52 protein-coding genes and 3 tRNA genes (2 of these 55 running past the window's edge) are annotated in these 55,620 nt (G+C 73.1%); 26 read left to right on the top strand and 29 right to left on the bottom strand.

Annotated elements, in window-relative coordinates:
- The 6 genes from ACMT9T_RS15090 to galU form a co-directional block, all read right to left on the bottom strand.
- Nucleotides 1-766, bottom strand: the 5' end (the start) of a protein-coding gene (locus ACMT9T_RS15090) for a DUF7059 domain-containing protein (protein ID WP_414746318.1). Its footprint begins 857 nt before the window's first position; 766 of the gene's 1,623 nt are visible here — the first part of the coding sequence; it begins with the start codon at nt 764-766; its stop codon lies off the left edge, out of view.
- 101 nt (nt 767-867) lie between these two features.
- Nucleotides 868-2,073: a glycoside hydrolase family 5 protein gene (locus ACMT9T_RS15095; RefSeq protein WP_414746319.1), complete on the bottom strand. Its 1,206-nt coding sequence runs from the start codon at nt 2,071-2,073 to the stop codon at nt 868-870.
- Nucleotides 2,074-2,189: 116 nt separating this feature from the next.
- A tRNA-Ala gene (locus tag ACMT9T_RS15100) sits at nt 2,190-2,262 on the bottom strand.
- A 68-nt stretch (nt 2,263-2,330) separates the two neighbouring features.
- Entirely contained in the window at nt 2,331-3,287 is a 957-nt protein-coding gene (locus ACMT9T_RS15105; RefSeq protein WP_414746320.1) for a hypothetical protein, read from the bottom strand.
- 86 nt (nt 3,288-3,373) lie between these two features.
- The gene (locus tag ACMT9T_RS15110; RefSeq protein WP_086526103.1) at nt 3,374-4,042 is read right to left on the bottom strand and encodes a GNAT family N-acetyltransferase; all 669 of its coding nucleotides are present in this window, start codon (nt 4,040-4,042) and stop codon (nt 3,374-3,376) included.
- A gap of 93 nt (nt 4,043-4,135) precedes the next feature.
- The gene (gene galU / locus ACMT9T_RS15115; RefSeq protein ID WP_012039135.1) at nt 4,136-5,032 is read right to left on the bottom strand and encodes a UTP--glucose-1-phosphate uridylyltransferase GalU; all 897 of its coding nucleotides are present in this window, start codon (nt 5,030-5,032) and stop codon (nt 4,136-4,138) included.
- A gap of 40 nt (nt 5,033-5,072) precedes the next feature.
- On the opposite strand from galU, the gene ACMT9T_RS15120 reads away from it, so the two are divergent.
- From ACMT9T_RS15120 to mscL, 3 genes are read left to right on the top strand one after another with little or no spacing between them, the layout of a single operon-like run.
- Nucleotides 5,073-5,648, top strand: coding sequence for a 5-formyltetrahydrofolate cyclo-ligase (locus ACMT9T_RS15120; RefSeq protein ID WP_414746321.1), 576 nt, complete (start codon nt 5,073-5,075; stop codon nt 5,646-5,648).
- Nucleotides 5,649-5,654: 6 nt separating this feature from the next.
- Complete coding sequence (locus ACMT9T_RS15125; RefSeq protein WP_414746322.1) at nt 5,655-6,065, top strand: FmdB family zinc ribbon protein; 411 nt, start codon at nt 5,655-5,657, stop codon at nt 6,063-6,065.
- Nucleotides 6,066-6,093: 28 nt separating this feature from the next.
- Nucleotides 6,094-6,576 (top strand): large conductance mechanosensitive channel protein MscL, encoded by a 483-nt coding sequence (mscL, locus tag ACMT9T_RS15130; RefSeq protein ID WP_414746323.1) that lies wholly within the window; start codon nt 6,094-6,096, stop codon nt 6,574-6,576.
- A gap of 40 nt (nt 6,577-6,616) precedes the next feature.
- Here mscL and ACMT9T_RS15135 read toward each other — a convergent pair whose 3' ends face one another.
- Both ACMT9T_RS15135 and ACMT9T_RS15140 read right to left on the bottom strand, forming a co-directional pair.
- Nucleotides 6,617-6,844: a hypothetical protein gene (locus ACMT9T_RS15135; RefSeq protein WP_414746324.1), complete on the bottom strand. Its 228-nt coding sequence runs from the start codon at nt 6,842-6,844 to the stop codon at nt 6,617-6,619.
- Nucleotides 6,844-10,650, bottom strand: coding sequence for a DUF4011 domain-containing protein (locus ACMT9T_RS15140; protein ID WP_414746325.1), 3,807 nt, complete (start codon nt 10,648-10,650; stop codon nt 6,844-6,846). Before ACMT9T_RS15140 ends, ACMT9T_RS15135 begins: the two co-directional genes overlap by 1 nt.
- Before the next feature lie 142 nt (nt 10,651-10,792).
- Between ACMT9T_RS15140 and ACMT9T_RS15145 the strand changes: the two genes are divergently transcribed.
- Nucleotides 10,793-10,864 (top strand) — tRNA-Arg (locus tag ACMT9T_RS15145).
- Nucleotides 10,865-10,949: 85 nt separating this feature from the next.
- Here the strand turns inward: ACMT9T_RS15145 and ACMT9T_RS15150 are convergent.
- A complete protein-coding gene (locus tag ACMT9T_RS15150; protein ID WP_414746326.1) occupies nt 10,950-12,062 on the bottom strand; it encodes a type I restriction endonuclease in 1,113 nt (370 codons plus the stop codon).
- 242 nt (nt 12,063-12,304) lie between these two features.
- Here ACMT9T_RS15150 and ACMT9T_RS15155 point away from each other — a divergent pair, with 242 nt between their 5' ends.
- Complete coding sequence (locus ACMT9T_RS15155; RefSeq protein ID WP_414746327.1) at nt 12,305-12,883, top strand: hypothetical protein; 579 nt, start codon at nt 12,305-12,307, stop codon at nt 12,881-12,883.
- 408 nt (nt 12,884-13,291) lie between these two features.
- On the opposite strand, the gene ACMT9T_RS15160 is transcribed toward ACMT9T_RS15155, so the two are convergent.
- Nucleotides 13,292-13,921: a hypothetical protein gene (locus ACMT9T_RS15160; protein WP_414746328.1), complete on the bottom strand. Its 630-nt coding sequence runs from the start codon at nt 13,919-13,921 to the stop codon at nt 13,292-13,294.
- Between the two features lie 160 nt (nt 13,922-14,081).
- On the opposite strand from ACMT9T_RS15160, the gene ACMT9T_RS15165 reads away from it, so the two are divergent.
- The 5 genes from ACMT9T_RS15165 to ACMT9T_RS15185 are packed head-to-tail and all read left to right on the top strand — an operon-like array spanning nt 14,082 to nt 20,760.
- Complete coding sequence (locus ACMT9T_RS15165; RefSeq protein ID WP_414746329.1) at nt 14,082-15,449, top strand: purine-cytosine permease family protein; 1,368 nt, start codon at nt 14,082-14,084, stop codon at nt 15,447-15,449.
- The gene (locus ACMT9T_RS15170; RefSeq protein ID WP_414746330.1) at nt 15,446-17,005 is read left to right on the top strand and encodes a hydantoinase/oxoprolinase N-terminal domain-containing protein; all 1,560 of its coding nucleotides are present in this window, start codon (nt 15,446-15,448) and stop codon (nt 17,003-17,005) included. Before ACMT9T_RS15165 ends, ACMT9T_RS15170 begins: the two co-directional genes overlap by 4 nt.
- Complete coding sequence (locus ACMT9T_RS15175; protein WP_414746331.1) at nt 16,998-18,113, top strand: S-methyl thiohydantoin desulfurase family protein; 1,116 nt, start codon at nt 16,998-17,000, stop codon at nt 18,111-18,113. The genes ACMT9T_RS15170 and ACMT9T_RS15175 overlap by 8 nt, the downstream gene beginning before the upstream one ends.
- 35 nt (nt 18,114-18,148) lie before the next feature.
- Complete coding sequence (locus ACMT9T_RS15180) at nt 18,149-19,222, top strand: DUF917 domain-containing protein (RefSeq protein ID WP_414746332.1); 1,074 nt, start codon at nt 18,149-18,151, stop codon at nt 19,220-19,222.
- Nucleotides 19,219-20,760, top strand: coding sequence for a PucR family transcriptional regulator (locus ACMT9T_RS15185; RefSeq protein ID WP_414746333.1), 1,542 nt, complete (start codon nt 19,219-19,221; stop codon nt 20,758-20,760). The genes ACMT9T_RS15180 and ACMT9T_RS15185 overlap by 4 nt, the downstream gene beginning before the upstream one ends.
- A gap of 11 nt (nt 20,761-20,771) precedes the next feature.
- Here ACMT9T_RS15185 and ACMT9T_RS15190 read toward each other — a convergent pair whose 3' ends face one another.
- Nucleotides 20,772-22,307 carry an SNIPE associated domain-containing protein gene (locus ACMT9T_RS15190; RefSeq protein WP_414746334.1) on the bottom strand — a complete coding sequence of 512 codons (1,536 nt, stop codon included), beginning with the start codon at nt 22,305-22,307 and terminating at the stop codon, nt 20,772-20,774.
- A gap of 210 nt (nt 22,308-22,517) precedes the next feature.
- Here ACMT9T_RS15190 and ACMT9T_RS15195 point away from each other — a divergent pair, with 210 nt between their 5' ends.
- The 4 genes from ACMT9T_RS15195 (at nt 22,518) to ACMT9T_RS15210 (ending at nt 26,614) form a co-directional block, all read left to right on the top strand.
- Nucleotides 22,518-23,300, top strand: coding sequence for an L-threonylcarbamoyladenylate synthase (locus tag ACMT9T_RS15195; protein WP_414746335.1), 783 nt, complete (start codon nt 22,518-22,520; stop codon nt 23,298-23,300).
- A gap of 361 nt (nt 23,301-23,661) precedes the next feature.
- Nucleotides 23,662-24,012 carry a histone-like nucleoid-structuring protein Lsr2 gene (locus tag ACMT9T_RS15200; protein ID WP_043673582.1) on the top strand — a complete coding sequence of 117 codons (351 nt, stop codon included), beginning with the start codon at nt 23,662-23,664 and terminating at the stop codon, nt 24,010-24,012.
- A gap of 294 nt (nt 24,013-24,306) precedes the next feature.
- Nucleotides 24,307-25,608 carry a hypothetical protein gene (locus ACMT9T_RS15205; RefSeq protein WP_414746336.1) on the top strand — a complete coding sequence of 434 codons (1,302 nt, stop codon included), beginning with the start codon at nt 24,307-24,309 and terminating at the stop codon, nt 25,606-25,608.
- A 232-nt stretch (nt 25,609-25,840) separates the two neighbouring features.
- Nucleotides 25,841-26,614, top strand: coding sequence for an AfsR/SARP family transcriptional regulator (locus ACMT9T_RS15210; RefSeq protein ID WP_414746337.1), 774 nt, complete (start codon nt 25,841-25,843; stop codon nt 26,612-26,614).
- A 58-nt stretch (nt 26,615-26,672) separates the two neighbouring features.
- Here the strand turns inward: ACMT9T_RS15210 and ACMT9T_RS15215 are convergent, their stop codons facing one another.
- From ACMT9T_RS15215 to ACMT9T_RS15230, 4 genes are all read right to left on the bottom strand, one after another.
- Nucleotides 26,673-28,745 carry a prolyl oligopeptidase family serine peptidase gene (locus ACMT9T_RS15215; RefSeq protein ID WP_414746338.1) on the bottom strand — a complete coding sequence of 691 codons (2,073 nt, stop codon included), beginning with the start codon at nt 28,743-28,745 and terminating at the stop codon, nt 26,673-26,675.
- A 60-nt stretch (nt 28,746-28,805) separates the two neighbouring features.
- The gene (locus ACMT9T_RS15220; RefSeq protein WP_053775155.1) at nt 28,806-29,303 is read right to left on the bottom strand and encodes an HNH endonuclease; all 498 of its coding nucleotides are present in this window, start codon (nt 29,301-29,303) and stop codon (nt 28,806-28,808) included.
- Nucleotides 29,304-29,657: 354 nt separating this feature from the next.
- Nucleotides 29,658-30,494 carry a C40 family peptidase gene (locus tag ACMT9T_RS15225; protein ID WP_414746339.1) on the bottom strand — a complete coding sequence of 279 codons (837 nt, stop codon included), beginning with the start codon at nt 30,492-30,494 and terminating at the stop codon, nt 29,658-29,660.
- A gap of 402 nt (nt 30,495-30,896) precedes the next feature.
- Nucleotides 30,897-31,595: an iron-dependent transcriptional repressor DtxR gene (locus ACMT9T_RS15230; protein ID WP_414746340.1), complete on the bottom strand. Its 699-nt coding sequence runs from the start codon at nt 31,593-31,595 to the stop codon at nt 30,897-30,899.
- 109 nt (nt 31,596-31,704) lie between these two features.
- Between ACMT9T_RS15230 and serC the strand changes: the two genes are divergently transcribed.
- Entirely contained in the window at nt 31,705-32,823 is a 1,119-nt protein-coding gene (gene serC, locus ACMT9T_RS15235; RefSeq protein ID WP_414746341.1) for a phosphoserine transaminase, read from the top strand.
- Between the two features lie 73 nt (nt 32,824-32,896).
- Here serC and ACMT9T_RS15240 read toward each other — a convergent pair whose 3' ends face one another.
- Both ACMT9T_RS15240 and ACMT9T_RS15245 read right to left on the bottom strand, forming a co-directional pair.
- Nucleotides 32,897-33,538 carry a DUF3027 domain-containing protein gene (locus tag ACMT9T_RS15240; RefSeq protein ID WP_414746342.1) on the bottom strand — a complete coding sequence of 214 codons (642 nt, stop codon included), beginning with the start codon at nt 33,536-33,538 and terminating at the stop codon, nt 32,897-32,899.
- Complete coding sequence (locus ACMT9T_RS15245) at nt 33,531-33,914, bottom strand: cold-shock protein (RefSeq protein WP_086517722.1); 384 nt, start codon at nt 33,912-33,914, stop codon at nt 33,531-33,533. Before ACMT9T_RS15245 ends, ACMT9T_RS15240 begins: the two co-directional genes overlap by 8 nt.
- 158 nt (nt 33,915-34,072) lie before the next feature.
- On the opposite strand from ACMT9T_RS15245, the gene ACMT9T_RS15250 reads away from it, so the two are divergent.
- The 6 genes from ACMT9T_RS15250 (at nt 34,073) to ACMT9T_RS15275 (ending at nt 40,885) form a co-directional block, all read left to right on the top strand.
- Nucleotides 34,073-34,342 carry a hypothetical protein gene (locus ACMT9T_RS15250; protein ID WP_414746343.1) on the top strand — a complete coding sequence of 90 codons (270 nt, stop codon included), beginning with the start codon at nt 34,073-34,075 and terminating at the stop codon, nt 34,340-34,342.
- A 10-nt stretch (nt 34,343-34,352) separates the two neighbouring features.
- A complete protein-coding gene (locus tag ACMT9T_RS15255) occupies nt 34,353-36,239 on the top strand; it encodes a helicase-associated domain-containing protein (RefSeq protein WP_414746344.1) in 1,887 nt (628 codons plus the stop codon).
- Between the two features lie 20 nt (nt 36,240-36,259).
- Entirely contained in the window at nt 36,260-37,900 is a 1,641-nt protein-coding gene (locus ACMT9T_RS15260; protein WP_414746345.1) for a DNA repair helicase XPB, read from the top strand.
- Between the two features lie 76 nt (nt 37,901-37,976).
- Nucleotides 37,977-38,669: a response regulator transcription factor gene (locus ACMT9T_RS15265; RefSeq protein WP_012039163.1), complete on the top strand. Its 693-nt coding sequence runs from the start codon at nt 37,977-37,979 to the stop codon at nt 38,667-38,669.
- A gap of 103 nt (nt 38,670-38,772) precedes the next feature.
- Entirely contained in the window at nt 38,773-40,548 is a 1,776-nt protein-coding gene (locus ACMT9T_RS15270) for a sensor histidine kinase (protein ID WP_414746346.1), read from the top strand.
- A 46-nt stretch (nt 40,549-40,594) separates the two neighbouring features.
- On the top strand, nt 40,595-40,885 hold the full coding sequence (locus tag ACMT9T_RS15275; RefSeq protein WP_043586029.1) for a WXG100 family type VII secretion target: 291 nt from the start codon (nt 40,595-40,597) through the stop codon (nt 40,883-40,885).
- 131 nt (nt 40,886-41,016) lie between these two features.
- On the opposite strand, the gene groL is transcribed toward ACMT9T_RS15275, so the two are convergent.
- The 4 genes from groL to ACMT9T_RS15295 all read right to left on the bottom strand — a co-directional run bounded on the left by groL (nt 41,017) and on the right by ACMT9T_RS15295 (nt 44,194).
- Nucleotides 41,017-42,636, bottom strand: a complete 1,620-nt coding sequence (gene groL, locus ACMT9T_RS15280) for a chaperonin GroEL (protein ID WP_045529447.1) — start codon at nt 42,634-42,636, stop codon at nt 41,017-41,019.
- 190 nt (nt 42,637-42,826) lie between these two features.
- A complete protein-coding gene (locus tag ACMT9T_RS15285; protein ID WP_414746347.1) occupies nt 42,827-43,045 on the bottom strand; it encodes a cold-shock protein in 219 nt (72 codons plus the stop codon).
- A 212-nt stretch (nt 43,046-43,257) separates the two neighbouring features.
- A complete protein-coding gene (locus tag ACMT9T_RS15290) occupies nt 43,258-43,830 on the bottom strand; it encodes a LytR C-terminal domain-containing protein (RefSeq protein ID WP_414746348.1) in 573 nt (190 codons plus the stop codon).
- A gap of 34 nt (nt 43,831-43,864) precedes the next feature.
- The gene (locus ACMT9T_RS15295; RefSeq protein ID WP_414746349.1) at nt 43,865-44,194 is read right to left on the bottom strand and encodes a DUF3263 domain-containing protein; all 330 of its coding nucleotides are present in this window, start codon (nt 44,192-44,194) and stop codon (nt 43,865-43,867) included.
- Nucleotides 44,195-44,430: 236 nt separating this feature from the next.
- On the opposite strand from ACMT9T_RS15295, the gene msrB reads away from it, so the two are divergent.
- Entirely contained in the window at nt 44,431-44,832 is a 402-nt protein-coding gene (gene msrB / locus ACMT9T_RS15300; RefSeq protein WP_116056251.1) for a peptide-methionine (R)-S-oxide reductase MsrB, read from the top strand.
- A 5-nt stretch (nt 44,833-44,837) separates the two neighbouring features.
- A complete protein-coding gene (locus ACMT9T_RS15305) occupies nt 44,838-45,431 on the top strand; it encodes a nitroreductase family protein (RefSeq protein WP_414746411.1) in 594 nt (197 codons plus the stop codon).
- Between the two features lie 19 nt (nt 45,432-45,450).
- Here the strand turns inward: ACMT9T_RS15305 and ACMT9T_RS15310 are convergent.
- Both ACMT9T_RS15310 and ACMT9T_RS15315 read right to left on the bottom strand, forming a co-directional pair.
- Nucleotides 45,451-45,523 (bottom strand) — tRNA-Thr (locus tag ACMT9T_RS15310).
- Between the two features lie 41 nt (nt 45,524-45,564).
- Nucleotides 45,565-46,476 (bottom strand): DsbA family protein, encoded by a 912-nt coding sequence (locus tag ACMT9T_RS15315; protein ID WP_414746350.1) that lies wholly within the window; start codon nt 46,474-46,476, stop codon nt 45,565-45,567.
- A 313-nt stretch (nt 46,477-46,789) separates the two neighbouring features.
- Between ACMT9T_RS15315 and ACMT9T_RS15320 the strand changes: the two genes are divergently transcribed.
- Both ACMT9T_RS15320 and ACMT9T_RS15325 read left to right on the top strand, forming a co-directional pair.
- The gene (locus tag ACMT9T_RS15320) at nt 46,790-47,890 is read left to right on the top strand and encodes an ABC transporter ATP-binding protein (RefSeq protein WP_414746351.1); all 1,101 of its coding nucleotides are present in this window, start codon (nt 46,790-46,792) and stop codon (nt 47,888-47,890) included.
- Between the two features lie 97 nt (nt 47,891-47,987).
- Nucleotides 47,988-49,292 (top strand): DUF4032 domain-containing protein, encoded by a 1,305-nt coding sequence (locus ACMT9T_RS15325; RefSeq protein ID WP_053775166.1) that lies wholly within the window; start codon nt 47,988-47,990, stop codon nt 49,290-49,292.
- A 72-nt stretch (nt 49,293-49,364) separates the two neighbouring features.
- Here the strand turns inward: ACMT9T_RS15325 and rlmB are convergent, their stop codons facing one another.
- From rlmB to ACMT9T_RS15345, 4 genes are all read right to left on the bottom strand, one after another.
- The gene (gene rlmB / locus ACMT9T_RS15330) at nt 49,365-50,423 is read right to left on the bottom strand and encodes a 23S rRNA (guanosine(2251)-2'-O)-methyltransferase RlmB (RefSeq protein ID WP_414746352.1); all 1,059 of its coding nucleotides are present in this window, start codon (nt 50,421-50,423) and stop codon (nt 49,365-49,367) included.
- Nucleotides 50,413-51,867, bottom strand: coding sequence for a cysteine--tRNA ligase (gene cysS, locus ACMT9T_RS15335; RefSeq protein ID WP_414746353.1), 1,455 nt, complete (start codon nt 51,865-51,867; stop codon nt 50,413-50,415). The genes rlmB and cysS overlap by 11 nt, the downstream gene beginning before the upstream one ends.
- A gap of 82 nt (nt 51,868-51,949) precedes the next feature.
- On the bottom strand, nt 51,950-53,182 hold the full coding sequence (ispD, locus tag ACMT9T_RS15340; RefSeq protein WP_414746354.1) for a 2-C-methyl-D-erythritol 4-phosphate cytidylyltransferase: 1,233 nt from the start codon (nt 53,180-53,182) through the stop codon (nt 51,950-51,952).
- 43 nt (nt 53,183-53,225) lie between these two features.
- Nucleotides 53,226-53,708, bottom strand: a complete 483-nt coding sequence (locus tag ACMT9T_RS15345; protein WP_414746355.1) for a CarD family transcriptional regulator — start codon at nt 53,706-53,708, stop codon at nt 53,226-53,228.
- 165 nt (nt 53,709-53,873) lie between these two features.
- Here ACMT9T_RS15345 and ACMT9T_RS15350 point away from each other — a divergent pair, with 165 nt between their 5' ends.
- On the top strand, nt 53,874-54,440 hold the full coding sequence (locus tag ACMT9T_RS15350; protein ID WP_414746356.1) for a hypothetical protein: 567 nt from the start codon (nt 53,874-53,876) through the stop codon (nt 54,438-54,440).
- A gap of 83 nt (nt 54,441-54,523) precedes the next feature.
- On the opposite strand, the gene ACMT9T_RS15355 is transcribed toward ACMT9T_RS15350, so the two are convergent.
- Nucleotides 54,524-55,204 carry a response regulator transcription factor gene (locus ACMT9T_RS15355; protein WP_086514252.1) on the bottom strand — a complete coding sequence of 227 codons (681 nt, stop codon included), beginning with the start codon at nt 55,202-55,204 and terminating at the stop codon, nt 54,524-54,526.
- Nucleotides 55,201-55,620 carry the 3' end of a sensor histidine kinase gene (locus ACMT9T_RS15360; RefSeq protein ID WP_414746357.1) on the bottom strand. The gene runs 744 nt beyond the window's last position, so 420 of the gene's 1,164 nt are visible here — the last part of the coding sequence; its start codon lies beyond the right edge, outside the window; its stop codon occupies nt 55,201-55,203. Before ACMT9T_RS15360 ends, ACMT9T_RS15355 begins: the two co-directional genes overlap by 4 nt.

A 55,620-nucleotide genomic window follows, 5' to 3' on the forward strand; every position in this document is an offset into this window, starting at 1 on the left:
CGGGCACGCCCTCGGCCCGCGGCGTGATCACGAAGGGCGGGTTGGAGACGATGTGGTCGAACCGCTCCCCCGCGACCGGCTCGAAGAGGCTGCCGAGGCGGAGCTCGATCGTGGTCACGCCGTTGAGCGCCGCGTTCAGCGCGGCGAAGGCGAGGGCGCGTGCGGAGATGTCGGTGGCGACGACGCGGTCGGCGTGCCGCGACGCGTGGAGCGCCTGGATCCCGCAGCCCGTGCCGAGGTCGAGGGCGGACGCGACGGGCGCGGAGATCATGAGGCCGCTGAGCGTGGCGGACGCGCCGCCGACGCCGAGCACGTGGTCCTCGTCGAGCGCGCCGCCGGTGGCGAGCTCGCCGAAGTCGGATGCGATCCACCACTCGCCCACCCCGTGCGCGTCGATGAAGCCGTAGGGGCGGAGGTCGACGGCCGGCCGCACCCGGTCGCCGTCGACCTCGACCAGCCCGAGGCGCACGGCGCCGTCGAGCCCGAGCGTCGGCAGCGCAGCCTGCACGTCGGCGGCGTCGACCGGGTCGCCGAGCACGAAGAGGGCCGCGAGCGCGGCGGACGCGGGCAGGCCGTCCGCGGTGCGCGCGGCGGCGACGGCGCGGCGGGCGGGGATCCGGTTGCCGCGGTGCAGCGCCTGCCCGGCCGCGTCGCCCCACACGTCGAGCGCCGACGCGAGGGTGAAGGGCGCCGCCTCGAGGTCGGCCCGGAGCGCCCGGACCTCCGGGGTCGCGATGGTCACGGACGGGATCGCGGGGCGGGGCACTGACCGATCTTAACCGCGGAGGCGCCGGCCGCCGGGCGGGAGCCCGACGACCGGCGCCGTGGACGGGGGAGGGGTCAGCGGCCGGTGACGCCGAGCCGCGGCTAGGACCCCGCGCCCGAACCGGAGCCGGACGACGGGTGCAGGATCGGCGCCATCGCGTCGAGCTTCGCCTGCTCCGGCGTGACCCAGTCGGACTTCACGATGCCGCCCGTGTCCCCGCTGTCCGGGTTGAACGCCCAGAACGACGAGCTGATGCCCGTGCTCGCCAGGTACCCGACGAGCGTGCTCAGCCACTGCTTGTCGCTCGTGGTCTCGAGCTTCGTGCCGAACTCGCCGACGAGGACCGGGGCGATGTCCTTCTTCGCGAGGTAGCCCCAGTGCGCGTCCCAGACGCCCGGCATGTTGGACGGGAAGTCGGGCGACGAGAACCACGGCTGCCCGTAGAGGCTGGATCCGTACTCGTGCGGGGAGTAGACGACCCGGTCCGCCACCGACAGCCGCACGGGCGCGCCGCCGGCCCAGCCGAGCGCGCCGCCCCACCAGGTGCCGGATCCATCGGACTCGTGGTCGAGGCCCTCCACGATCACGAGGAGGTTCGGGTTCTCGGCGAGGACCGCGTTCCCGCCGCGCTCGGCGGCCGCCCGCCAGTCGGTGGACGCGGAGCCGGTGCCCCAGGTCGCGGATCCGTGCGGCTCGTTGTGCAGGTCGACGCCGATGACCGTGGGGTCGGCCGCGTACCGCTTCGCTAGCATCCTCCAGTCCGAGATCCACGTCGACTCGGGGTACTGCGAGGTGTACCAGAGCTCGGACTGGGCGCCCGAGTCGGGCCGGTGCTGGTCGAGGAACACGTCGAGCCCGGCGGCCTTCGCCGCGGCGACCACGTGGTCCATGACCTGCAGCGGGGTGAGGCCGGCGAGCGAGCTGTCCGCGCTCACGCCGCTGACGCTGGAGGACGCGAGGCACTGGTTCGAGTACGGCAGCCGCACGGTCGTGAAGCCCATCTGCTTGATGTGCTGCATCCCGCTGGCGAGCGTGATGGTGTCGAGTCCGTGCGGGGCGCAGTACGACGTCTCCATGCCGAACCAGGCGATGCCGCGGATCGTGTACGGAGCGCCGGAGGCGGTGACGATCTTGCCGCCCGACGTGTGCAGCCAGCCGGGCGGCGATGCCGCGGCCGAGGTGTCGGCGAAGGAGGAGGGCGCAGCGCCGCCTTCGGCGGCGGATGCGACGGACGCCCCTGTCGTCGCGAGCGCGACGGGGAGGAGGAGCCCGAGCAGGACGGACGTGATGCCTCTGCGTGTCTTCATGGCGGCAGGCTAGGACCGGGCAACGCCTGACGCGCGAGTACCTCACAGAACGTGAGGGTGAACGGCGGGCCACGACGAGGGGAGAAAGCAAAAACCCCGCCGGAGCGGGGTTCTTGTGGACCTAAGGAGATTCGAACTCCTGACCTCCTCGATGCGAACGAGGCGCGCTACCAACTGCGCCATAGGCCCTGACAACTCCACGAGACTACCACGTCACGGGGAGCCCTCCGAACCGCGGGGTCCGGACGGGGATCCGGTCAGCCGACGGCCCGGCGACGACGCAGCACCTCGTCGAGGTCGCCCATGCCGGGCTCCGCGTCGTCGACGATGCCCATGCGCGAGAAGCGGCTGTCCGGAGCGGTGCGGGCCACGGGTGCGACGGACGCGGCCGGAGCCGCCTCCTCCTCGGCCGACAGGCGCGCGACCTCGGGCTCGAGGTGGGCTCGACGCAGCGTCTCCTCGGAGGCGGCCGCCGCACGGCGCATCTCCTCGACGGGCGACAGCGGCGTGCGCGGCGCGTTGCCGGCGCCGGGACGCGGCCCGGGCGCCTGCGAGCGCGAGAGGTACAGCGGCTTCGGCACGGGCACGGGCGTCCAGGACTCGCCCTCCTCGCGCTCGGCGACGGGCTCGGCGGTCTGCTCGACGGACTCGTGGAAGTCGGTGAAGCCGGTCCGGGGGCGCGGCCGGGCCTCGGGCGCCTGGAGGCGACGCGCGGCGGCGATCTGCGACATGCGCTGCAGGAGCGCGAGCGAAGCCATCGTGGCGAGGGAGGAGATCACGAGCAGGGGCCAGGATCCGGCGGCCGCGACCTGGGCGATCCCCGCGATCACGCCCACGAGGGCGAGCGTCAGGACGACGGTGGCGGTGAGCCGGGTGCGGCGGAGGCGCGTGGCGGCGGAGGGCGACGTTGCGGACACGGGGGCCACTTTCGGTAGGGCGCGCTGGGCGGCGGCGTCTCGCGCTCGCGCGGCGGCTTCGGCTTCTTCGGCGGCCCGGCGGAGGGCGCGCTGCTGCTCGACGACGCTGCGGGCGTTGGTCTCCGCCCGCACCGCGTCGGGGACCTCGGCCGTCTCGGCCAGGATCCGCAGGGTCTGCTGGAGGCGCACGGCGTTGCGCTCGGTCGCCATGTACTGGCGCCGGTGCAGCCACGTGGGCAGGAGGTAGGCGAGCCAGAGCACCGCGGAGAGCGCGATGATGATGCCGCCGGATTGCATGTCCCGAGGCTAGGAGGTCCGGCGGGTGCGGCGCGGGAAGCGCGCCGCGTGTCCACGCCCGGACCGGCGCATCCGCAGGTCGGCGGTCAGATCCGGCGCTGCACGGCGAGCGGCGACGCGGCCGCCTCGACGTCGGCGTCGGGGACGCGCGACCACTCGGGATCCACGCCGCCCTCCTTCCAGCGCGCGAGCACGCTGGTGGAGAGCTCCTCGACGACGAGGCCGAAGCAGAAGTGGTCGCGCCAGTCGCCGTTGATGTGGATGTAGCGGCGGCGCAGCCCCTCGTACCGGAAGCCGAGCTTCTGCACGACGCGGAGGCTGGGCGCGTTCTCCGGGCGGATGCAGATCTCCATCCGGTGGAGCCCGAGGGTCGTGAAGCAGTAGTCGGTCGCGAGCGCGACGGCCGTGGGCGTCACGTTGCGCCCCGCGAACTCCTGGCCGACCCAGTAGCCGATGGTCGCGCTCGAGAGCGATCCGTAGGCGATGGACGACACGTTGAGCTGGCCCGCGAACTCGTCGTCGTAGTCGATCACGAGGGGCACGCCGAGCCCGGCGCGGGCGTTGGCCTGCAGCGACCGGATGCTCGCGCGCGTGTCGAACGCCATCGGCGCATAGGGGCTCGTGGCCTCCCACTTGCGGAGCCACGAGCGGTTGTCGAGCAGCGAGCGCTCGAGGGCCCGCGAGTCGCGGAGCCGGATGGGCCGGACGGAGATGCGCCCGTCCCGCATGGTGGGTACGGTCTGCGGCACGTCCATGAGCCTAGGCCTCCGCGGACGCGGCGGTGCGACCCCGCGACGGGGCCGCGTCAAGCGGCTCGTCGGGCGTCGTCCGCGCGCCGCGGACGGGGATCAGCGCTCGAGCGTCTTGACGAACTCGGGCAGCCACTCGCGGAGGCCCTCGCCGAGGTCCTCGTGGTCGACGCCGAGCTGGACGATGGCCTTCAGGTAGTCGAGCCGGTCGCCCGTGTCGTAGCGGCGGCCGCGGAAGACGACACCGTAGACGCCGCCGGTCCACTCGGGCGCGGCGGCCATCTTCTCGAGCGCGTCGGTGAGCTGGATCTCGCCGCCCTTGCCGGGCTCGGTCTTGTGCAGCACGTCGAAGACCTCGGGGCGCAGCACGTAGCGGCCGATGATCGCGAGGTTGGAGGGCGCGGTGCCGGCGGCGGGCTTCTCGACCATGCCGGTGATGCGCACGACGTCGTCGTCGTCCGTCTCCTCGACCGTGGCGACGCCGTAGAGGTGCGTCTGGGAGGGATCCACCTCGAGGAGCGCGACGACCGAGCAGCCGCGCTGGAGCTGGACCTCGATCATGCGGGAGAGGAGGACGTCGCGCTTGTCGATGATGTCGTCGCCGAGGAGCACGGCGAAGGGCTCGCGGCCCACGTGCATCTCGGCGCGCAGGACCGCGTGGCCGAGGCCCTTGGGGTCGCCCTGGCGGACGTAGTGCATGTCGGCGAGGTCGGTGGACTCGTTGACCTTGCGGAGCTTCGCGTCGTCGCCCTTGAGCTGCAGGGTGGCCTCGAGCTCGGCGTTGCGGTCGAAGTGGTTCTCGAGGGCCGTCTTGTTGCGGCCCGTGATCATGAGGACGTCGTGCAGTCCGGCGCCGACGGCCTCCTCCACCACGTACTGGATGGCCGGGCGGTCCACGACCGGCAGCATCTCCTTCGGCATCGCCTTCGTCGCGGGCAGGAATCGTGTTCCGAGTCCCGCGGCGGGGATGACGGCCTTCGTGATGTGGGTGACCATGCGATCGAGCGTATCCATAAAAGCTACCTAGACTCGACCCATGCCGAGCGATGTCGGGAACGAGAAGAGGGCCCTGCGCGCCCAGCTGCGCGAGCGTCGTCGGCAGATGACCTCGACGGAGCGCGACGAGTCGGCCCACGGGCTCACCAGCCGGCTCACCGAGCTCGTGGCGAACCACGACGCCCGGCGGGTGGCCTGCTACCTCTCCACGGTCGACGAGCCGACCACGCGTCCGTTCCTGCAGTGGCTGCACGCGGACGGCCGGCAGGTGCTGCTGCCGGTGTCGCGCAACGACGGCCTGCTCGACTGGGTCGTGAGCGACGGCACCGAGACCGAGGGCCTGTTCGGACTGCCGGAGCCGGTGGGCGAGCTGCTCGGGCCGATCGCGATCAACGACGTCGACCTGATCATCGTGCCCGCCGCCGCGGTCGACCAGGGCGGCATGCGGATGGGCTGGGGCCGCGGCTACTTCGACAAGACCCTCGGATCCATGGAGGCCTGCCCCCCGGTCTACGCTGTGGTGTTCGACGCCGAGTTCGTCGACGAGCTCCCGCGGGAGAAGCACGACATGCCGGTCGACGGCATCGTGACCCCGACCCTCATCCACTCCTTCTAGGGACCCATGCCCACGTACTCCTACCGCTGCACCGTCTGCGGCAACGCCTTCGACATCGTCCAGGCGTTCACCGACGACTCCCTCACCGAGTGCCCCGTCTGCGGCGGCAAGCTGCGGAAGCTCTTCGCCGCGGTCGGCGTGAGCTTCACCGGCAGCGGCTTCTACCGCAACGACTCGCGCACCGAGGACGCGGCGAAGCGGTCGCGCTCGTCGTCGTCCGCGAAGTCGTCCGGCTCCGGATCCTCGGACGGCGCGTCCTCCGGATCGTCGGACTCGTCGTCGTCCTCGTCCTCGTCGTCGGACTCCTCCGGGTCATCCGGATCCGGGACGATCGGCCAGGGCTCCGGTACCGTGACCCCCAGCACCCCCTCCGGTCCCGCGTCCTCGGGCTCCGGCTCGTCCTCGCCGTCCACCTGATCGGGCGGCCCGCCAGACAGGAGCACCCATGAAGGGTTTCAAGGAGTTCATCCTCCGCGGCAACGTCATCGACCTCGCGGTCGCCGTCGTCATCGGCGCCGCGTTCACCGCGATCGTGACGGCACTCGTCACGAACCTCATCAACCCGCTGATCGGCGCGGTCTTCAACGCGTCCACGTTGAACGAGGCCTTCAAGGTCGACATCCCGACCGCGACCGGCAAGCCGGCGACGCTCTTCTTCGGGGCCGTGCTGGCCGCGCTGATCAACTTCCTCATCGTCGCCGCGGTCGTCTACTTCGCGCTCGTGCTGCCGGTGAACCACCTCAAGAAGGTGGCGTTCGCGAAGCAGAAGGCCGAGGAGGACGCGACGCCGAAGGACGTGCCGCCGACCGAGGCGGAGCTGCTCATCGAGATCCGCGACCTGCTCGCGGGGCGGCCCTCGCCCGAGGGCGCGCACACGATCCCGTCGTCCGCCGGTCAGCACGTGGCGGAGCCCGGGAAGCCCTCCTAGCGCGGATCCACGTGACCCGACCGCCTCCGGCGTCGACCCGTCAGCCCCAGTGGGGCGGGCGGTCGAGCCGGAGGCGGTCGTCGTTGGCGTCGGACGCGGCGGGCGCGTCGCCCCAGCCCTGCGGTGCGTCCTCGGCGGCGGGCACCGCGGGGGCGCGCGCGGCGGCCTGCGGTGTGGGGTCGGATCCGGGGACGGGCGGCGTCGAGGCGCGGCGCGACCGGCGGACCGGACGGCGCTCCCCCGCGGCGGCCGCGTCGCGCTCCGGCATCACTCCGCCCGGTGCGCGCCGGCCTGGACCTGCACGGGAGCGGTGATCGGGTGCGCGTCCGAGATCGCGCCGAGGGCGGTGGCGATGCGGCGGGCGACGGCATCCGGATCCGCGAACAGCTCGAAGGAGTGCACGCGCAGGTAGTGCCAGCCGAGGCGCTTGAGCATCTCGGGGCGGAGGCGCAGCGACTCGCGGAGGCTCGTCTGGTTGACGACCGGATCCGTCTCGATCGCGATCGCGCGGCCGCCGTAGGAGGCCACGAGCCCGAGCTTGTCGCGGTGCCCGAGGGCGGGCGCGAGGCCGAGGCCCTCGAGGCGGCGGGCGAGGTCGACGAGCATGGCGTCGCCGTCATCCGGGATCGGATCCTCCTTGAAGCGGGCCTCCGCCTCCGACAGGATCTGCGCGAGCGCGACGATGCCGTGCTTCATCCGGTCCTGGTCGATGTCCGAGGGCTGGAAGCAGGAGACGACCACCATCGAGCGGCGGGCGCGCGTCATGGCGACCGCGAGGAGGCGCTCCCCGCCGGGCGCCGCGAGGGCGCCGAAGTTGGACAGCACGCGGCCGTGCGGGGTGCGTCCGTAGCCGACAGAGAAGATCACCCGGTCGCGGCTCTGCGCGACGCACTGCTCGAGGGTCGCGACCATGAACGGCTCGGCGCGGTCGCCGATGAAGAACTCGGTGACGTCGCTGCGCTTGGCGGCCGCGTGCAGCACTGCCTGCTGCACGCGCACGGCGTGGCGCGCGCTCGCGGTGATGACCATGAGGGACTCGCGCGGGCGGTGGCTCGCGTGGTCGAGCACGAGCTCCACCACGCGGATCACCTCGGCGTCGACGCTCTCGACCGCTCCGGTGTCCTCGTCGGGCATGCCGTGGCCGTCGGCGACGAAGTCGAGCGACAGGCTGCCGTGGCCGAGGAACGTGCCCGCCCACGGGAGGGACTGGATCCGGCCGCCGTAGAAGCGGCGGTTGACGAGCTCGGCGAGGTCCTCGCCGCCCGCGCGGTAGCTGCGCGTGAGGGAGAGCGTAGGCAGAAGCTCGCCGAGGCGCGCGAGCGCGGAGTCGGCGTGGCGCTCCTCGAGCGTCGAGTCGTCGTCCGCGAGCTGCGGCGTGGAGCGCTCCGACTGCGGGACGACGGCGATGGTGAACGGCGACGGCGTCTGCGTGACGGGATCCCCGAACACGACGGTCTGCTTGCCGCGCCGGATGCCGCCGAGGGCCTCCGCGAGCGTCATCGCGCCGGCGTCCACGAGGAAAACGGCGTCGAACGGCATCTCGTCGGTGATCGCGGGCACCTCGTAGGGCGACGCGAGCCAGACCGGCGCGATGGTGCGCGAGAGGTGGGGCGCGGAGTGGTGGAGGGCAGCGGCGTCGACCGGGCCGGACCCGCCGAGCAGCTGGCGCAGGTGGTGCGCCTCCTCGGGCCAGTCGACCACGCCGATCTTCCAGGTCTCCGCGAGCTGCCACGCGAGCAGGCCCGCGCTGGCGGTGGCGTGCGCCTCGTCGACGAGGCGGAAGTCGGATTCGAGCCGGTCGAGCACGCTCGTGTTCGCGTTGAGGAGCGCCTTGTCGCCCGCGAGCATCTGCTCGAGCACCGACTGCCACCACGCGAGCTCGAGCTCGGCGGCCACGGACTCCTGCGGCACGTGCCGGTCGGAGAGGTCGCGGAGCAGCGGATCCAGGTCGAGGCGGCGGAGCTCCGCCAGCAGGGAGGTGCGCTCCTGCAGGTTCTGCAGCACCTCGCTGTCCTCGGCGAGCTGGGCGACCTTCTCGCGCAGCTCGTCGACGGGCAGCTCGGCGAGCGGGGTCGGGCGCGTGAGCATGCTCAGCGGCTCGTCGAGCACCTTGAGGTCGGCGGCGACCTCCTGGTAGCGCACGTGCACGTCGGAGATGCCGCGCGGGACCTCAGGGGTCGAGCCGACCGCGACGTAGCGCTGCCACAGGATCCGCTGCTTCTGGATGGCCTTGAGGCTCTCGTGCATGTCGGAGATGTGGACGCCGGGGCGCACGTACTCGCGCGCGAGCTTGCGGAGGCGACGGCGGGTGATGCTCGTCATCTCGGGGGCGTCGCGGCGGGATCCGGTGGCCGCGATGATCTCGCTGAGCGACCGGTCGAACACCACGGGCTGGAACTTGTCGAGCGTCTCGCGCACGTCGAGCAGGAGGCGCAGGTACACGCCGAGCTCGTCGATGGACGTGTAGGCGCGCATGCGGGTCTGGCCGATGAGCTCGTCGGCGCGCTCGAGGAGCCGCGGCAGGCCGTCGGCGGACAGCGACTTCGCGAGGTCGTGCGCGTGCGTCGCGGCGGCGCTGGTAGAGAAGGTGGCGCCGTACCAGGGCGAGTCGCCCGGGCCGTAGCGGAACTCGCCGAGGCTCGCGGCCTTCACGAGGGAGGCGGCGGCGCTCGCGCGGTCGTGCGCGATGGCGACGACGGCGTCGCGCGTGAGGCGCGCGGTGGTCGCCGGCGGGTTCGGCAGGAGGGCGAGGCGGGAGAGCTCGCCGAGGGCGTCGAGCACGGAGACGCCGAGGTCCTTGTCGGGACGCCCGAGCGCGAAGCGGTAGTCGAGCAGCACGTGGCGGAGGCGCACGAGGGCGTCATCGACCTCGGCGGTCTGCGCGGGCGCGGCCTTCTCGTTGCGGACGATGGACTGCACCACGTCGCGCTTGAGCGACTTCGGCGCCACCGCGAGGCCGGGCAGGCCGACGTCGGCGAGGCGCTGGCCGATCCCCTTGAGGGAGGAGGCGCGGGGGCTCACGACGAGCACGCGCTTGTTCTGCGCGACCAGGCAGCCGATGGAGTTGACGATGGTCTGCGTGCCGCCGGTGCCCGGCAGCGTCGTCACCACGAGCGAGTTGCCCGCGTTGATCTGCGCGATGACGTACTCCTGCTCGGGATCCGCGTCGAGCAGCAGGGTGTCGGTGACGGGCGGGCGCTGGTCCTGCGGGATCGGGTCCACCGGCGCGTACGCCTCGCCGACGTCCCACTTGGCCGTGGGGTTGCCGGCGATGGCGTCGATGACGAGGTGCTCGAGGTGCTCGGCGTCCTCGGCGAGCGCGCGGCCCACCTCGGCGAACGAGGAGACGACGAGGCGCGGCTGCACGGCGAACGCGGGCAGGTGCGAGGTGAGGCCGCGGAGGCGGTCGATGACCGGCTGCGGCTTGAAGGCGCCGTTCTGCACGGCGAGCGCGACGAACGACTCGGCGTCGAGCGTGATCTGGAACTGCTCCTCGAGCGCGCGCGCGAGCGCCGGGTTGAGGAACGGCTGGCCCTTGAGGCGCACCTCGTAGTCGCTGCCGTGGCGGCGGATCGCGAGCGGGCGCAGGAGCACCGGCGCGCGGAACTGCTCGTCGGCGTAGCGCCACTCGGCGAGGCCGATGGCCAGGTGGATCGACTCGATCCCACGGGCCGAGACCAGCTCGATGCCCTTCTGGGTGATGCGGTTCGCGGCCTTGCGGGCGCTGCGGAGCGCGAGCTCGTCGCGGATCAGGGACGACAGCAGCGTCGTCTTGCCCGTGATGAACTGCGCGAGGCCGCCCGGGTGCGTGGTGCTCAGCTCGATGCGGGAGCCCGGGTTGTCCACGAAGTGGAGGAGAGGAGAGGGCCCGCCGATGCCGGCCAGCTGCTCGCGCCACTCGCGCCAGCGGGGCTCGGCCACGTTGCCGCTCCCCAGGTGCACGTCGCCGACCCGGAGGTCGTGGGGGCTGGTGCTGTTGTGGGAAGCATTCACGTGGGGGTCCTCAAGAGGCTCGGCGGCGAACCCGGAGAGCAGGTCGTCGTCGTCGTCGGATCGTTCATTGGCACGCCACACCCGGCAACAGTACGACGCGGCGGGTGGGGAAACCGGCAGGCGGGGCCGCGCGGGCGTGGATCCAGGGGGCTCGGCGGACAGCCGCCCGCGCCCCCGCCTGCCTCGGCCGGAGGCCCGCCCCTCCGCTACCATGGGCCCGTCAGCCTCTGTAGCTCAATGGAAGAGCAGTTCCGTCCTAAGGAAAGGGTTGGGGGTTCGAGTCCCTCCAGGGGCACCTCGCACGTCGCCGTCGTCGTTCCGCCGACGCTCACGGGACCGGCCGAGCCGCCCGCCTCGAGCGCGACGCCGTCCGGCCATGACTACGCGCCGACCGCCTCCCCGGCGTGGACCCGGATCGCCTCCCGGATGGCGTCCGCGTGCGCGTAGATCTCGTCGAGCGACCCGATCGAGTGCCGCGTCTCGGCCTTGTGCGCATCGAAGAGCCCGAGGTACTTCTGCTTCTTTCCGTTGAAGTGGAGGCGCGCGATGGGCTTGCGGTTGTTGTCGTCGAGCAGGATCGCGAGGTACGACTTCGCGTCGCGGTGCACCACGCGCTGCGGCTTCACCTCGCTGCAGGCGATGGCCTTGACGATCTGGTAGCCCTCGAGCTCCTCCAGCGTCGTCTCGATCTCGGTGTCGCGGTCGAGATCGGCCTCCACGACCTCCTCGCTCGTGATCGCGTCGGCCGACGGCGCGGTCGGCGCCGAGGGGAACGCAGGTGCGCCGAGCGCCGTCTTCAGGCGGTCGTTCACCTGCTCGTTGAGGTACTGCTTGGACGCCTTGGCGACGAGCGTCGTGAACTGCTCGCGCACCTTCTCCGTGAACGATCCGTCGTACACGCGACGGGTGAGGAGCTTCACCCATTCCGTGGTCGGCTCGCGGAACTCCGCCGCGATCGCGCGCTTCAGCGCACCGACGTACTTGAGCTCGCCGGCCGCGCTGATGATCGAGTCGAGGTCGAACACGTCCTTCGTGAGCTTCATCAGCTCGGGCAGCAGGGTCTCGTCGATGTCCGCGAGGTCGAGCACCAGGAACGGCTTCTCGTCCATGCGGTTCGGCGCGTCGAGGTCCGTGTAGAAGTGGTAGACCTCGCCGTTGGTGAGCACCGCGATGCGCGCGTTCGTCACGGCGAAGTAGCGGAAGAGCTGCGAGGCGTGCTCGATCTTGAGCGGCTCGGTCGACTTCTTGCACTCGATGAGGATCTGCACCTCGCCGTCGCGCATGATCGCGTAGTCGATCTTCTCGCCCTTCTTGAGGCCGAGGTCCGCCGTGAACTCGGGGACCACCTCGAGCGGGTTGAAGACGTCGTATCCGAGGATCGTGGAGATGAACGGCATGATGAACGCGTTCTTCGTCGCCTCCTCCGTCTGGATGGCCTCGCGCTGGTTGCGGACCTTCAGGGCCAGGGCGGCCAGTCGTTCGGCGAATTCCATGGGGACTCCCTCGTCTCGGTGATGCCGACGATACGGAGGTCGATGCGCGCTCATGAAGATGCGGGTGCCCCCATTTCGGGACGGGGACGAGTCGCACGGGTGACCGCGGGGACGCGGACGCGGGATCTCCGGCCGATCGCTACAGTCGAGGCCCGAGCACCGCTTCGCGCAATGCCGGACGGGCCGCGCATCGCTCCAGCGCCGGCTCCGAGCCGTCGCCGTCCGCACAGAGGGAGATCACCATGCACGTCATCCAGCTCGGATACCTGGGGGTCCTCGACGGGCGGCCGAACCTCACGCTGCAGGATCCCCTCACGCGACGGACGCGCCACTTCAGCCCCGCACAGCAGGACGCGGACCTGCTCCGGTCCATCGATCCGACGCGCACAGACCAGGAGTTCACGGAGGAGGAGCGCCGCCGCCTCGTCGGGTTCGCCGGGCTCGGGATCGTCGCCCTCTACGGCGACGACGCTCCGCTGTCCGCCCTCGACGTGATCCCCGCACCCCGCGTGGACATCATCCTGGACGCCGTGCTCGACGAGGGGTACCGCTTCACCTCGGCATCCGACGAGCCGTTCGAGCTGACGGAGTACGGCGCTCGCTTCCTCTACAAGGTCGACGGCCGACGGACGCTCGGGGAGATCGCGCTCGCCACGCGTGACGAGGCACTCGCGGATGACGCCGACCGAGCGGCCATCGAGGAGGGCGTGCAGCGACTCGGGCTGTCGTTCGAGGAGTTCCTCACCGAGGAGGCCTACCGCTTCGTCTCCGCTCTCCGCGGGCGCGTGGCGCTGACCTTCGAGACGACCGAGGACGAGTGAACGGACGCGCGTTCGTCAGCGCCGCGATGGCAGGAGGCGTCGCGGCCGTCGGCGCGCTGGGCGTCGCCACGCAGGCCGGAGGACCCGACCCCCAGACACTGCTCGACGCCGCGGAAGCCGCCGCGGTCACGCCGAACGAGAGACGGGAAGAGCAGGAGGAGTGGATCACGGCCGCGCGTGACGCCACGGCGGACGACGCGCTGATCCTCGGACCTCCTTCCCCGCGTCCGCAGGACCTGCCGAGCGGGACGGCCCCCGCCGTGCGCGTCCTGCCCACGGCGAGCCCGCGGAGACCGACCCCCCTGCCTCAGCGGCCGGGCCGAGGGCGGAGCCGCTGAGGCATCCGCGGCTTCGTCCACGTGGCGGATCCCGGCTCCGTGACCACCTGCACCGCTTCATCCCCGCAGCTCACGAGGTCTCAGGGCTCGGGTCACGTCCCTCGTCGCGCGTGGTGCCCTCCTCCTCCCGGCGCTTCCGCTCGATCGCGTCGCGGTACCGCCGCATGCTCCGCTCCTCGGCCCGGCGGCGGATCTCCGCGACGTCCGGCGCGAACGTCTCGCGCGTCATCCCCGTGAACTCCGCCCACTTGGCGTCGTGCTCCACCTGGGTCATGCCGGGTTCCCACGGACGCAGCCAGGCGATCTCCACGGCCTCGACGATCGCCCAGGCGACCGCGACCGCGAGTCCCGCGGCGAGCGCCCCGGCCACCGACCAACCCAGGAGGACGACGACCGCCGACGCGGCGAGCGTCGGCACGAGCGCGAAGTCCCAGCCGCCCGGCGAGGACAGCCGACGAGCGCGCGCGAAGCGGCCCTCCACCAGGACCTCGACGATCGTCGCCCCGCAGGTCACCGCCGCCACGCAGGCGACGAGCTGGCCCGGGTCGAGATCCGGGACCGCGGGCAGCAGCGACGACAGCCACAGGAGAAGGAGGACGACAGGAGCCGTGACAGCGTCGAGGAGGAGGTGCCCGAGGAACGCCGCACCGAACCCCGGAGGCTCCCACGAGTCGGGGTTGCGGGGTCGTCCGTCGTCCATGTGGATCCCGATGCTCGCAGGCGCGGAGCCCGCCCGCGCGGATCCTCCCCCAGCACCCTGCCCCGCTTCACACCCCCGACACGGCACTCTGCACATGGCGCCCTCCGCGGGCGGATCCCTACGCTGTGGCAACCCGTCGCCACACCCGAGGAGACTCCCCATGGCATCCACCGCACCCGACGACTACGCGCTCGCGCGGGTCCCGCAGGAGGCGCGCTACCACTGGTTCCCGATCGCCACGCAGCGCGTCGGCCAGCTCTCGGCGCTCAGCGCCTTCGTCGTCGCCGCCACGCTCGGCTTCAGCATGAGCTTCTGGGACGCCTTCTGGGCGATCACCATCGGCGCCGTGATCCTCGAGGTCGTGTGCATCTTCACGGGCCTCATCGGGCAGCGGGAGGGGCTGAACACCTCGGTCCTGTCCCGCTGGACGGGCTTCGGCCACGCGGGATCGGCGCTCATCGGCCTGGCCATCGGCGTCAGCCTCATCGGCTGGTTCGGGATCCAGTCGGGCGTCTCCGCGTCCGGCCTCCACTCGATCATGCCGTGGCTCCCGGTGTGGGCGTGGTCGCTCGCGTTCGGCCTCCTCATCACGGCCGTCGTGATGCTCGGCTTCCACGGCATGCAGTGGGTCGCGAACGTCGCCGTGCCCCTCTTCCTCCTGCTCGTCGGCTGGGCGGTGGTGATCGAGCTGCAGAAGCACGACATCTCGGAGCTCGTGACGCAGCCGGCGCCGGGGCCGCCGATGTCGATCATCGCGGGCGCCTCGATCGTGGCCGGCGGCTTCATCGTCGGCGCGCTCATCTCGCCCGACCAGACGCGCTACAACCGCTCGGCCGCCGACGTCGTGAAGCAGACGGTCGTGAGCATCACGGTCGGCGAGTACCTCACGGGCCTCTCCGGCGTGCTGCTCGCGCACGCGGTGCGCACGGCCGACGTGTCGGCCATCATCCTGTCGTCGGTCGGCTGGGTCGGCGTGCTCGTGATCCTGCTGGGCACCATCAAGATCAACGACTGGAACCTCTACTCGTCCGGCCTCGGGATCGTGAACTTCATCGACACCGTCTTCGGGCGGCGGGTGAACCGGGCGCTCGTGACGGTGGTGGTCGGCGTGATCGGGTCGGTGCTCGCGGCGGCCGGGATCCTCGGGCAGTTCACCGCGTTCCTCACCCTGCTGGGCGTGGCGTTCCCGCCCATCGTGGGGATCATGATCGCCGAGTACTTCGTGGTGCGGAACTGGCGGCCGGCGCTCGACGCGTCACGGGAGGCCGGCACGCTCCCGGCGAGCGCGCCGCGCTGGGTTCCCGTGAGCCTCGCGATCTGGCTCGTCTCCGCGCTCGTCGGCTACTACGCGACCTTCGGCCTCGGCAGCCTCAACGCCGTCATCACGGCCTTCGTGCTCTACGCGGTTCTCGGCAAGGCGGGGCTGATCCGGGGCGTCGGCGAGGTGCGCACCGAGCTCGCGGACCAGCCCGCGCACGGCGTCGCGGCGCCGGATGCGGCGACCGCGGGGAAGGTGGCCGCACGATGAGGATCGGCATCGACGTCGGCGGCACCAACACGGACGCCGTGCTCATGGACGGCGACCGGGTGGTCGTCGGGATCAAGTCCTCGACCACGCAGGACGTCACCAGCGGCATCGTCGGCGCGCTCGCGGAGCTCGACCGGCAGCACCCGTTCGACCCGGCGGACATCGACGCGGTGATGATCGGCACGACCCACTTCATCAACGCGCTCGTCGAGGCCCGGCGCCTCGCGCCCACCGCAGCCGTGCGGCTCGCGCTGCCGGCCACCGCGTCGCTGCCGCCGTTCGTCGACTGGCCCGAGGCGCTGGTGGCCGCGGTGCGCGGCACGGGCTACCTCGCCCATGGCGGCCACGAGTTCGACGGCCGCGTCATCGCGCCGCTCGACCACGACGAGCTGAAGCGGCACGCGGCCGACATCGCCGCGCGCGGGCTCCGGTCCGTCGCGATCTCGAGCGTCTTCGCGCCCGTGAACAGCGAGTTCGAGGTCGAGGCCGCCGCCGTGCTCGCGGCCGAGCTGGGGCCGGACGTCGCCATCTCGCTCTCCCACGAGATCGGCCGCATCGGCCTGCTCGAGCGGGAGAACGCGACCATCATCAACGCGTCGCTCCGGGAGCTGGCCGACCAGATCGTCGGCGGGCTCGAGCAGGCGGTGCGCGGCCACGGGATCACCGCTCCCCTCTACCTGTCCCAGAACGACGGGACGCTCATGGGCGTCGACTTCGCGCGCCGCTACCCGGTCGCGACCTTCGCGTCCGGCCCCACCAACTCGATGCGCGGCGCGGCCCTCCTCTCCGGGCTCGGCACGTGCGCGGTGGTCGACATCGGCGGCACCACGAGCGACGTGGGCGTGCTCGCGGGCGGGTTCCCCCGGGAGGCGACGGCCGAGATCAGCGTGGCCGGGATCCGCACCAACTTCCGCATGCCCGACGTGCTCTCCATCGGCATCGGCGGCGGATCCCTGGTGCGCGGCGACGGCGACCTGGTCGGCCCCGACTCGGTCGGCTACGAGCTCGGCCGCCGCGCCCTCGTCTTCGGCGGCGACACCCTGACCACGACGGACATCGCGGTCGCCGCCGGCATGGCCGAGGTGGGCGACCCGTCGCGCGTCGCGCACCTCTCCCCCGCGCTCATCCGGCGCACGCTCGACACCATCGCCGTGCGCGTCGCCGACGTCGTGGAGCGCATGCGCACGTCGTCCGCGCCGCTGCCCGTCGTGGCGGTCGGCGGCGGGTCGATCCTGCTGCCCGAGGAGCTGGAGGGGTTCGGCCGGATCGTCCGCCCGGAGGACTTCGCGGTCGCGAACGCCGTCGGCGCGGCCATCGCGCAGGTCTCCGGCGAGCTCGACCGGGTCTACAGCGTGAGCGAGGGATCCCGCCAACAGGCCCTCGACGACGCGCGCCAGGAGGCCGTCGAGCGCGCGGTCGCCGCGGGCGCCTCCCCCGCGACCGTGGAGATCGTGGACTTCGACGAGCTCCCCATCCCGTACCTGCCCGGCAACGCCATCCGCATCCGCGCCAAGGCCGTCGGCGACCTCGACATCAGGAAGGCCGCGCATGTCTGACACGACCATGCCCCGCACCCGCCTCACGGAGATCCGGCTGGAGCACCTGCCCGCCATCGCGCGCGGCGCCGCGATCCTCGGCACGGGCGGCGGCGGCGACCCGTACATCGGCCGGCTGCTCGCGGGCGAGGCAATCAAGGAGCTCGGCCCCATCCCGCTCGCCGACCCGTTCGACCTGCCGGACGACGCCGTGGTGATCCCCGTCGCGATGATGGGCGCCCCCACCGTGATGGTGGAGAAGCTGCCCACGGTCGAGCAGCTGCAGGGGGCGATCCTCGCGCTCGCCCGCTACCTCGGCGTCACGCCCACGCACGTCGCGTGCATCGAGGTGGGCGGGGCGAACTCCACCATCCCGATGGTCGCGGCGGCGCGCATGGGCCTGCCCATCGTGGACGGCGACGGGATGGGGCGGGCGTTCCCGGAGATCCAGATGGTGATCCCGACCATCGACGGGATCCGCGCCACCCCCATGTCCTTCGCCGACGAGAAGGGCAACACGGGCGTCGTCGACACCATCGACAACGCGTGGGCCGAGCGCCTCACCCGGCCGGTGGCGGTGCAGATGGGCAGCTCGATGATCATGTCGAACTACGCGATGACGGGCGCGCAGGTGAAGGCGTCGTTCGTGCCGCACACGCTGTCGCTCTGCCACGAGCTCGGCACCCTCGTGGAGGAGGCGCGCGAGGCGCTCGTCGACCCGGTCGAGGCGGTCGCCGCCCGGCTCGGGGGCGCGGTGCTCCTCGGCGGCAAGGTCGTGGACGTCTCCCGGCGCACGGTCGCGGGCTTCGCGAAGGGCGAGGCGCGGATCCAGGGCGCGGGCGCCGACGCGGGCCGCGAGATCGTGCTCGGGTTCCAGAACGAGATGCTGCTCGCGTCGATCGACGGCGTGCCCGTCGCCTCGACGCCGGACCTCATCATGGTGCTCGACAGCGAGACGGGCGAGCCGATCACGACGGAGACGCTGCGCTTCGGCCAGCGCGTGCGCGTGGTCTCCGCGCCCGCTGACGAGCGCTGGCACAGCCCGGGCGGCATCGAGCTCGCGGGGCCGCGGTACTTCGGCTACGACATCGACCCCGTGCGGTCGCCGGTCGACGCGTTCCCCGGCTGACGGAGGGCCGGGATCCGGGTGCTACCGTGACGCCCGTGAGCCGGGACCTGGGAGCGGACGACCTCCCCGACCTCGTCGCCGGGCTCCTGCTCCTCGGCTCCGGCGGGGGCGGCGACCCGCGGATCCTCGGGGCCGCCGTGGCGCGCCAGCTCGCGACCGCGCCCGTGCGCGCCATCGGGTTCGACGACCTCGACCCGGACGACCTCGTGGTGGCGGTGGGCTACATCGGATCCACCGCGGTGCTGCGAGAGAAGCTCCCGTCCGGCGAGGAGCTGACCGACGCCGTGGCGGCGCTCACGCGCTGGACGGGCACGCCGCCCGCCGCGCTCATGCCGCTCGAGATGGCCGGGATCAACGGCCTCGCGCCGCTCGGCGCCGCCGCGACGGCCGGCCTGCCCCTCCTCGACGCCGACCTCACCGGCCGCGCGCTCCCCCGGATCGACCAGTCGAGCCTCGTCGTCTCCGGCCGGGCGATCTCGCCGTGCGCGGTCGCCGAGCCCGGCGGCCGCACGATGCTGCTCGACGGCGTCACGCCCTCCGAGGTCGAGGGGCTGCTCCGGCTCGTGATCGCGCACTCGTCCGGGTGGGCCGCGCTCGCCCTGCCGCCGCAGCGCGCCGCCGACCTGCGCGAGACGGCGATCCCCGGCACGGCCGAGCGGGCGCTGCGGCTCGGCCGCGCCCTCCGCTCCGCCGACGGATCCGCCACCCCCGCCGAGCTCGCGGCGGCCCTCGGCGGCCGGCTCGTCGGCCACGGCCGCGTCGTGGACGTCGTCACCTCGCCGCGCGCGGGCCGCTTCGACATGACGACGGTCGGGATCGTCGACGAGGCCACCGGCGCCGTCGTGCGGCTCGAGGCCGAGAACGAGTTCGTCATCGCGCTCGTCGACGGCCGGCCGGTCGCCGCGGCACCCGACCTGATCGCCGTCATCGCGATCCCGGGGGCGTCCGTGGCGGGCGCCGGCGTGCTCCTGGTCGACGGCGTGCGCCCCAGCGCCCGGGTCGTCGTCGTGGCGCTCGACGCGCCCGCGTGGTGGACGGCGACCCCCGCGCGCCGCGCCGCCGTCTCCCCCGCCTCATTCGGCTTCGGCGACGTCGAGGTCCCCGCGTGATCCGCCCCGTGCCCCTGTCCGCGCTGCTCGCCCACGCGTCGCTGGCCGACGTGCGGCGGGTCGCGGGGACCGCCGACCCCGCGGTCCTCGGCGTCCGCGGCGTGCTGATGGACGGGCCCGCGGACGAGGATCCGCCCGGCACCGCGGACGTCCTCGTCGTCCTCGACCGGCCCGAGCGCACCACCTGGCGCTTCGACGCCCGGCTGCGCCGTCTCGCCGACCGGGGCGTGACCGTCGTGGTGCTCGACGCCTCCGTCGCCGTGGATCCCGCCACGACGCTCCTCGCCGACCGCCTGGGCGTCGTCGTGCTCGCCTGCGACGACGCGTGGGCCACCTCCGTCGCGCTGCACGACCGCCTCGGCGACGCGCGCTCCGCCGCCGGCCGGGCCGCCCTCGACGCGGTGGCCGCGGTGGCGTCGGCCGGCCGGGATCCCGCCGACGCCCTCCGCGCCGCCGCCGCCGTCCTCGGGCGACCCGCCCTGCTCGTGGACGCCTCGGGCCGCGCGCTCGCGCCCGAGGGCGCCGAGCCGTCCCCGGACGCGCGCTCCGCCATCGTCGCCGGCCTCCCCGGCCACCCGGACGCCCGCCCGGTGGGCGCGGGCGACACCCTCGTCTCGGCGCGCGTCGACTCGGGCCTGGTCGCGCCGAGCTGGCTGGTCGTCGAGCTGCCCGGATCCGTGGCCGCCGAGGTCGACGCCGTGGTCGCCGCGCTCCCCGTCGTCGCGCTCGCGGTCGGCCACCGCCTGTCGCTGCGCCGCGTGGTCGACGAGCGCGAGGCCCGCTGGCGCATCGCGCTCCTCGGCGAGCTGCTCGAGGCGGGCGACTCCCCGGGCGCCGGCCTCCTGCGCCGCGCGCTCGAGCTGGGCTGGCGCGTCGAGGGCTGGCACATGGGGATCCGCGTCGTCGCGCGCCAGGACGCCGACACCGTCGGCCGCCGCTACGAGCTCGTCGAGGCGCTCACGGCCGAGGGCCTCGACGTCGGGGTGGTCGAGCAGGGCGACGGCTGGTCCGCGTGGATCACGTTCGACCTCGAGCCCGACGTCCCCGCCGCCGATGCCGCCGCCCGCGCCGTCCGTCGGGCCCAGCAGCGCTGGGACGACGGCCTCCCCAGCGCCGTCGGCATCGGCCGCGTGCACCACGGGCCGGCCGGCATCGCGCGCTCGCTCACGGAGGCCGCCGACGCCGCGCGCCTCGCCGGATCCCGCCCCCAGTCCGGCCACTTCCTCCACGTCGACCGCCTCGGGCTCGCCCAGCTCCTCCTCGCGTGGACGCAGACCGACACCTTCCAGCCCGCCGCCGTCGAGCTCCTCGCGCCGCTCCGCCGCCAGACCACGGGCGACCTGCTCACCACGCTGGCGACCTACCTCGACGCCGAGTCCTCCGTCGCCGAGACCGCCTCTGTCCTCGCGGTGCACCGCAACACGGTGGCGGAGCGGATCCAGCGCGTGCAGCGCATCCTGCAGGTCGACCTCGCGGACGCGGAGACGCGCCTCGCCCTGCACCTGGCGTGCCGCACGGTGCGGGCGGCGGGGGCGTAGGCCGCGCGCGGTCACACCGCCAGGGGGAGCTCCGTCCCGTCGAGCGCCCGGCTGGCGCGGTACTCCTCGGCAGCCGGATGCAACGCGAACTCCACGATCTCCACGGCGTGGGCCTTCAGCGCCTCGAGCACCTCGTCCGGGGTGACGTAGAAGAACTCGCGACGCAGGTTGATCCGATTCACGCGGTGGTCCGCGAACGTGCGGTGCAGCATCGCCTCCACCCCGACGGCGTCATCCGCGAAGAACAGCGCGTGGACGTCGAACCGGAAGGGCACGGAGGCGTCGCCGAGCTCGACCACCCGGTCCATGGGCTCCAGCCGCCGCGTCATGCCGATCTTCACCATGCGCTCCCCGAAGGCGCCGACGTTGGAGATCACGTAGACGTAGCCGGCTCGCACGTTGGCTGCGCGGTAGTCGACTTCCACGAGAGCGCGGTCCACGTCCTCGATGCGCGTCCGCATGCGCGCCGCCCCCTCCAGATCGCCGTTGCTCTCCAGCGCCGCCAGCGTCGCGGCGTAGTGCGCGCGCTCCTTGTCGAGGCGGTCGTGCTCAGCCTGCAGCTCGGCGGACGCCTTCGCCTGCTCGCGCAGCTCAGCCCTGCGCTCCCGCTCCATCTCCTTCTCCGCCTGCAGGACGCGGAGGTGCGCGCTCGCCAGCTGCAGCTCCTCCAATCGGAGCTCGTGGTACCGGTCCTCGATGCGGAGGTCGATCATGGTGCCGCTCCGGGCGATCTGCTCGGCCGCGCGGGTCAACCGCGTCTGCGCCGTCTGCAGGTTCCCCGCCTTCGTGGCCTTGAGGGCGTTCTCCGCCTCGGCGTTGTACGCGCGCAGGAGCACCTTGGACATGTCGCTCACGAACTTGCGCCCCTGCGCCTCCGAGCCGTTGAAGGTGAACCCGGACGTCGCGGTGACCGCCCGCTTGTCCCGCACGGCGTTCTTGATCGCGTACCTGAGGGACTCCAGCCGCGACGCGAGCTCCGCCGACGTCTCCGCCGGGTGCTCGTACGAGAACAGCCCGACCCCCTGCAGGTCCACCGTCGTCGTGACCTCGACGAGCTCGGTCCGGAGAGCCGCGATCTCGGCGTCCAGGAGCCGACGGGCCTCGATCCGCCCGTGCACCTCCTCGTCGACCGCCACGAGCTCCGCGTCGGCCCTCGCTCTGGCGGCCGCGGCCTCCGCGAGCATCCGGTCCCGCTCCTCTCCCGCCTGGGCGACCAGCGAGGCGGCAGCCGCCTCCGCCGTCCGGCGGCTCCCCTCCAGCTCGGCCTCGACCGACGCGCGGTAGTCGTCCACCTCGACGAACGCCCGAGTGCCGTGACGGGCGATCAGGCCCTCGAGCGCCACGATGTGCGCTTCCGCCGCGGCAGCGCGCTCTCGGGCGTCCCTCTTGGACAGGCGGTCGACCGGCGGCGCCGTGGTCGAGGCCGGCTCAGCGACGGGCGGCGCGGTCTCCGGCTTCGGCTGCACGTGGTCGGTCCACTGCGCGCCGTCCCACCATCGGATCCAGCGAGGGTCCTGGTCGTCGTACCAGCCGGCAGCAGCGCTCATGTCGCCAGGCTAGGCAGCGGCACCCGTCGACAGGAGCCCCCGTCCGGGGCGGTGCCCGGTCGCCCTGTGGACGCTCGCCCGCCCCGCCGCGCCGCCGCGCCTACCGTCGATCCCACCGCTCTCCCGCCGCACGCGCGGTGCGGCGCACCCCGGCCCGACGCAGGTGCGCCCCGGCGGCTCCGATCCGACTCGCACGAGAGGCATGCCCCCATGACCGACACCACCCGCACGATCCCCTGGGACGGAACGCTCGACCCGCGCGCCGCCGCGGCCGTCGAGGCGCCCGGCGGCCTCGTGGTCGCCGCCACCAAGGTCGGCTACATCCTCATGACCACGGACGGCGCCGGCCTCGAGCGCAAATTCGACGCGAAGCAGCGCAACCGCGACAAGCCGGGCGTGGTGCTCTGCACGAGCATCGAGCAGCTGAAGCAGCTCGCCGTGCTGAACGACGAGATCCTCGCCTTCTACCAGGAGCACTGGGACGCCGACGTGCTGCTCGGCTGCATCCTCCCCTGGCGCGAGGACGCGAAGCACCTCCTGCCCGACGAGACCGCTGCCCAGCTCGCGATGGACCGCCGCGGCACGAGCTGCTTCGTGATCCGCTTCGGCCGCCCCGCCGAGCAGCTCGCCGAGCACCTGTGGGCGAGCGGGCGCCTCGCGTTCGCGAGCTCCGCCAACCCGTCCGGCAAGGGCAACCGCGGCCGCGTCGAGGGCATCGGCGAGCGCATCGAGCAGCAGGCCGACGTCATCGTCGCGGCCGACGACTACGTCGCCTCCATCCAGCCGGGCCTCGACGAGACGAGCCGCCACGAGCAGGGCGTCATGGTCTCCATGGTCGACGCGTCGGGCGCGCTCATCCCCGAGCAGCACGGCGAGCGGTCGGTCACGCCGAACCCCACGCTCATCCGTCGCGGCCTCGCGGTCGACGTCATCATGTCGGCGCTCGCGCGGTCGTTCCCGTCGTGGGACTACCGCCACGGCGAGTACTACTGATCCCCGGCACCTGCGCCGGAGAGGGCCCGCGGAGCATCGCTCCGCGGGCCCTCTCGCGTGCGGGGGTGCGGATCCCCGCACATCGCGCCTCGTTTCCACATATGAGGGATTCAGCGCGCATTCATCCGCCATATGCATGGCCAGCCTCGAGCCGTGCCGCGGAAACGCGTTGGAGATCGTGCGCCTCGCATGCGGGAATGCGCATCCGTCGGGCGACACGCGGTATCCGGCGCGTGGCGCGGGCGTCGATTACCTGCAATTTCCGACGTGATTCACGCAGGATGTCGGAATTCCGTCGCGGAGCGGGTATCGTGGCATCGTCGCATCATCTGATGCACCATCTGCAATGAGAGGAACAGACGTGGCTCGCAAGGTTGTCACCACGCTCGTCGACGACATCGACGGCGTCGTCATCGAAGAGGGAAAGGGCGAGACCGTCCCGTTCGCGCTCGACGGCGTGAATTACGAGATCGATCTGAGCGACGCCAACGCCGCGAAGCTGCGCGAGGCGCTGGACACCTACGTCGACCGCGCCCGTCGCGTCGGCCGCGCCTCCACCGGCCGTTCGTCCGGCACGCGCCGCTCGTCCTCGAGCGCTCCCAAGGAGGACCTCGGCGCCGCCCGCGAGTGGCTGCGCGAGCACGGCCACAAGGTCTCCGAGCGCGGCCGCATCTCGGCCGACCTGCTCGAGGAGTACCGCGCCAACAAGTAGGCGACACGACGCGCGCGCCGCGCGCAGCACCACGAAGAGGGCCGATCCGCCACAGGATCGGCCCTCTTCGCCGTCCGGCGGGGACCCCGTAAGGAATTCCCCTGCGCCGGAATGCCGGGGCGCGGGGGACGCGGCGCGCCGGGCGTCACGCCGCCGTCACGCCCGCGTCGCGGGTCCGTCGCGGCGCCGCGAGCACTCTGGCCGGGAAGAAGGAGCACCGTGCCGAAACACCTCGCATCACCCGGGAGGGCCATTCCCGCCCCCCGCCCCCGTCGTCGCCTCCGCGCGCGGTTCATGGCGTCCGCGGGCGCAGCGCTCATCGCGCTCGTCGCCGTCGTCGGCATGACCGGTCAGATCCAGTCCGCGTCCGCCGCCGTATCCCCGACGACCACGACGCAGTGCAATGACACCCCCAACGGCGGCGGCGACCAGGTCGAATGCGACGTGACGGTCGTCAACGAATTGAACGTCGCGACCCAGACCGGATCCTCGACGGTCACCACCCGGGTATGCGCCGGCGCCGCGGGAGCGGCCCCCCTCTGCACCACCACCGTCTCGCAGCGCGACGGGATCATCATCACCTCGGTCGACCAGTGCAACGGCGTCGCGAACGGCGGCGGCAGCAACGTCATCTGCACCGTGGACATCACCAACAACATCGTCGGCGAGAGCACCACGACGCCCGCCACGGTCAACCAGTGCATCGGCTCCGCGACCGACGGCGCCGCGGGCGGCACGGCGTGCTCGCCCGTCTCCAACACCACGGGAGCCGACGTCACCCAGTGCAACGGCTCCGGCAACGGCGGCGGCGCCGCGGGTCGCGTGACCTGCACGGTCCCGACCTCCACCGTCACCTCCGCGCTGCTCGTCTCGGTGGACCAGTGCAACGGCTCCGGCAACGGCGGCGGCGCGACGGTCACCTGCAGCACGGACATCAGCAACTTCGTGACCGCGGTGGTCGAGCCGACGGCGACGCCCACGGCGACGCCCACCGCCACCCCCACGGCGACGCCGACCGTGACGCCCACGACGGAGCCGACGACGCCCGTGCCCACCCCCACGGTCCCGACGCCCACCCCCACGCCGACCGCACCGACGCCCACCCCGACGGCACCGACCCCGACGCCGACGGCTCCCACACCGACCCCGACGGCGCCCACCCCGACGCCGACGGCCCCGACGCCCACCCCGACGGCACCGACTCCGACGCCCACCGCGCCGACGCCGACCGCCACGGTCCCGATCCCCACCCCCACGGTCCCCACGCCGACGGCCACCGCGCCCACGCCCACGCCGACCCCGACCGCGCCGACGCCCACCGCGACGGCCCCGACGCCCACCGCGACCGCGCCGACCCCCACGCCGTCGGTCGGCACGCCGACGCCGTCCGCGGGCACGCCCACGCCGAGCGCCGGCACCCCGACGCCCTCGCGCACCCCCGTGACGCCCGTCATCCCGGGCGGCACCACGCCGGGCGGCTCCCTCCCGGTCACCGGATACGACCCGACGCCGACGATCGGCTGGGGCCTCGCCGCGCTGGTCATCGGCGCCCTGGGACTCGGGATCCACGCCCGCCGCAGGTCCGCCGAGCGCTAGCGGACCCGCGCGATCCCTGACGGATCCCCCACCGGACGCCCGGTGGGGGATCCGTCGCGCGTGGCCCCAAAAGCACCCCCATGGTGGGCTTTCGGCTCCGAGCGGATACGGTGTGGCCACGGAGGTGCCGGATGCATCAGCAGGCGCATGGCAGGGCCCCCTGTTCCGCGCGCCACGCGACCGCCCTCGAGGCGTCCTGCGCCCGCCGTCCGCTCTCCTCCGGAGCACGCGGGTGATCCGCGTCGACGTGCTCGGCGGCTTCCGCATCGCGGGCCTGGGCGCCGATCCGGCATCCGCGTCCCCCGGTCGCGATCCCGGCGGCGCCGCCCTCTCCGACGGCACCCGGCGCCTCATCGCCGCCCTCGCCATCCGCACGCGCCCCGCCGACCGCGGCACGCTCGCGTCCCAGCTCTGGCCCGAGGCGCTCGACGGCCGGGCGCAGTCCAGCCTCCGGTCCGCCATCGCCCGCCTCGGCGACGGCGGCCGGGAGATCGTCGACAGCGCGTCCAGCGGGCTCGTGCTGCACGAGGCGGTCGCCGTCGACCTGCGGACGGCCCGCGCCATCGCGGCCCGCCTGCTCGACCAGCGGCAGACGGATCCGGACGACGCGGACCTCGCGCCGGAGGCCGTCGAGCTCTTCAGCCAGGACCTCCTGCCCGACTGGTTCGACGGCTGGCTGGAGCCCGCGGCCGAGGAGTGGCGCCACTTGCGTGTGAACGCGCTCGAGGCGCAGTCCGACGCGCTCCTCCGCCGTGCGCGCCTGCACGAGGCGGCGTCGGCCGCGCGCCGGGCGATCGACGTGGATCCGCTCCGCGAGACCGCGCAGCGCCGCCTCATCGCCGTGCACGTGGCCGCCGGCAACCAGTCGGACGCCCTGCGCGCCTACGCCGTCTACCGCGCGCGCCTCGACCGCGAGGTGGGCCTGGAGCCGACCGCGATGCTCACCGACCTCGTGTCCGGGCTTCGGTCGCGCTCCGGCTCCGTCGCGGGCCGCCGCGTCGGCTGACGGCGGGACGGCCGGCACTCCCGCGTCCCGCCAGCCGGCCCGCCGCGTCAGGCGCCCGTCAGGCGCCCGCGCGCACGCCCCCGAGCCGCTCCCACAGGAACGCGTGGATCAGCGACTGCAGCCGCGCGGTCGCCGGATTGTCCGCGGATCCGCCGTGCCCGCCCGCCGTGTTCTCGAAGTACCAGGCGTCCTCGACCCCGGTCTCGTGCAGCAGCGCCACCATCTTCCGCGCCTGCACCGGGCCGACCCGGTCGTCGCTCGTCGCCGCGTAGACGAGCGTGGGCGGGTACGCGACCCCCGCGCGGACGTTGTGGTACGGCGAGAAGGAGCGGATGAAGTCCCAGTCCTCCGGCACGTCCGGATCCCCGTACTCGGCGACCCACGACGCCCCCGCCGACAGCCGCGTGTACCGCCGCATGTCGAGCAGCGGCACGCCGCAGACCACGGCGCCGAACAGCTCCGGGTAGGTCGTGAGCATGTTGCCGACCAGCAGGCCGCCGTTGCTGCGGCCCTCGCAGCCGAGGCGTGCGGGCACGGTCACGCCGCGGGTCACGAGGTCGCGCGCGACGGCCGCGAAGTCCTCGTACGCGCGATGCCGGTCCTGCCGCAGCGCCGCCCGGTGCCACGCCGGCCCGTACTCGCCGCCACCGCGGATGTTGGCGAGCACGTACACGCCGCCGCGCGCCAGCCAGCCGCGCCCCCGGACGCCGCTGTACGACGGCAGCAGGCTGTTCTCGAAGCCGCCGTAGCCGGACAGCAGCGTGGGCGCGGATCCGTCGAGCGGCAGGTCGCGCGGTCCCACCTGGAAGTAGGGCACGCGCGTGCCGTCGTCGGAGACGGCGAAGTGCTGCTGCACCTCGAGCCCCCGGGCGTCGAACGACGCCGGCTGCTCCTTGACGGGCCGCGGCGCGCCCTCCCCCACGGTCCCGTGCAGGAGCGTCGGCGGCGTGAGGAACCCGGTCACCGCCAGCCAGTACTCGTCGGTCTCGCGGTCGGTCGCGACCACCGACACGGACGCGAGCGGCGTGCCCACGCGCACGTCCTCCTCGTGCCAGCCCGCGGGACCGGCGGCGGTCGGCGGCGTGAGCACGCGGATCCGGCTGGCCACGTCCTCGAGCAGCGTCAGCACCAGGTGCCCCGCCGTCCACGCCCAGTCCTCGAGGCTGCGCGACGACGTCGGCGCGAACAGCACCGCGAGCTCGCGCGATCCCGCGAGGAAGTCGTCGAGTCGCGCCGCCAGCAGCGAGCCGCCCGCGTGCACGACGCCGCCGATCTCCGTGTCGGTGCGCGGACGCAGCACGAGCCACTCGCGGTGCAGGTCGACGTCCACGTCCTCGGGCACGTCGACGGGCACCGTGCCCGCGTCCGTCAGCAGCAGCGTGCGCGACGTGAAGAAGTCGGGCACCTCGCGCACGACGTCCCGCTCGTACCCCGGCGTCGGGTCGTGCGTGACGTGGACGAGCATGTCGGTCGCGGCGACCGCGTGCACCTCGGGCGCGTCCGCCAGCGCCTGCCCGCGGCTCCAGCGCCGCGCGGTCCGCGCGTACGAGCTCTCGGTGAGGCTGCCGGGCCCGAAGTCGGTGCCCACGAACACCGTGTCCCGGTCGATCCACGACACCATCGTCTTCGCCGCGGGCACCTCGAAGCCGCCCTCGACGAAGCGTCCGGTCGCGAGGTCGAGCTCGCGGACCGCCACCGCGTCGCCGCCGTCGGGCGAGAGCGACACGAGCGCCCGGTCGCGCTCGGGCGACAGCAGCTGCGCGCGCGAGAACTGCCACGGGATCCCCTCGGCCGCGCCCAGCGCGTCGAGGTCGAGCAGGACCTCCCACTCGGGGGCGGGCGCCTCGTACTCGTCGAGCGTCGTCCGGCGCCAGAGGCCCTGCACGTGCTCGGCGTCGCGCCAGAGGTTGTAGAGGTGCTCGCCGTGCCGCGTCACGTACGGGATCCGCTCGTCCGACTCCAGCACCTCGAGCAGCTCGCGCGTGAGCCCGGCGCGCGACCCCTCGGGGGACCGCCCGAGCGTCCGCTCGTTCTCCGCGCGCACCCACGCGAGGGCGCGGTCGCCGTGGATCTCCTCCAACCAGAGGAACGGGTCGTCGGGCATGTCGGAGGCGCGAGCGTCGTCGGTCATCCCCTCAGCCTACGGAGGGTCCCCCCGCGACCCGGCCGCGTGGGCACGGCCGCGCGACGGTCAGGCGGCAGGGGCCAGGAACTCGTCCCAGCCGGGCGCGGGCCGCTCCATCCCGCTGACGACCCAGCCGCTGCCCTGCGGCGCCCGCGGCGACGTGCGCAGCGTCCACCCCATCTCCTCGGGCGTGCGGTCGCTCTTGCGGTTGTTGCACGACAGGCAGCACGCCACGAGGTTCTCCCACGTGTCCTTCCCGCCACGCGATCGCGGGAGCACGTGGTCGATGGTGGTCGCGTTCCGCGCGCAGTACGCGCACCGGCCCCCGTCCCGCCGGAGGACCCCGCGGCGCGAGACCGGCACCCGACGCGCGTGCGGGATCCGCACGTACCGCGTGAGGAGGATCACGGACGGGCGCCCCCAGGCCCCGCCGCTCCCGAGGATCGGGTGCTCCTCGTCCTGGGCGAGCATGGTGGCCTTGCCGCTCAGCACGAGCACCAGGGCCCGCTTGAACGACACGACGGCGAGCGGCTCGAAGCCCGCGTTGAGTACCAGTGTGCGCACGACATCCCTCTCAGACCGGCCTGGACGGCTTCCAGGCATCCGAACGAGTCGCCCCCGCCCCCGGGAACACATGAAGGCACCGCCGAGTCAACGGCGATGCCTTCTAGGAGAGCGGGTGACCGCTCGGGTGGACCAGGTGGATGCCCACCCGGGGATGGTGCCGATGGCCATGGCGCACGTGCGCATCCATGGTGCGGATGTCGCGTGCGGTGGTCATCGGGGCTCCCGGGCGGGTCGAGGGACGTCTCACCGCACAGGGTAGCCCAGCGACCCCCGTTTGTCCCGGGGAACGACGGAGGCCGGCGGCGCATCTCGTGGATGCGTGCCGCCGGCCTCCGGAGGTCGGTGCGCGGGTCAGCCCAGGAGGCGGACGTAGTGCACGTTGGAGCTCCAGACCGGGCGCTCCTTGACGTGGTCGCCGGGCTTGGGCGCATCGATCATGATGCCGTTGCCCGTGTAGATGCCGTCGTGGCTGCCGTCGTTCCAGACCACGATGTCGCCGGCGCGCGCCTCGGACGCGGGGACCGTGACGCCGGCGGCGCCCTGCGCACGCACCGAGTGGGGCAGGTTCAGGCCGAACTGCGCGAACACGTACTGGACGAGGCCGGAGCAGTCGAAGCCGGCGGGGGTGTTGCCGCCGAAGACGTAGGGGACGCCGAGGTACTGGCGAGCGACCGCGGCGACGCCGGAGGCCGACGTGCCCGGGTAGACCGGGTTCTGGGCGATCTGCGAGGCCGAGGCACCGGTGTAGCTCGTGGCCGTCGAGGCCAGCTGCGTGCGGCGCTGCTCGGCGAGCGCGGCCCGCGCGGCGGCGGCCTTCTGCGCGCTGAGCTCGGCGACCGAGGTGGCCGTGAAGCCCTCCTCGACCGGCGCGGACGACGCGTTGTCGGCCGTGACGACCTGGGCGTTCGCCGCCGAGTAGTCCTGGAGCGAGACGCCGTCGGCGCTCTTGGTGTGCTCGAGCTGCGAACCCGCCGCGTAGGCGGGGATGGCCATGACCCCGACGAGGCCGGTGACGAACGTCATGACGACCGCGTTGGCGGCCTTGGTGCGGCGCGAGCGCCCGGCGGGGGCCGGGGTCAGGCGGGGCGCGGGGGCCTCGAGCGTGCGGGTCGCGGAGTCGCGACGGGGGCGGACGGCCTTCGCGCTCTCGGCGGCGCGGAGCTCGCGACGAGTGGGCAGGCGATCCATCCCGGGTGCGGGCGGTCGAGTCGGGTCGGACGGGTTCCCGACGGAACCGCTGATGTCACCATGGGCCAAGTTGTCAACCTCCTGCGTCTCGACGCCGGACATGCTGGCGCCCCGTCCCTCCAAGGTCGTCGAGGGGTACACACGCAGGGGACGGGTGTCGAGACGCCCTGCATCGGGCCCGGAACCTCTGTGGTGGTCGGTCGGGCCTGTTCGAGAGTAAGGGACGGGCTCCCGTTTGTCATCCTGAGGGACCATATTTCTAACGAATCCATAACGGCAGGCGTCATCCTCGCGACGGATGCGGCGCAGAACCCCCGGTGGGAGCGGCGTGCCGACGGCGTGTGCCCAGTCCGGGGGTGGTCCTGTGGATCCGCCCACCGCAGCAGCCGACGCGCGTCGGCGTCAGCGCTCGATGAAGATGTGGCCCGCGACCTCGAGCGGGAGCTCGAGCCCGGGCCCGGCGCCGTCCACGCGGACGAGCACGTACACGCCCTCGCGCGAGAAGGATCCGGTGGCGCCCGGCAGCACGCCGGCCTGCTTGAGCTGCGAGAGGAGCTCGGGGTCGAACTGCACGGGCTCACCCAGGCGGCGGATCACGCCGCGGGCGGGGGCGTCCTCCGTCGTGCCGAGCGACGCCTCGACGATGCTCACCACGCCGGCCATGAAGGCGACGGCGGGCGAGTCGCCCAGCTCATCGAGCCCCGGGATCGGGTTGCCGTACGGGGACTCCGTCGGATGGCCGAGGAGGTCGAGGATCTTGCGCTCCACCTGCTCGCTCATGACGTGCTCCCAGCGACAGGCCTCATCGTGCACGAACTCCCACTCGAGCCCGATCACGTCGCTGAGCAGGCGCTCGGCCAGGCGGTGCTTGCGCATCACGTGGACGGCCTTGCTGCGCCCCTCGGGGGTGAGCTCGAGGTGACGGTCGCCGCTGACGATGACCAGCCCGTCGCGCTCCATGCGGGCGACGGTCTGCGAGACCGTGGGTCCGGAGTGACCGAGGCGCTCCGAGATGCGCGCGCGCAGGGGCACGATGGCCTCCTCCTCGAGGTCGAGGATGGTGCGGAGGTACATCTCCGTCGTGTCCACGAGATCAGTCATCGGGCCTCCCTTGCGCCAGCGACCAGCCTACTTCCCCGGGTGCGGGATGACCGGCGCGAGGTGCGGGACGGGCCCGGGGCGGCCGCGGACGGTCCCCTACCATTGCCGCATGCCGACCACGATGATCCCCACCGAACTGCTGCCCCTCGACGGACGATTCGGCTGCGGGCCGTCCAAGGTGCGTCAGGCGCAGCTCGACCACCTCGCGCTCGCGGGCGCGCAGATCCTCGGCACGTCCCACCGCCAGGCGCCCGTCAAGGACATGGTCGGCCGCGTGCGCGACGGCCTCTCGCGCCTGTTCCGCCTCCCCGACGGCTACGAGGTCGTGCTGGGCAACGGCGGATCCACCGCCTTCTGGGATGCCGCGGCCTTCTCCCTCATCGAGCGCCGCAGCCAGAACCTCGTCTTCGGCGAGTTCGGCGGCAAGTTCGCGAAGGCCGCCGCGGCGCCCTTCCTCGAGGCGCCGGACGTGATCCGCGCCGAGCCCGGCAGCCGCGCCGCCGCGAACCCCGTCGAGGGCGTCGACGTCTACGCGTGGCCGCACAACGAGACCTCCACCGGCGTCATGGCCCCCGTCACGCGCGTGCACGGCGACGCGGGAGCCCTCACGGTCGTCGACGCCACGAGCGCGGCCGGCGGCATCGACTTCGCGGCGGCCGAGGCCGACGTCTACTACTTCGCGCCGCAGAAGAACCTCGCGAGCGACGGCGGCGTCTGGCTCGCCTTGTTCTCCCCGGCCGCCCTCGAGCGGGTCGACCGCATCGCGGCGTCCGGCCGGTGGATCCCCGAGTTCCTCAGCCTCAAGAACGCCGTCGACAACTCGCGGCTGAACCAGACGCTGAACACCCCGGCCCTCGCGACGCTCCTCATGCTCGAGGACCAGCTCGACTGGATCGAGCGGGCCGGCGGCCTCGCCTGGGCCGACGCCCGCACGCGCGAGTCGTCCTCCGTCCTCTACGAGTGGGCGGAGCGGGTGGAGTACGCGCGGCCGTTCGTGACGGATCCGGCGCACCGCTCGCAGGTCGTGGTCACGATGGACTTCGACGACTCGATCGACGCGGCCGCCGTCGCGAAGACGCTCCGCGCCAACGGCGTGGTCGACACGGAGCCCTACCGGAAGCTCGGGCGCAACCAGCTCCGCGTCGCGACCTTCACGGCCATCGAGCCGGACGACGTGCGGGCCCTCGTGCGCTGCATCGAGTTCGTGGTGGAGCAGGGCGCGGGCTGATCCCCTCCTCCCCGGAGACGACGACGGCGGCGGTCCCCTCGGGGGCCGCCGCCGTCGTCATGCGCCGCGCGGATCAGCGATCGGCGCCGTCGAAGCTCGTGTCGTCGTCGTCGTCGTCGTCGTCATCGTCATCGTCGGACGGCGCGGCCTCGAAGTCGACGCCGTCGAGGACGTCGTCCGGGTCCTCCGCGGGGTCGTCCTCGTCGTCGTCCTCGTCGTCGTCCTCGTCCTCGTCCTCGTCCTCGTCGTCGGACTCCGCCGCGATCCGCTCCGCCTCCTGGTCGGCCTCGATGCCGGCGAGCCGGTCGGACCAGGGCAGCCACTCGGGCGAGAGCAGCGCACCCTCGCCGGGCATGAGCTCCGCCTCGAGCACGGTCGGGGCGGCGTCGTCGACGCGGGCGAGCGTCACCGTCCAGAACCAGCCGGGGTAGCCCGGCATCGTGTTCGCGAAGAGGAGCGACAGCAGGCGGTCGCCCTCCACGATGGACCCGGCGGGCTCCCCGACCGTGTCGGCCGGCGTGATCTCGAGCAGCGCGGCGCGCGCGAGGTCCACGGCCGCGAGCAGCTCGGCGTCGGGGACGGCGGGCTCGGCGGTCGGCTCCGCGGCGGCAGCCGGCTCCGGAGCGGTCACGGCGTCCGCGGCCGTCGCGTCCGCGGTCGTCGCCTGGGCGCCGATCTCGTCCGTCGTGGTCATGTCGTCATCGTGCTCAGGCATCGAGCTCCTCCGCGACCCGGCGCAGGAGCGCCGCGATCTTCCGGCTGTGGGCGTCGTCCGGGTACCGGCCGCGCTTGAGGTTGGTGCCGATCCCGTCGAGCACCTTCACGAGGTCCTCGACGATGACGGCCATGTCGTCGGCGGGCTTGCGGGACATGCGGACGAGCGAGGGCGGGGCGTCGAGGATCCGCGCCGAGAGGGCCTGCGCGCCGCGCTTGCCGTCCGCGATCCCGAACTCGAGCCGCGTGCCGGCCTTCACGCCGGCGACGCCCGAGGGCAGGGCCGACGCGTGCAGGAAGACCTCCTGGCCGTCGTCCGAGCTGATGAACCCGAACCCCTTGTCCTCGTCGTAGAACTTCACCTTGCCGGTGGGCATGCGATCCTCTTCCCTCGCCCCGGGAGGGGCTCGATGTGCTGGTGGGCGGTTCAGTCTATTCGCCGGGACCCCGTGCGGCCCGGGGCGGCGGGGAGGGCCGTCGTGCGGAGCGTCCCGTGCGACGCGCCCGGGCGCGTGCCACCGCGTAGTCTGGGCGGATGGCATCCGAGACCGCACCGAGCGAGGGACGGGCCGAGCGCATCCTCGCGTACATGCTCGCCGGGATCCTGCTGGTCGCCGTCCTGAGCATCCTCGCGATCCTGCTGGCGCCCCTCATCGCGGTCGACGCGTCGCAGTACAGCACGCCGCTGTGGCAGGTCATCCTGCTGCTCCCGGCCGTCGGCATCCCCATCGCGGCGCTCCTCTTCATCGCGATCCTGATCATCAGCGTCCGTCGCCGTCGTCGCATGGACGGCCCGTCCCGCTAGCGGGACGACCATGACCGACGCCCTCGTGCTCGCGTCCCGCCTGCGCGCGCTGGACGACGGGTCGCTCGCCGCCCTCGTGCGTGACCGCGGCGTCGACTCCCCGCGCATCGCCGACCTCTTCGACCTGGCGGACGCGCTCCTCGCACCGGACGCGGTGGCACGGGCCCTCGAGCAGCTCGACCGCACCGCCCTGGCCGTGCTCGCGGTCGCCGTGGAGGAGGGCGCCACCGCGCGCCCGATCCCGCTCCGGGCCGTCCGCGACGCCGTCGCCCGCCGGTCGGGCGAGGACCCGCGCGACCCGGACGAGCTCGCGGACGCCGCGGCGCGGGCCGCGGCCACGCTGCTCGCCGACCTCGACGAGGCCGGGATCACGACGCACCCCGAGGTCGCCGCCGCCCTGGCGACGTGGCCCGCGGACGGCCGGCCCGGCACCGACGAGCTCGCCCGCCTGGATCCTCCCGCGCCCCTCGCCGCCGTGCCCCGCGTCGACCCGGACGAGGTCGACCGGCGCGCGGGCGAGAGCGCCTTCCGCTCCGTGCTCGCCGTCGCCGCCCTGCTCGACGAGCTGACGCGGGATCCGGCCCGCGAGCTGAGCCGCGGCGGCATGTCCCTCCCCGACGCGCGCCGGCTGGCGGCCGCGCTCGGCGCCGACCTCGACGACGTGCCGGTCGTCCTCTCCATCGCCGCACGCGCCGGCCTCGTCACGCAGGCCGGGCGCACGTGGTCGGCCGCGTCGGCGTCCGCGGACTGGTCCGCACGCCCGACCGCCGAGCGCTGGGAGGCGCTGGCCGCCTCGTGGCTGGACGCGCTCGCCCCCGCCACCCGGGCGATCCTCGCCGAGCGCGCCGACGCGTCGTGGGGCGCCGGCCTCCTCGACGGCGTCCTCTGGCGCTTCCCCGGCGGATCCGCGTGGATCGGCGAGCGCGTCGCGGTCTTCACGCGTGACGCGGGCCTCCTCGGCATCACCACGGGCGACGTGCCGAGCTCCGCCGGCCGGGCGCTCCTCACGTCCGGCGCCGATGCCGCGGCCGCCGCCCTCGCGCCGCACCTCCCGGCCGAGGTCGACCACGTGTACCTGCAGCACGACCTGTCGGTCGTCTCGCCCGGCCCGCTGGATCCCGCCGTCGAGTCGCGCCTGCTGGCCGTCGCGGACGCGGAGGGCCGGGGCCTGGCCGCGAGCTACCGCATCTCGTCCGGATCCGTCACGCGCGCCCTCGCCTCGGGCGACACGGCGGACGGCATCCGCTCCTTCCTCGCCGGCATCTCGCTGACGGGCGTCCCCCAGCCGCTCGACTACCTGCTCACGGAGACCGCGGCCCGCTTCGGCCGGATCCGCGTCCGCCCGGCCGCGCCCGCCGAGGCCGCGCCGGACGCCCGGACCGCCGTCGTCTCCGAGGAGGCGCCGCTCCTCGCCACGCTGCTGGTGGACCGCGACCTCGCGCCCCTGCGCCTCACCCGGGCCGGCGACGGCGTGCTGGTGTCCCCCGCATCGCCCGACGCCGTCGAACGCGCCCTCGCGGCCGCGCGCCTCGGCCCCGTCCGCGAGGACGCCGAGGGACGCCGCATCGCCCTCGCTCCCCGCACGACCTATACGCCCGGCCCCGCCGCGGATCCCGAGCCCGACGCCGCGGACGCCCTCGTCGCCCGCGTCCGCGCCGCCGACGGCCCCGACGACGGCGTCGCGTGGACCGCCCGCCAGCTCGAGGTCGCGATCCGCGCCAAGGCCGTGCTCCGCGTCCGCGTCCGCATGCCGGACGGCCGCGAGGTGGAACACGTCCTCGAGCCCGCGAGCGTGGCCGGCGGCCGCCTGCGCGCCCGCGACCGCGTCGCCGACGTGGAGCGCACCCTCCCCCTGTCGAGCATCGTGTCCCTCTCCCCCGGACCGACGCCCGCGTGAGCGCGCCTAGGCTGGCGGGCATGTCCGACGGCCCCCTCATCGTCCAGAGCGATCGCACCGTCCTCCTCGAGGTGGCCCACGCGGACGCCGAGGACGCCCGGCACGACCTCGCCGTCTTCGCCGAGCTGGAGCGCGCGCCGGAGCACATCCACACGTACCGGATCACCCGCCTCGGCCTCTGGAACGCGCGCGCCGCCGGCCACACCGCCGCGGACATGCTGGCCACGCTCGAGCGCTACTCCCGCTTCCCCGTCCCGCAGTCGGTCACGGCCGACGTCACGGACACCGTCGGCCGCTACGGCCGCCTCGTCATCGGGCGCGACGACGAGGGCGAGCTGCAGATCTCGAGCACCGAGTCCGCCGTCCTCTCCGAGGTCGCGAGCTCGCGCCGCATCGCGCCGCTGCTCACCGAGCGCGTCGACGCCTCCACGTACCGGGTGCAGGCGTGGGCGCGCGGCCAGCTCAAGCAGGAGCTCGTGAAGATCGGCTGGCCCGCCGAGGACCTGGCCGGCTACACCCCGGGCACGCCCCACGACATGGACCTCACGCAGGACGGGTGGACGCTGCGCGACTACCAGGCGGACGCGGTGGAGCACTTCCTCGACGGCGGATCCGGCGTGGTCGTCCTCCCCTGCGGCGCCGGCAAGACCCTCGTGGGCGCCGCCGCGATGGCGCGCGCGAAGACGACGACGCTGATCCTCGTGACGAACACGGTGTCCGCCCGCCAGTGGCGCGCGGAGCTGCTGAAGCGCACCACGCTCACCGAGGACGAGATCGGCGAGTACTCGGGCCAGTCGCGCGAGGTCAAGCCCGTGACCATCGCGACGTACCAGATCCTCACCGCCAAGAGGAAGGGCGAGTACGCCCACCTCGCGCTCCTCGACGCGCTCGACTGGGGCCTCGTCGTCTACGACGAGGTGCATCTGCTGCCCGCGCCGGTCTTCAAGCTCACCGCCGACCTCCAGGCCCGGCGTCGCCTCGGCCTCACGGCCACGCTCGTGCGGGAGGACGGCCGCGAGGGCGACGTCTTCAGCCTCATCGGGCCGAAGCGGTTCGACGCGCCGTGGAAGGAGATCGAGGCCCAGGGCTTCATCTCCCCCGCCGAGTGCTTCGAGGTGCGCATCGACCTGCCCGACGACGAGCGCCTCGTCTACGCCGCCGCAGCCGACGACGAGCGCTACCGGCTCGCCGCCACGGCGCCCGCCAAGCTCGACGTCACGCGCGCGCTGGTCGAGCGGCACCGCGGCGAGAGCATCCTCGTGATCGGCCAGTACCTCGAGCAGATCGACGAGCTCGCCGAGGCGCTCGGCGCCCCGAAGCTCACGGGCGCGACGCCCGTCGCCGAGCGCGAGCGGCTGTACCAGGCGTTCCGCGACGGCACCGAACGGGTCCTGGTCGTGAGCAAGGTCGCCAACTTCTCGGTCGACCTGCCGGACGCCACCGTCGCGATCCAGGTGTCCGGGTCCTTCGGATCGCGCCAGGAGGAGGCCCAGCGCCTCGGCCGCCTGCTCCGCCCCGAGGCGTCCGGCCTGTCCGCGAGCTTCTACACGCTCGTCTCGCGCGACACCGTCGACCAGGACTTCGCGCAGAACCGCCAGCGCTTCCTCGCCGAGCAGGGGTACGCCTACACGATCCTCGACGCCGCCGGCATCGCTGCCTGATCCGGCGAGCGACGTCCGCGACCGCTCCTCACAAGCATCCAGGCGGCTCCCAGCGAGCGCGCAGATACTTCATCCCATGAGCGATGGCCCGAAGATCCTTATCGTCGATGACGAGCCCAACATCCGCGACCTGCTGACCACGAGCCTCCGGTTCGCCGGGTTCGCGGTCCGCGCCGTCGGCAACGGCGCCCAGGCCATCTCGGCCGTCCTCGAGGAGGAGCCGGACCTCATCATCCTCGACGTGATGCTGCCCGACATGAACGGCTTCGGCGTCACCAAGCGCCTCCGCGCCGCCGGGTACACCGCGCCGATCCTCTTCCTCACCGCGAAGGACGACACCGAGGACAAGATCACGGGCCTCACGGTCGGCGGCGACGACTACGTCACCAAGCCGTTCAGCCTCGACGAGATCGTGGCCCGCATCAAGGCCATCCTCCGCCGCACGATGCACGCCGACGAGGACGCGATCATCCGCGCGGGCGAGCTCACCATGGACCAGGACACGCACGAGGTCCTCGTCGGCGAGGAGCCCATCGAGCTGAGCCCCACCGAGTTCAAGCTGCTCCGCTACCTCATGCTCAACCCGAACCGCGTGCTCTCGAAGGCGCAGATCCTCGACCACGTCTGGGAGTACGACTTCAACGGCGACGCCGGAATCGTGGAGTCCTACATCTCCTACCTGCGCCGCAAGCTCGACCAGCACTCCTCGGAGCCCGTCATCCAGACCAAGCGCGGCTTCGGCTACATGCTCAAGGCCGCCAAGTCCTGATCCCCTAGGGCCCTGGCCCGCACCGCCTGATCGGCCGGACGCCCGCTGGGCGCCCGGCCGATCGCACATCCGGCGTCGCCTATCCTCATGGGACACGGTCACCATGACGGAACACGAGGTGCGGCCAGTGCACGACTACGTCTCGGAGAAGTGGAACAACGTCTCCCTGCGCACCAAGATCACGGGCGTCACGGTCCTGCTCCTCCTCCTCGGCCTCCTCGTCTCGGGGGCCGGCACCATGTACCTGCTGCGGCAGCAGATGGTCACGCAGCTCGACGGCCAGCTCTCCATCGCCATCAACCAGCTCCCCAAGGTCCTCGACACGGACCCGTCGCAGCCGGACACCTTCACGGAGGCGGACGTCGAGGGAGCCAACCCGCAGTGGTTCGTGGTCCTCCTCGACGCCGACGGCGACGTGATCGCGGACAACTGGACGGGCGACGCCGCCGAGCACCCCCGCGTCTTCGGCCTCGACCTCGCCCGGGCGTCCCAGCTCAACGACCAGATCGTCGGGTTCTCCGACAACTCCGGCAAGAACGGCTGGCACGGCATCGTCCGCGTCTCGCAGAACACCGGGGCGAACTCGAACGAGTACTCGACGCTCGTGGTCGCCCGGCCGCTCGAGGAGGTGGACGCCCTCGTCGCCACGTACATCGTGATCTTCGCGAGCTTCGGCCTGGCCGTGGTCGTGCTCGGCGCCGCCGTCACCCGAATGCTCGTGACCAGCACCTTCGGCCCGCTCCGCGAGGTGGAGCGCACGGCTGCGGCCATCGCCGGCGGCGACTTCAGCCAGCGGCTCGGCGGCGCCACGCCCAACACGGAGGTCGGACGGCTCAACCGCTCCCTCAACATGATGCTCAGCCGCATCGACCGGGCCTTCGCCGACCGCGCGAAGACCATCGACCAGATGCGCCGCTTCGTCGGGGACGCGAGCCACGAGCTGCGCACGCCCCTGGTATCCGTTCGCGGCTACGCCGAGCTCTACCGCATGGGCGCGCTGCAGACCCCCGAGGACGTCTCGCAGGCCATGGAGCGCATCGAGAAGGAGGCCATCCGGATGGGCGGCCTCGTCGAGGACCTGCTCGAGCTCGCGCGTCTCGACGAGACCAAGCCGCTGCAGCTGGCGCCCGTGGACCTCTACCCCATCGCCCGCGACGCCGCCCTCGACGCGATGGCGTCCTCGCAGACGCGCACCGTGACCGCGCTGCCGCCCGTGCTGGTGAACCCCGTCGGACCGGCCCTCGACGCCGACGGCCTCGAGCCCACGCAGGAGATGTCGCCCGAGTCCCTGCGCAGCACGGGCTCGCCGTCCGGGAACGACGTGACGGGACCGATCGCGTTCGCCGGTGCGACCCTCTCGCGGTTCCGCGCCCGCCGGTCGCGCCGACCGGGGGACACGGCGGCGGACGCGCTCGCGCCGGTGCGCCCGGGCGACGGCGACGCCCCGGCCGTCGCCGAGGGCGTGGCGATGGTGTCGGCGGAGGAGAACAAGATCCGCCAGGTCGTCACGAACCTGATCGGCAACGCGGTGCGGTTCACGCCCGCGGGCAGCCCGATCGAGCTCGCCACCGTCGTGGACGAGACGGCCCGGGAGGCACGGATCGAGGTGCGCGACCACGGCGACGGCGTGCCCCCGCAGATCCGCGAGAAGATCTTCCAGCGCTTCTGGCGCGCCGACACGTCGCGCACGCGCGAGACGGGCGGCAGCGGACTCGGCCTCGCCATCGTGTCCGCCATCGTCGCCGCCCACCGCGGCCGGGTGGACGTCGTCGAGACCGAGGGCGGCGGCGCGACCTTCCGCGTGATCCTCCCCCTCCTCCCCAGCCCGGACGCCCCCGCCCGCTCCACGCCCTCGACCCCGGCCGCGCCCTCGTCCTGAGGCCGGCCTAGTCTCCGCTCGTCCCACGACGAGAAGGAGGAGACGCATGACGAGGTACCAGGTGGACAGCGAGGCCGTCCTGTCGGCCACGGCGGCCGTGCAGGGCAGCATCGGCCGCATCCAGGCGGAGGTGGCGGGCCTCCACGGCCAGCTCGCCGACCTGCAGGGGTCGTGGTCCGGCAGCGCCGCCACGGCGTTCCAGGGCGTGGTCGCCGAGTGGAAGGGCACGCAGCAGCGCGTGGAGGAGGCGCTGGCGAGCATCAACCAGGCGCTGAGCGCCGCCGCCCGGCAGTACGCGGAGGTGGAGGAGGGCAACGCGCGCATGTTCGCGCACTAGGCCCTCCTGCCCGCCGGGACGGCGGGCAGGCCCCGGGCACGACGAAGCGGGCGGCCCCGATGAGGGACCGCCCGCTTCGTCGTGCTGGTCGTGCAGGTGGGCCGGAGCGCTGCCGCTCCGGCCCGGTCGGACTAGAAGTCCATGCCACCCGTGGGGTCGCCGGCCGGAGCCGGGTTCTTCTCGGGCTTGTCGGCGACGACCGCCTCGGTCGTGAGGAACAGACCGGCGATGGACGCGGCGTTCAGCAGGGCCGAGCGCGTGACCTTCACCGGGTCGTTGATGCCCGCGGCGAGCATGTCGACGTACTCGCCCGTGGCGGCGTTGAGGCCGTGACCCGAGGGGAGGTTGCGGACGCGCTCGGCGACGACGCCGGGCTCGAGGCCCGCGTTGAGGGCGATCTGCTTGAGCGGAGCGTCGACCGCGACGCGGACGATGTTCGCGCCCGTCGCCTCGTCGCCCTCGAGCTGGAGCTTCTCGAACGCGAGCTTGCCGGCCTGGATGAGGGCGACGCCACCACCGGCGACGATGCCCTCCTCGACGGCGGCCTTCGCGTTGCGGACGGCGTCCTCGATGCGGTGCTTGCGCTCCTTGAGCTCGACCTCGGTCGCCGCGCCGGCCTTGATGACCGCCACGCCGCCCGCGAGCTTCGCGAGGCGCTCCTGGAGCTTCTCGCGGTCGTAGTCGCTGTCGGTGTTGCCGATCTCGTTGCGGATCTGCTGCACGCGGGCCGCGATCTCGGTGGCGTCGCCGCCGCCCTCGACGATCGTGGTCTCGTCCTTGGTGATGACGACCTTGCGGGCCGTGCCGAGCAGGTCGAGGGTGACGTTCTCGAGCTTGAGGCCGACCTCCTCGGCGATGACCTGGCCGCCGGTGAGGATCGCGATGTCCTGCAGCTGCGCCTTGCGACGGTCGCCGAAGCCGGGGGCCTTGACGGCGACCGACTTGAAGATGCCGCGGATCTTGTTCACGACGAGCGTGGCCAGGGCCTCGCCGTCGACGTCCTCCGCGATGATGAGGAGCTGCTTGCCCGACTGGATGACCTTGTCGACGATCGGCAGCAGGTCCTTGATGTTCGAGATCTTCGAGTTGACGATCAGGATGTACGCGTCCTCGAACACGGCCTCCTGGCGCTCGGGGTCGGTGACGAAGTACTGCGACAGGTAGCCCTTGTCGAAGCGCATGCCCTCGGTGAGCTCGAGCTCGGTGCCGAAGGTGTTCGACTCCTCGACGGTGACGACGCCCTCCTTGCCGACCTTGTCGATCGCCTCGGCGATGATGGCGCCGATGGTGGCGTCCCCGGCGGAGATGGACGCGGTGGCGGCGATCTCCTCCTTGGTCTCGATCTCCTTCGCGGCGGACTTGAGCTCCTCCGTGACGGCCGCGACGGCCTTCTCGATGCCGCGCTTGAGGCTGATGGGGTCGGCGCCCGCGGCGACGTTGCGGAGGCCCTCGCGGACCAGCGCCTGCGCGAGGACGGTCGCGGTGGTCGTGCCGTCACCGGCGACGTCGTCGGTCTTCTTGGCCACCTCCTTGACGAGCTCCGCGCCGATCTTCTCGAACGGGTCGTCGAGCTCGATCTCCTTGGCGATGGAGACACCGTCGTTCGTGATGGTGGGGGCGCCCCACTTCTTCTCCAGGACGACGTTGCGGCCACGCGGGCCGAGGGTCACGCGGACCGCGTCGGCCAGGATGTTCAGGCCGCGCTCGAGGCCGCGGCGGGCTTCTTCGTCAAAAGCGATGATCTTAGCCATGTGTATCTCTCGTCCCTCCCGGACGTCAGGAAAAAGGCAGTCGTCTAGCACTCCCCGTGAGGGAGTGCCAGGGACGATTCTGGCACTCGCCCTACGGGAGTGCAAGCGAGCCGCTCACAGGCGGGAGCGCTCCGGGGGAACGACGCGACGCCGCCGCCCGCGTGGGCGACGGCGTCGTGACGATGTCCTCCTAGGCCAGCGTGACGTTCTCGGCCTGCAGGCCCTTGGAGCCCTGGCCGATCTCGAAGGCGACGCGCTGCCCCTCCTCCAGGACCTTGTACCCGGACATCTCGATGGCCGAGTAGTGGACGAAGACGTCCTGCTGGGCCGCTCCGCCCTCGACGGGGTCGACGGTGATGAACCCGAACCCCTTCTCCCCGTTGAACCACTTCACGGTGCCGTTGGCCATGTGCTTCTCCATGTGCGACTGCGCGGTGTCGGGGGCGCGGTGCCGCCACCCCCGGGTCGACCGCGGAGCCCTGCATCGACCCCGCGCCACGCCCTCGGGAACTCACAGCGCGCAGCACCTGGTACGCGACGGGCGTGCGACCAGGCAGCACGATATCCAGGGCGCGCGATCCGCGGTCGGGTTCCTCCACGGCCGCCGCGCGGGCGCGCCGGCTAGCCGCGCGCCGCGTAGTCGGAGCCGAGCACCGCGGTGAGCCGGGCCGCCGTCGCGGGCGCCGTGCCCTCGGCGGGACGGAACTGGTCCGACTGCTGCACGTCGCCGACGCCCAGCGCCGCGACGAGCCCGCGCGCGGCGCCCTCGTCCGCGTCGTCGTAGTAGTAGACGGTCGTGGTGGTGATGTCCGACGTGCTGGCGTTCACGCGCGACCCGACCTTCCACCCGGCCTTCTCGAGCACCGTGGAGGCCCGGGCGGAGAGGCCCGAGGTCCGCGTGCCGTTGAGCACGGTCACGACCATGCCGGGGACGGTCGTCGGCGCCGCGGTGGGCTCCTCGGTGGGGGTGGGTTCCGCGGAGGAGGAGTCGCTCGGGATGATGTCGGTGAACGAGACGCGGTCGTCGATGACGAAGAGGCCGACGACGCCGAGGCCCACGAGGAGGCCCGTGGCGAGGGCGGCCCAGGCGAAGGCGCGGAAGCGGTGGTGCCGGGGACGCGGCGCGCGGTGGGCGCCCACGCGGCTCAGATCGCCGGGGACCTCGTCGAAGCGGTCGGGAGCGTGGGAGGGCATGGCGGGTCTCGTGTCTCCTCGGTGGGGCGCGGGGTCAGCGCGCGGTCGGACGGTGCGCGAGACCGGCGGGCAGGGCGCGGGCGGCACGGGCCGCGGCGCGCGTCTCGCGGAGGCGCAGGAGGCGCCCCACGAGCAGGGGATCGTAGGCGAGGGCCTCGCGCGTCTCGAGCAGGGCGCCGAGCAGCTGGTAGTAGCGGGTGGCGGAGAGGCCGAAGGCCTGTCGGATGGCCTCCTCCTTGGCGCCGGCGTGACGCGTCCAGTCGCGCTCGAAGTCGAGCACGGCGCGGGCGCGGTCGTCGAGCTGGGCCTCGGGCCGTCGCTCGACCGCAGGGGCGGTCGCGGGGCGGGTCTCGCGCTGGTCCACGGCGTGCTCCTTCCCCGACATCCCCCACATACTAGGTGCGCCTCCCTGGGCGCCACGCGCACGCGCACGGGGTGTCCGACCCCGTCCCCGACGGCCTCGGCGGGGCCCGGGTCCCGCCCGGGTGCCCGGCCGCGCGTTCCCCGTGTGGAGGAATCCACGGGGCGTCGCAGCGGTTGACCCTGGAGGCGCGCTGGGACGCCGCCCCTAGGATCGACCAGCGAGAAAGGACCCGCACCATGGCCTACGAGATCGAGAAGACCGACGACCAGTGGCGTCAGGAGCTCTCCCCTGAGGAGTACGCGGTGCTGCGCCAGCAGGCCACTGAGCGCCCCTGGACCGGCGAGCTGCTGGACGAGGAGCGCACCGGCGTGTACGGCTGCAAGGCCTGCGGCGCCGAGCTGTTCACGAGCGACACGAAGTTCGACTCCCACTGCGGGTGGCCGAGCTTCTACGCGCCGAAGGAGAGCGACGCGGTCAAGCTGTACACGGACACGAGCCTCGGCATGAAGCGCGTCGAGGTCGTCTGCGCCCGCTGCGGATCCCACCTCGGGCACGTCTTCGACGACGCACCCCAGACCCCCACCGGCGACCGGTTCTGCATGAACTCGGTCTCCATGTCGTTCCGCACCGCGGAGTGACCGACGTGCCGCGGCATCGGGCGGGCGGCGACGCCGACCCGTCCGGGCCCGGCACCCCCGGACCCGTTCTCCGGGCGCTGCGCGGTCGGCGCTCGCGCTCCTCCGTGGGCGAGGCTGCCCCGAGCCACGAGGACCTCGTGCCGCTCGTGGAGGCCGCGTCCCGGCTCGCCGACCACGGCGGCCTGCGGCCGTGGCGGGTCATCGAGATCCGCGGCGGCGCCCGCGACCGGCTCGGTGCCGCCATGGACGAGGCGGCGGGCGACCCCGGATCCGGCAAGCACCGCAAGAAGACCCACCGCGCGAGCCTGCTCGTCGCCGTGGTCGCGTGCGTCGCGCCGAGCCGCAAGGTCCCGGACTGGGAGCAGGAGGCGGTCGCCGCGGGCGTGGCCCACGCGCTCACGCTCCTGCTCGAGGAGCAGGGGTGGGGTGTCTTCTGGCGCACCGGATCGCTCACCCGCAGCGACGCGGTGCGGAGGATGCACCGCCTCGGCGACGGCGAGGAGCTCCTCGGCTGGCTCTACGTCGGCGACGCGGCGCCGGACGGCAAGGGCCCCCGGTCGACCGTCGACGGCGACCGGATGATCACGGTCCTCGACTGATCCGTCGGCTCCGTCTCGGAGCCGGCCACGGGACTCGAACCCGTAACCGCCGCATTACAAGTGCGGTGCGCTACCAATTGCGCCAGGCCGGCCGACGGCCCTCGCGGGCCGTCGATCCATCATAGGAGCCGCGCTACGGAGCGGTCGTCGGCGTCTCGGACGGCTCGGGCTCGGGCGTCGGCGTCGCGTCCTGGCCCGCGGCCTGGAGCACGAAGGCCGCGAAGGCCTTCGCGTCGTCGGGCTGGCCCGTGTACTGCCGGTCCCCCACGACGATGACGGGTGCGCCCACGACCTTCGCCACGTTCGAGTCGGGGATCTTGCCGTCGAGGACGCGATCCGTCGCGGAGTTCACCCACGACTGGAAGCGCTGCTCGGACACGCACTTGGAGACGTCGGCGGACGCGGCCCCCGCCTGGGAGGCGAGCTCGACGAGCCGGTCGTCGCTGAGGCCGGTGCTCTGCTCGGCCGGCTGCTCCGCGAAGAGCGCGGAGTTGAAGGCCCAGAAGTCGTCGGGCGAGGAGTCGGCGACGCACGCGGCGGCGTTGGCCGCGCGCATGGAGTAGGCCTGCGACTTGCTCGTGAGGATGGCGACGGGGTGCACCTCGACGGTGGCCGCTCCGGACTGCAGCCAGCCCTCCATCTGCGCGCCGTTCGTGTCCTGGAACTCCTTGCACGCGGTGCAGAGGTAGTCGACGTAGACGCGGATGTGGGCGACCCCGGCCGACTGCGAGGCCGTGGGGACGGGCTCCTGCTCGGGGTCGAGGGCCTGCGTGGGGGCGGCGGCGAGGCCCTTGCCGATGAGGATCCCGTCGCTCGCCATGTTCTGCGGGCCGGGGCCGGCGGGCCGCGCGCCCTGCGAGACGATGAGTCCCACCACGACGACGACGGCGACGAGGGCGACCGCGATGCCGCCGCGGACGAGGCCGCGCGCCGCGACGTCGCGGCGACGCTGCTTCATGCGGTTGAGCCGGGCCTTCTCGCGCGCCGCCTCCCGGCGTCGACGATGACCGCCGTGCTGTTCGTGCGCGGGCGGCGTGCTGCTCATGGATCCTCGCTCCGGGGATGGGATGTCGGGCGCGGGCGGGCTCCCGCACGACCTCAGGACTCTAGGCGGCCAGTCTGGGAAAGCGGTGACGCGGCCTTGACGAGGAGGTCGTCCCGCCGACGATACAGGTCGCGGCGCCCTCGTCCTCGGGTGAGGAATAGCCGCCGATCCGCATCGTGCCGGGTATCCCGCCGTGCACCCGCGTGCAATACTCATCGGGTGGTCGTCGTCGCCCACAGCGATGAGCCATGAGCATCACATCCATCACCACGGATCGTCGGGCACGTACCTGCCCGTGAAGGAGAACACCGAAATGGCATCTGTAACTTTCGACAAGGCCACGCGCCTGTACCCGGGCTCCACCCGCCCGGCCGTCGACCAGATCGACCTGGAGGTCGCCGACGGCGAGTTCCTCGTCCTCGTCGGCCCGTCCGGCTGCGGCAAGTCGACCACCCTCCGCATGCTCGCGGGCCTCGAGGAGGTCAACGACGGCAACATCTTCATCGGCGAGCGCAACGTCACGGACGTCCCGCCGAAGGACCGCGACATCGCGATGGTCTTCCAGAACTACGCGCTCTACCCGCACATGACGGTGGCCGAGAACATGGGCTTCGCGCTCAAGATCGCGGGCGTCGGCAAGGACGAGCGGGCCACCCGCGTCCTCGAGGCCGCCAAGCTCCTCGACCTCGAGCCCTACCTGAGCCGCAAGCCCAAGGCCCTCTCCGGCGGCCAGCGCCAGCGCGTCGCCATGGGCCGCGCCATCGTGCGCCAGCCGCAGGTGTTCCTCATGGACGAGCCGCTGTCGAACCTCGACGCCAAGCTCCGCGTCCAGACCCGCACGCAGATCGCGTCGCTCCAGCGCCGCCTCGGCGTCACGACGGTCTACGTCACCCACGACCAGACCGAGGCCCTCACAATGGGCGACCGCATCGCGGTCCTCAAGGACGGCGTCCTCCAGCAGGTCGGCACCCCGCGCGACCTGTACGAGAAGCCGCAGAACGTCTTCGTGGCCGGATTCATCGGCTCGCCCGCGATGAACCTCTTCACCGCGAACGTCGTCGACGGCGGCGTGCAGTTCGGCTCCGCCGTGGTGCCCGTCGAGCGCGACGTGCTCACGCACGCCACGGGCGGCTCCGTCACCATCGGCGTGCGTCCCGAGGACGTCGTCGTCAGCACCTCGCAGGGCCAGGGCCTCTCGGTCACGGTCGACCTCGTCGAGGAGCTCGGCGCGGACGGCTACCTCTACGGCCACACCGACATCGAGGGCAAGCGCACCGACCTGGTCGCGCGCGTCGACGGCCGCCTGCACCCCAACGCCGGTGACACCGTCTTCATCACGCCGCAGCCCGGTCACCTCCACGCCTTCGACGCCGAGAGCGGCCTCCGCCTCAACGCGCCCGTCGCCGCGAGCTGACACCGCACCACCGCACGTCCGCTGCCGCGGTCCCGCGCTCCCCTCGGAGCGCCGGGGCCGCGGCAGCTCCTTTTCCCCGTTCAGGTAGGGTCGCACCATGGCCGGATCCCTGAACATCACCTCGGCGACGGTCGATCCCGCGCTCCTCGACCTGCCCTGGCAGCTGCCGCTCGACGAGTGGCCCTCCTCCGCGATCGCGACCCTGCCGAAGGGCATCTCGCGGCACCTCGTGCGCTTCGCGAACCTGTCCGGCTACGTCATCGCCATCAAGGAGACGACGGACGAGATGGCCCGCGGCGAGTACGACATGCTGCGGACGCTCCAGCGGCTCGAGATCCCGTGCGTGGAGCCCGTCGCCGTGATCACGAACCGCACGGACGAGGACGGCGACCCGCTGAAGTCGGTGCTCGTCACGCGGCACCTCAAGTTCTCGCTCCCCTACCGCGCGCTCTTCTCGCAGCAGCTGCGGCCGGACACCGCGACGCGCCTCGTCGACGCCCTCGCCGTCCTCCTCGTGCGGCTGCACATGATCGGCTTCTTCTGGGGCGACGTCTCGCTCTCGAACACGCTCTTCCGTCGCGACGCCGGCGCCTTCGCCGCGTACCTCGTCGACGCCGAGACCGGCAAGCTCTTCAACGGCGGCCTATCCAACGGCCAGCGCGAGAACGACCTCGAGATCGCCCGCGTCAACATCGCCGGCGAGCTCATGGACCTCGAGGCCGGCGGCCGGATCGAGGAGGGCCTCGACCCGCTCGAGACCAGCACGCGCATCGTCGCGCAGTACCGCACGCTCTGGAAGGAGCTCACGGGCCGCGAGGAGTTCCCGACCTCGGAGCGCTGGCGCATCAACGAGCGCGTCGACCGCCTCAACGACCTCGGCTTCGACATCGAGGAGCTCGCGATCCGGACGACCGCGGAGGGCTCGCAGGTGCGGATCCAGCCCAAGGTCGTGGACGCCGGGCACCACCAGCGCCGGCTGCTGCGCCTCACGGGCGTCGACGCGCAGGAGAACCAGGCGCGTCGCCTGCTCAACGACCTCGACTCGTACACGGCGACCTTCGACAAGCAGGACCTCGACGAGGAGATGGTCGCGCACGAGTGGCTCGCCCGCGTCTTCGAGCCCGTCGTGCGAGCGATCCCGCGGGATCTCCGCGGCAAGCTGGAGCCCGCCGAGGTGTTCCACCAGCTGCTCGAGCACCGCTGGTACATGTCGCAGAAGCTGAGCCGGGACATCCCGCTCGCCGAGGCCGTCACCGCCTACGTGCAGGACATCCTCCGCCACCGCCGCGACGAGGCGACGGTCATCGACCCGCCGACCGAGTCGATCGGCGTCATCGAGGACGAGTCGGACGTGCCGATCACCGAGGCCGAGGCGGCGGAGGACTGGCGCACCAAGGTCTGATCCCGCAGCGCGCGTGTCCAGGACGACGACGAGCCGGGACCCTCGGGGTCCCGGCTCGTCGTCGTCGTGGGGCTACTTGCGGCGGGCCGCCGCGCGGAGCTTGCCGATCTCGTAGAGCGTGACGCTCGCCGCGATGCCCGCGTTGAGCGACTCGGTGGAGGCGCCGATCGGGATGGAGACGATCGTGTCGCAGGTCTCGGTGACGAGGCGCGACAGGCCCTTGCCCTCGGATCCGACGACGACCACGATCGGCCGGTCGGCGAGCGTGAACTCGTGCAGCGACATGTCGCCGCCGCCGTCGAGGCCGACCACGAAGACGCCGCGCTGCTTGAGCGCCTTCAGCGTCTGCGTGAGGTTCGACGCCATGGCGACGGGCGTGCGCGCGGCGGCGCCGGCCGACGTCTTCCACGCGCTGGCGGTGAGGCCGACCGAGCGGCGCTGCGGCACGATCACGCCGTGGCCGCCGAACGCGGCGACCGAGCGGATGATGGCGCCGAGGTTCCGCGGGTCGGTGATGCCGTCGAGCGCGACCATGAGCGGCACCTGGCCGCGCGAGATGGTCTTGTCGAGCAGCTCGATCGCGTCCGCGTACTCGTACGGCGGCACCTTGAGCGCGAGGCCCTGGTGCACGGCGTCGTGGCCGGCGATGCGGTCGAGCTCGGGGCGCATGACCTCGAGCACGGGGATCCCGCGCCCGGTGGCGAGCGACAGCACCTCCTTGACGCGGTCGTCGTACTCGATGCGCGAGGCGATGTAGAGCGCGGTCGCGGGGATCTTGGCCCGGAGCGCCTCGACCACCGAGTTGCGGCCGGTGACGACCTCGGACTCGTCCTGCTGCTTGGCGCGGCGGGCGCGCGGGGCGTCGGCCGCCGCGGGGCGGTCGGTCGCACGGGCGCGCGGCGGGGCGGAGCGCTCGGTGCGCTCGTCGCGGCCGCGGCTGGCGCCCGCGGACGCCGCCTCGTAGCGGTCCTTCGCGGCCTTGCGCTTGCCGGCGGGGTGGTACGGGCGGTCCTCGGCCTTGGGCGTGGGCTTCTTGCCCTCGAGGGCCTGCCGGCCCTGCCCGCCGGAGCCCTTGAGCGGGCCCTTCTTGGTCTTGCGTACCGCGCCTGATCGGCTGGGCTTATTCGCCATCGATGCTCCAATGCGACCCGCCGGGCGAGTCCTCTATCGTGATGCCGGCCTCGGCCAGCTCCTGTCTGATGCGGTCGGCGAGGGCGAAGTCCCTGGCCTCCCGCGCGGTCTGTCGCTCGGCGATCCGGTGCTCGACCAGCGCCTGCAGCGCACGGCGCGCGGGCTGGTCGGACGCGGTGCGCCACTCGTCGGCGAGCGGGTCGATGCCGAGCACGGCCACCATCGCGGAGACGTCCGCGCGCTGGGCCGCGGCCTCCTGGAGGTCGCCGGCGTCGAGGGCGGCGTTGCCCGCGCGGACGGCGTCGTGCAGCACGGCGAGCGCCTGCGGGACGCTGAGGTCGTCGTCCATGGCCTCGGCGAAGGCGTCGGGCACGACGGCGGGCGAGCCGTCGGCGGAGGCGGGCGCGGCCTGGAAGCGCGTGCCCGCGAGGCGGCGGGCGCTGCGGTCGAGGAACGTCTCGATGCGGTCGAGCGCGGCCTCGGCCTCGGCGAGCGCGCCGTCGTGGAACTCGAGGGTGGAGCGGTAGTGCGCGGATCCCAGGAAGTAGCGGACCACGACCGGGCGCGCGGAGGCGAGCAGGTCGGCCGCGTACAGCGAGTTGCCGAGCGACTTGCTCATCTTCTGTCCGGCGACGGCGACGAGGCCGTTGTGCAGCCAGTAGCGCGCGAAGGGATCCCCCGCGGCCCGCGACTGCGCGAGCTCGTTCTCGTGGTGCGGGAAGCGGAGGTCGAGGCCGCCGCCGTGGATGTCGAACTCGGCGCCGAGGTAGCGCGTCGACATGGCCGAGCACTCGATGTGCCACCCCGGACGGCCGGCGCCCCACGGCGCGGGCCACGACGCGCTCGCGGGCTCGCCCGGCTTGGCGCCCTTCCAGAGGGCGAAGTCGCGCACGTCGCGCTTGGCGCGCGGATCCGCGTCGGCGGCCGCCTCCATGTCGGCGGCGCGCTGGCGCGTGAGCTCGCCGTACTCGGGCCAGGACGCGGTGTCGAAGTAGACGTCGCCGGATCCGTCGTCGGCCGGGTAGGCGTGCCCGCGCTCCACGAGGCGCGCGATCAGCGCCTGCATCTCGCCGATGCTCGCGGTGGCGCGGGGCTCGTAGCTGGGCGGGAGGATCCCGAGGGCGGCGTAGGCGCGCGAGAACTCGAGCTCCACGCGGTAGGCGAGCGCCCACCACTCCTCCGTGCCGCCGGCCTCCTGGCCGCGTCGCGCGTTGTCGATGACCTTGTCGTCGATGTCGGTGACGTTGCGGACGAGCGTGACGTCGAGCCCGCGGTGGGTGAGCCAGCGACGCAGCTGGTCGTAGGCGAGCGCGCTGCGGAGGTGGCCGATGTGCGGCGCGGACTGCACCGTGGGACCGCAGACGTAGATGCCGACCCTGCCGTCGACGAGGGGCACGAAGTCCCGCAGGGACTGCGTCCGGGAGTCATGGAGGCGCAGGGTCACACACAGATCCTAGTCAGCGCGCCTCCGCGCCCCCGCCGGATGACAGGGGCGCGGGCGGCGTCCCTGCCGGGCGGCGTCGCGGTCAGGTGCGCTCCACGAGGGCCGTCGCGACCGCCGCGACGCCGTCGCCCCGACCGGTGAAGCCGAGCCCGTCGGTCGTGGTGCCGGCGAGCGAGACGGGTGCGCCGACCGCGGCCGACAGGATCCGCTCGGCCTCGGCCCGCCGCGGCGACAGCTTGGGGCGCACGGCCATGACCTGCACGGCGACGTTGACGATCGAGAACCCGGCCCCTCGGACGAGCTCCGCGGTGCGCCGCAGGAAGACCTCGCCGTGCGCGCCGTCGAGCTCCGGGTCGTCGGTGCCGAAGATCCCGCCGATGTCGCCGAGGCCCGCCGCGGACAGGAGCGCGTCGCACATCGCGTGGCTCACGGCGTCGCCGTCGCTGTGGCCCGCGAGGCCCGCCTCGCCCGGCCAGTGCAGGCCCGCGAGCCAGAGCGGCTGCGTCGCGTCGACCGCGTGCACGTCGGTGCCGATGCCGGAGCGGAGACGCGAGGCGGCGGATCCCGTGCCAGCGGCCCGCGCGACGAGCTCCTCCGCGCGGCGCAGGTCCCACGCCGTGGTGACCTTGAACGCGAGCGCGTCGCCGGGGATCACGCGGACGTCCCCGCCCGCGGCCTGGAAGAGGGCGGCGTCGTCGGTGTGCTCGGCGGTCGCCGCCGCGTACGCCGCATCGAGCGGGCCGCGGGGGAAGCCCTGCGGGGTCTGGACGCCGACGAGGTCGCTGCGGTCCACCGTGCCGAGGCACTCCCCCGCGGGGTCGACGCGCTTGATCGTGTCGGTGACCGGCAGGCCCGGCACGACACCCGCCCCCTGGTCGCGGACGGCCTGCGCGACCCGGGCGAAGAGGGCGGTGGGGGTGAGCGCGCGGGCGGCGTCGTGCACGAGGACCGTGTCGACGGATCCGGCCAGCGCCGCCAGCCCCGCGCGCACCGAGCCCTGCCGGGTCGCGCCCCCGACGGCCACCGCGACGGATGCGCGGGCCGCGCCCGCGACGGCGTCCACGACGGCCGCGGTCTCCGCCAGGTGCGTGTCGGGCGCGACGACGACGACGTGCGCCTCCTCCGCGAGGGCGAGGACGGCGCCCAGGGACCGCGCGAGCAGGGTCGCGCCGCCGACCTCGACGAGCGCCTTCGGGATCCCGGCGCCCAGGCGGGTGCCGCTACCGGCCGCGACCACGACGACGCCGAGCAGGGGGCCGCCGGCGGACCCGTCCTCGGTCGCGCGGGCGGACGGGACGACGGGCTCGTGGCTCATGCGGTCAGGCTACCGGCGGCGGCGCGCGCCGACCGCGGGCGGGTCAGGACGCGAGGACCTCGTCGAGCAGCGTCGCCGCGTGCTCCTCGTCGGTCTTCTCCGCGAGGGCCAGCTCGCCCACGAGGATGCCGCGCGCCTTCTGCAGCATGCTCTTCTCGCCGGCGGACAGGCCGCGGTCCTGGTTGCGGCGCCACAGGTCGCGCACGACCTCGGCCACCTTCAGCACGTCGCCCGACGCGAGCTTCTCGAGGTTCGCCTTGTAGCGCCTGGACCAGTTGGTGGGCTCCTCGGTGAACTCGGCCCGCAGGACCTCGAACACGCGCTCCACGCCCTCGCGTCCGATCACGTCGCGCACGCCGACCATGTCGACGTTCTCCGCCGGGACCTCGATCTGCAGCCCGCCCTGGTTGACGTCGAGCTTGAGGTACAGCTTCTCCTCGCCGCGGATGACGCGCTTCTTCACCTCGATGATGGTCGCCGCCCCGTGATGCGGGTACACGACGGTCTCGCCGACCTCGAAGATCATGGACTCCCCGTTCCTCAGACTGCCGTCCAGGCTACCAGCCGGGTCCCGCGCGCCGGCGGGCGGTCGCGCGGCAGCGCATCCCGTAGGCTGGGCGGGTCAGCTGATCCACGCGCGGACGCCCCCGGACGCCCCGGACGCCGGCCCGTGCAACAACCGGAGGGTCCCGTGAGAGCGCGTACCGCATCGTCCATCGTCCTCGCGGCCCTGATCGCGGTCGGCACGTCGTCCTGCACCTTCATCACGCCCCAGGCCACCCGCATCTCCTACTTCCCGAGCGACGGCTTCGACGCGACGGTGGGCGACGTCGAGGTGCGCAACGCCATCCTCCTGTCCGAGGGCGGATCCGCGGCGGGCGCGAGCCTCGTCGTCACGCTCGTCAACAACTCCGGCGACAGCCAGCGCGTCGCCTTCCAGCACGAGACCACCCCCGGCGGCACCGACCGCGAGACCCGCACCGTCACGGCGGCGCCCGGCCTCACGAAGTTCGGCGCCGAGGACTCGCAGCGCATCGTCTTCGACTCGGTCGACCCGACCCCGGGCTCGCTCACCAAGATCTACATCCAGTACGGCGACGCCGAGGGCGTCGAGATGGACGTCCCCGTGCTCAACGGCGACCAGGAGACGTACACGAACCTCGTCCCCGGCGAGACCGGCTCCACGCCCGACACGAAGGTCACCACGACCCCCGGCACGACCGAGGGCGACGAGGGCCTCGAGGACGACACGAACTGATCCGCTGCCGGCCTCGCCGGCGCACGACGAAGGCCCCGCCCCTCGAGGGACGGGGCCTTCGTCGTGGGCGCCGGCGCCGGCGGCTACGCCTCGAAGCGGTAGCCGAGCCCGCGCACGGTGACGAGCAGCACGGGGTCGGAGGGCTCGCGCTCGATCTTGGAGCGGATCCGCTTGATGTGCACGTCGAGCGTCTTGGTGTCGCCGAAGTAGTCGGAGCCCCACACCCGGTCGATGAGCTGGCCGCGCGTGAGCACGCGCCCCGCGTTCCGCAGCAGCAGCTCGAGCAGCTCGAACTCCTTCAGCGGCATCGCGATCTCGCGCCCGTCGACCTCGACCGTGTGGCGCTCCACGTCCATGCGGACGGAGCCCACCTCGAGCACGTTGAGCGGCTCGTCGTCGACCTCGACCCGGCGGCGGAGCACCGCGCGGATCCGCGCCAGCAGCTCGCGCGTCGAGTACGGCTTCGTCACGTAGTCGTCGGCGCCGAGCTCGAGCCCCACGACGATGTCCACCTCGGAGTCCTTGGCGGTGAGCATGATGATCGGCACGGCCGAGCGCGTGCGGATCTCCCGGCACACCTCGGTGCCGGGCAGGCCCGGGAGCATGAGGTCGAGCAGGATGAGGTCGGCGCCGTCCTTGTCGAACGCGGCCACCGCGGCGGGGCCGTCCTCGACGACGTCGACCTCGTAGCCCTCGCGCTGGAGCAGGAAGGCGAGCGGCTCGCTGAGCGACGCCTCGTCCTCGACGAGCATGATGCGTGTCACGTGGGTTCTCCGATGTCCGTACCGGCGAGCGCCGGGGTCTGCGATGCCTCGGGGAGGCGGATGGTGAAGGTGCTGCCGCGGCCGGGCCTCGACCAGACGCGCACGTCGCCGCCATGATTCTGCACGACGTGCTTGACGATGCTGAGCCCGAGCCCCGTGCCCCCGGTGTCGCGGGCGCGGGCCTGGTCGACGCGGAAGAACCGCTCGAAGATCCGGCCCTGCTCGTCCTCGGGGATGCCGATGCCCTGGTCCGTGACCACGATCTCCACGGCGCCGTCGTCGACCATGACGCCGATGCCGACGCGGGATCCGTCGGGCGAGTAGTTGACCGCGTTGCTCAGCAGGTTGTGCACCGCCACCACGAGGAGCGCCTCGTCGCCGTAGACCGTGGAGCGCGAGCGCTTGCCGCGGGCGAG

The organism is Clavibacter vidaverae (genome assembly GCF_047529985.1).
GTDB classification, from domain to species: domain Bacteria; phylum Actinomycetota; class Actinomycetes; order Actinomycetales; family Microbacteriaceae; genus Clavibacter; species Clavibacter nebraskensis_A.

Coding starts and splice junctions, on each gene's coding strand:
- ACMT9T_RS15105 (WP_414746320.1), bottom strand. CDS start 3,287: ATGCAATCCGGCGGCATCATCATCGCGCTCTCCGCGGTGCTCTGGCTC.
- ACMT9T_RS15230 (WP_414746340.1), bottom strand. CDS start 31,595: ATGACTGATCTCGTGGACACGACGGAGATGTACCTCCGCACCATCCTC.
- ACMT9T_RS15095 (WP_414746319.1), bottom strand. CDS start 2,073: ATGAAGACACGCAGAGGCATCACGTCCGTCCTGCTCGGGCTCCTCCTC.
- ACMT9T_RS15240 (WP_414746342.1), bottom strand. CDS start 33,538: ATGCCTGAGCACGATGACGACATGACCACGACGGACGAGATCGGCGCC.
- groL (WP_045529447.1), bottom strand. CDS start 42,636: ATGGCTAAGATCATCGCTTTTGACGAAGAAGCCCGCCGCGGCCTCGAG.
- galU (WP_012039135.1), bottom strand. CDS start 5,032: ATGGTCACCCACATCACGAAGGCCGTCATCCCCGCCGCGGGACTCGGA.
- ACMT9T_RS15190 (WP_414746334.1), bottom strand. CDS start 22,307: ATGAGCGCTGCTGCCGGCTGGTACGACGACCAGGACCCTCGCTGGATC.
- ACMT9T_RS15270 (WP_414746346.1), top strand. CDS start 38,773: ATGACGGAACACGAGGTGCGGCCAGTGCACGACTACGTCTCGGAGAAG.
- ACMT9T_RS15345 (WP_414746355.1), bottom strand. CDS start 53,708: ATGATCTTCGAGGTCGGCGAGACCGTCGTGTACCCGCATCACGGGGCG.
- ACMT9T_RS15135 (WP_414746324.1), bottom strand. CDS start 6,844: ATGCCGGAGCGCGACGCGGCCGCCGCGGGGGAGCGCCGTCCGGTCCGC.
- ACMT9T_RS15175 (WP_414746331.1), top strand. CDS start 16,998: ATGTCTGACACGACCATGCCCCGCACCCGCCTCACGGAGATCCGGCTG.
- ACMT9T_RS15195 (WP_414746335.1), top strand. CDS start 22,518: ATGACCGACACCACCCGCACGATCCCCTGGGACGGAACGCTCGACCCG.
- ACMT9T_RS15245 (WP_086517722.1), bottom strand. CDS start 33,914: ATGCCCACCGGCAAGGTGAAGTTCTACGACGAGGACAAGGGGTTCGGG.
- ACMT9T_RS15205 (WP_414746336.1), top strand. CDS start 24,307: ATGGCGTCCGCGGGCGCAGCGCTCATCGCGCTCGTCGCCGTCGTCGGC.
- msrB (WP_116056251.1), top strand. CDS start 44,431: ATGGCCTACGAGATCGAGAAGACCGACGACCAGTGGCGTCAGGAGCTC.
- ACMT9T_RS15160 (WP_414746328.1), bottom strand. CDS start 13,921: ATGGACGACGGACGACCCCGCAACCCCGACTCGTGGGAGCCTCCGGGG.
- ACMT9T_RS15275 (WP_043586029.1), top strand. CDS start 40,595: ATGACGAGGTACCAGGTGGACAGCGAGGCCGTCCTGTCGGCCACGGCG.
- rlmB (WP_414746352.1), bottom strand. CDS start 50,423: ATGGCGAATAAGCCCAGCCGATCAGGCGCGGTACGCAAGACCAAGAAG.
- ACMT9T_RS15250 (WP_414746343.1), top strand. CDS start 34,073: ATGGCATCCGAGACCGCACCGAGCGAGGGACGGGCCGAGCGCATCCTC.
- ACMT9T_RS15260 (WP_414746345.1), top strand. CDS start 36,260: ATGTCCGACGGCCCCCTCATCGTCCAGAGCGATCGCACCGTCCTCCTC.
- serC (WP_414746341.1), top strand. CDS start 31,705: ATGCCGACCACGATGATCCCCACCGAACTGCTGCCCCTCGACGGACGA.
- ACMT9T_RS15170 (WP_414746330.1), top strand. CDS start 15,446: ATGAGGATCGGCATCGACGTCGGCGGCACCAACACGGACGCCGTGCTC.
- ACMT9T_RS15320 (WP_414746351.1), top strand. CDS start 46,790: ATGGCATCTGTAACTTTCGACAAGGCCACGCGCCTGTACCCGGGCTCC.
- ACMT9T_RS15150 (WP_414746326.1), bottom strand. CDS start 12,062: ATGGAATTCGCCGAACGACTGGCCGCCCTGGCCCTGAAGGTCCGCAAC.
- ACMT9T_RS15120 (WP_414746321.1), top strand. CDS start 5,073: ATGCCGAGCGATGTCGGGAACGAGAAGAGGGCCCTGCGCGCCCAGCTG.
- ACMT9T_RS15125 (WP_414746322.1), top strand. CDS start 5,655: ATGCCCACGTACTCCTACCGCTGCACCGTCTGCGGCAACGCCTTCGAC.
- ACMT9T_RS15225 (WP_414746339.1), bottom strand. CDS start 30,494: ATGGATCGCCTGCCCACTCGTCGCGAGCTCCGCGCCGCCGAGAGCGCG.
- ACMT9T_RS15265 (WP_012039163.1), top strand. CDS start 37,977: ATGAGCGATGGCCCGAAGATCCTTATCGTCGATGACGAGCCCAACATC.
- ACMT9T_RS15290 (WP_414746348.1), bottom strand. CDS start 43,830: ATGCCCTCCCACGCTCCCGACCGCTTCGACGAGGTCCCCGGCGATCTG.
- ACMT9T_RS15155 (WP_414746327.1), top strand. CDS start 12,305: ATGCACGTCATCCAGCTCGGATACCTGGGGGTCCTCGACGGGCGGCCG.
- ACMT9T_RS15255 (WP_414746344.1), top strand. CDS start 34,353: ATGACCGACGCCCTCGTGCTCGCGTCCCGCCTGCGCGCGCTGGACGAC.
- ACMT9T_RS15325 (WP_053775166.1), top strand. CDS start 47,988: ATGGCCGGATCCCTGAACATCACCTCGGCGACGGTCGATCCCGCGCTC.
- mscL (WP_414746323.1), top strand. CDS start 6,094: ATGAAGGGTTTCAAGGAGTTCATCCTCCGCGGCAACGTCATCGACCTC.
- ACMT9T_RS15215 (WP_414746338.1), bottom strand. CDS start 28,745: ATGACCGACGACGCTCGCGCCTCCGACATGCCCGACGACCCGTTCCTC.
- ACMT9T_RS15315 (WP_414746350.1), bottom strand. CDS start 46,476: ATGAGCAGCACGCCGCCCGCGCACGAACAGCACGGCGGTCATCGTCGA.
- ACMT9T_RS15285 (WP_414746347.1), bottom strand. CDS start 43,045: ATGGCCAACGGCACCGTGAAGTGGTTCAACGGGGAGAAGGGGTTCGGG.
- ACMT9T_RS15165 (WP_414746329.1), top strand. CDS start 14,082: ATGGCATCCACCGCACCCGACGACTACGCGCTCGCGCGGGTCCCGCAG.
- ACMT9T_RS15110 (WP_086526103.1), bottom strand. CDS start 4,042: ATGGACGTGCCGCAGACCGTACCCACCATGCGGGACGGGCGCATCTCC.
- ispD (WP_414746354.1), bottom strand. CDS start 53,182: ATGAGCCACGAGCCCGTCGTCCCGTCCGCCCGCGCGACCGAGGACGGG.